Here is a 57,671-nt window from a genome sequence, read left to right as displayed (position 1 = left end):
TTTGAATAATGAAATATTACCTCATTGTTGGCGAAGCTTCCGGTGATCTGCATGCCTCTCATCTGATGGCTGCATTGAAAGAAGAGGATCCGCAGGCTGATTTTCGTTTCTTTGGCGGTGACTTGATGGCTGCTGTTGGAGGAACGATGGTGAAGCATTATAAAGAGCTGGCTTATATGGGATTTATTCCTGTGTTGTTGCATCTGCGCACTATCTTTGCCAATATGAGGCGTTGTAAAGAAGATATAGTATCCTGGAATCCGGATGTTGTTATTTTAGTGGATTATCCCGGTTTTAATCTGAATATTGCAAAGTTTATTCACTCTCATACTCAAATACCTGTTTATTATTATATTTCGCCAAAAATATGGGCTTGGAAGGAATATCGGATAAAGAACATTAAACGTGATGTTGACGAGCTTTTTTCCATCCTTCCCTTTGAAGTTGAGTTTTTTGAAAAGAAGCACAATTATCCGATACACTATGTTGGTAATCCTACGGTAGATGAGGTGACTGCTTTTTGTGATTCCCATTCGGAGAATTTTGGAGATTTTATTCGTGACAATAATCTGGAGGATAAACCGGTTATTGCTCTTCTTGCCGGAAGTCGGAAGCAAGAGATAAAAGACAATCTTCCCGGTATGTTAAAAGCGGCTTCTGCTTTTCCTGGTTATCAGTTGGTGCTGGCGGGAGCTCCTTCTATTGCTCCTGAATATTATCAGCAATATGTAGGTGATGCACAGGTGAAGATTATTTTTAATCAGACTTACCGGCTTTTGCAACATTCTGATGTTGCACTTGTCACCTCTGGTACAGCAACATTGGAAACAGCGCTTTTCCGGATTCCTCAAGTGGTATGTTATTATTTGGCATGCGGCAAGTTTGTGTCCTTTTTGCGTAAGCATATTCTGAAAGTAAAGTTTATCTCTCTTGTTAATTTGATAGCCGATCGTGAAGTGGTAAAGGAACTCGTTGCTGATACAATGACGGTTGAGAATATGAAAATAGAGTTGGAACGACTTTTGTTTGATAAGGAGTATCGCCAGAAGATGTTGGATGAATATGAATTTATGGCTCAACGTCTTGGGCCAGCCAGAGCTCCCCGGCATGCTGCTCGTGAAATGATGAAATTGCTTAAAAAATAAACTATCTTTTGATAATAAATCTAAAGCCGGTGCAGTAAATGCCCGGCTTTTTTATTTATCTGATAGAAACAAAAAAGAAAGGAATACATATATGAAAAAGTTGAATTGTTTTTTCTTGGTGTTGTTGTTGGTATTAATTCCTGCTTTGCAATCATGTGATGAGAGTGATGGATATTCTATCGGACAACGTGGAGGGAGCTGGGCTACGGTCCGTGTCGTGAGTGGTGATACGTATTATTTAGAATCCGATAATTATGGGAGTCTTTGGCCGGCTGCAACAAGTGTTTATGGATTTAAACCGGTAGACGGTAAACGTATGCTTGTTGTTTTCAATCCTTTGTATGATAATTATGGGGAGTATGACATGGCTGTTAAAGTAGAGAATCTATTTCCTGTTACAACGAAGCAGGTGGAAGATTTAACAGCAGAAAATGAAGAAGAGATAGGTAACGATCCGGTCTCTATTCTTAAAGGTGATATCTGGATTGCTAATGGATATCTGAATCTTGTATTCGAACAGAATAGGCCTGTCTATAGTCCGCACTTGGTTAGTCTGGTACGTAATACAATAGAGAAAGCAGAAGATGATGGATATATCCATTTAGAATATCGCTATAATACGCATAACGATCTATCTGGTTGGTTTGGTTATGAGCCCGTTTCATTTAATCTGAACTCTCTGGACTTTGAAGGAAAGAAGGGATTGAAGTTGAAGCTGAATTCATCCGTGAATGGTGAAGTTGAGTTGACGTTTAACGTGAAAGAAGCGATGTCTGTACCCAAAATAGCTCTGAACCTTGATTATAACACGCTGGAAGCAGGTAAGACAGAATAGTATTTACTTAGCTTTCAATTAAAACGGGCCTGTCTTTGCTGTTGGAGACAGGCCCGTTTCTATATATGAATCTTTTTTAAATCCATGTCAATGCATACAGATAAACTACTGCTGCAGGTATTGCCATCAAGGCGCTATCAAACCGGTCTAACATTCCACCATGTCCCGGAAGAATAGAACCGGAGTCTTTGATGTGAAGCTGACGTTTTAGTAATGACTCCGTAAGGTCGCCCCAAGTACCAAAAATTACTACTACCAATGCGAGTCCCGCCCATTCTGCTACGCTCATAATAGGGAAGAAATGAGCAAATACAAAAGATGAAGCTACTGATACAATGCCTCCTCCAATAGAACCTTCCCACGATTTTTTGGGGGAGATACGTTCGAAAAGACGATGCTTTCCTATTAATGAGCCTACACAATAAGCTCCTGTATCACTCAGCCAGATGAAGACGAAAATAGATAACGGCAATATTGGATTGTAGCTTACAGAGGAATCTTCCGGATTATTATGAAAAGCCAATGCACTCAATAAAGCGAAGGGCAATGCAATGTATAGTTGGCTCAGCATGGAGAAAGCCCAATTGAGCACAGGATTTTCCTTTTTCAGATACAGTTCGCTAATCATCATGTAGAGAAGCAAAAGTAAATAAGGAAGGAATATTTTAGAGTCTGATGCATCAATACAGAATCCCATAATAGCCAAAAATAGATAAGCTCCGCCCAGCATAGTAATGTTCTTATTGACACTGACACCTTCTATATGATTGACCAGACTACCAAATTCCCGTATCGTCAGAGCACTGATTACTATAAAAAGTGCTCCGAAACTGAATGGGTGATAGAGAATACATCCTACCAATATGGCTACAAATAGCACTCCAGTGATCGCTCTTTGTATAAAATTGCTTTTCAACGTATTTAGATTTTAATTTTGTAATTCGGTAGCCGATGCTTCTTCAGAGGCTTCAGCTTCCTTTTTTGCTTCTTTCTCTTCGTTTATTTTCTTTTCAAGAGCTTTCTCTGCATCTGCAGCGTCTTTACTTTCTTTAGCTGCCATGATTTCTTCAGAACGTGATGCCCATGGGCGTTTACCAAAGATACGTTCCACATCCTCCGCAAAGATAACTTCTTTGTCTATCAACAATTGAGCCAGTTGATTGTGTCCGTCTTTATGTTCGGATAGAATCTGTTTAGCCCGTTCGTATTGTTCATTGACCATCTTTTTCACTTCCTCATCAATCAGTTCAGCTGTCTTTTCACTATAAGGACGATTGAAAGAATATTCATCATTGTTATAGTAACACAGATTAGGCAGTCTGTCACTCATGCCAAGATAAGCAATCATACCGTATGATTGTTTGGTGACACGTTCCAGGTCGTTCATTGCTCCGGTTGAGATTCTTCCAAGGAATAAATCTTCTGCAGCACGTCCACCCAAAGTGGCACACATTTCATCAAGCATTTGCTCTTTGGTGGTGATTTGACGTTCTTCCGGCAAATACCAGGCAGCGCCTAATGCACGACCACGCGGCACAATAGTTACCTTAATCAACGGATTGGCATATTCAAGTAGCCAGGAAATGGCAGCATGACCTGCTTCATGTAATGCAATGGAACGGCGTTCGGCTTCAGTAGTTATTTTTGTTTTCTTTTCTAAACCACCAATGATACGGTCTACTGCGTCCAGAAAATCTTGTTTACCGACAAATTTCTTTCCGTGGCGGGCTGCAATCAGGGCAGCTTCATTACATACATTAGCAATATCTGCTCCTGAGAATCCTGGTGTCTGACGAGCCAGTAAATCTACATCTACACTATCATCTATTTTAATAGGACGAAGGTGTACGCCAAATACTTCTTTGCGTTCATTTAAATCGGGCAGGTCTACATGGATTTGACGGTCGAAACGTCCGGCACGTAAAAGAGCTTTATCCAATACGTCTACACGGTTGGTAGCGGCAAGGATAATAACACCACTGTTAGAACCAAAACCGTCCATTTCTGTCAAGAGCTGATTCAATGTATTTTCACGTTCATCGTTTCCTCCCATTGCCGGGTTTTTACCACGGGCACGCCCTACTGCGTCAATTTCATCAATAAAGATGATACAAGGAGCTTTCTCTTTTGCCTGACGAAAGAGGTCGCGAACACGGGAAGCACCTACACCAACGAACATTTCAACAAAGTCTGAACCTGCCAGAGAGAAGAATGGCACATTAGCTTCGCCGGCCACTGCTTTGGCAAGCAGGGTTTTTCCTGTTCCCGGAGGACCAACCAGTAATGCACCTTTAGGTATTTTACCACCAAGGTCAGTATATTTCTGTGGTTGTTTCAAGAATTCTACAATCTCTTCCACTTCTTGTTTGGCTTCGGCAAGTCCTGCCACATCCTTAAATGTGATTTTAATGGCACCACCTTTTTCAAAAAGTTGTGCTTTGGATTTTCCTACATTGAATACTCCGCCGCTACCTCCGCTCGCTCCACCACTCATTCGGCGCATAAAGAATATCCAGAGTCCGATGAGGAAGATGATAGGCAAAAAGTTTATCAGGATAGAACCAAAAATGTTGTTCTTTTTATCATAGCTTATGGAACCATCAAAATGGCCTTCTTGTTTTTGAGCATCAATGAAATTACCAAGACTCTCACGTGTGGGAGCTTCAGTGGTAATCATAGGATTTTTGCCAACGCGGGTTGAATCTTGTTTAAATACCTTGCCTACGAACTGTGGCTTGATAAACACTTCAACCGAGCTGTCGTCATATCCTACTACTTTACTGACATAACCTTCACGAACGTATTGTTGGAATTCGTCGTAAGGAATCTGTTTGCTTATAGCCCCCCCTTGATTACTCCACCAAAGGCCCAGGAGCATCAGGGCTATAATCATATACATCCAGTTCAGGTTGAACTTGGGCATATTTACTTTATTGGGTTTCTTGTTGTTATCTTCCATATTGAAAAATTAGTCAATGTCGGGGATCGTTGTTAACTTGGCATCCGCCCAAAGATTTTCCAGATTGTAGAAATTTCTGGTTTCAGGCAGGAATACATGTACCAGCACATCTGAATAATCCATAGCTACCCATTCGGCATTTCGCAGGCCATCTATTGCAAATGGCTTGATGTCTGTACCTTTTCGGGTGAAATCTTTGATTGAATCAACGATGGCTGTTATTTGGCTAGGTGAGTTACCTTGACAAATTACTAAATATTTACATATTGTATCGCCAATATTTGTCAGGTCGGCTATAACGATGTTTTTACCTTTTTTTTCTTGAATTCCTTCTGTTATCTTTTCAATTAATATTTTCGTCTCGTTCATTTATCGGTTGAAATTTAATAATCAATGTTTTTACTTCTCTATGTATAACAAGGAAGCTCTTATCTTTGTTTCTTGCTATATTAACATGATATAGGTTACAAATATACGCTGAATTCTTGTATCAAAGAAAGTTATGTCGTAAAACTCTTCTTTTTTTGTGTTTTTTAGGGATGTATCCTTTAAAATAGGGAGAGCATCATTGATTTTTTGCAAAAAAAATATGTGAATTGTTTGAAGTTTCCAAATTCTTTGTATCTTTGCACCCGCAAACGAGAAACAATTAAGTTGACCGTTGAAAAATAAGTATTGGGCTATGGTGTAATGGTAACACTACAGATTCTGGTCCTGTCATTTCTGGTTCGAGTCCAGATAGCCCAACAAGAAAACGTGAAGTATCTTTGAGATGTTTCACGTTTTTTTTTATAAGCTAAAACCTATATAAAAATAAAGGGAATGCAATCATTCATGTTTTTTGATGCATTCCCTTTATTTTTTATATTTTTACTGCTTTTTGTTTACTCTTCTTCTTTAATTGATTCATCAATTACTTTAATTTTCTGCAAAACCAATTCCAGATCAGCTTTCAACTTGTCTACTTTTCGATTGAGTTCCGTTAACAGGCTATTTCCCTTTTTAGAAGCAGATGTCAGGAAACCAAGATTGTTTTCATAAGTTTGGAGTTCGCTTTTCATATTTTCATATGCGCGAACCAGTTTTTCGCGTTCTCTGTATAGAGTTTGTGATCCTCCTCCTTGAATACTACTGATGTTGGATTTGAAATTACTCAATTTCTTGTTTGAAGCGCTTATATTAAAACGCTCGAACAGTTGATCAATCAAAGTATGGTATTGTTTGTACAGCTTATCTTTTTCCTTGAATGGCACGTGTCCTATGGCGTTCCAGTCTTTCATCAGTTCGCGAACCTGTTTGCCTGCTTCTTCCGTATCCATGGATTCGTCAATAGCGGTTAGCTGGTTGATAATATCTTTCTTCTTCTCCATGTTCTCTATTTCGACAGAACGTTGTGAAGAAGTTGCTTTATTTTTCTGTTCAAAGAAATAGTCACAAGCAGAAATAAAACGTTTCCATACTACATCTGAGTATTTTTTTGAAACTGGTCCGATCGTTTTCCACTCTTTCTGCAATTTGGTCAATGCGTCGGCTGTTGCTTTCCAGTCGGTACTGTCTTTCAACGCTTCTGCTTTTTCACACAACGCTTTTTTCTTCTCCAGATTTTCGTTCATTCCTTCTTTCAATGCTTTGAAGAACTCTCCTTTTTTCTTGAAAAAGTCATCGCAGGCATGACGGAAGCGTTCGAATATTTTCACATTCATCTTTTGCGGTGCAAAACCGATTGTTTTCCATTTGTTTTGCAGAGCAATAACTTCCTGGGTTTTATTTTCCCAGGCTGAGAATGTTTTCAAATCGTCGTATGTGATAGCTTCTACGATTTCACAAATCACTGTTTTCTGATCCAGATTATGTTGTTCGGCTTCTTTTAAAGCTTCGAAGTGCTGTTGATGACGACGATTGACTACTGTAGATGCTGTTTTAAAGCGGTTCCATACCTCATCACGAAGTTCTTTTGCTACAGGACCTGTATCACGGAATTCCTGGTGTAACTTCTGTAATTGATGGAAAGCCGAAACAACATCTTCTTCATTTGCGAGTTTCTCAGCTGCTTCGATAAGACGATTCTTTATCTCAAGATTTTTCTTGAAATCATATTCGCGGAATTCATTGTTAAGCTTCAGTATGTCATAGAATTTTTCTACATATAGCTGATAGTTCTTCCAGAGTTCGTTTACTTTAGCCTGGGGAACCAATTTGGTTTCATTCCACTGCTGTTGTAGCTTTTTGAATTCTGTATATGATTTGTTAGCGTCATCAGGCGATTCTACCAATTCTTTGAGCTCTTCTATGATTGAAAGCTTGATTTGCAGATTTTCTTCTTTCTGCTTTTCCATCTCGGCAATCTGGGCGCCTCTTTTTTCTTTGATAACAGCCATCACATTTTTGAACTCTTCTTCTATCGCATCACTTTGTGGTACGTAGTCTTCTTCTGAACCGCCATTTTCAACAAATAGCTTCCTGGCCGCTTCCTGTTCGGCATTATGTATCTTATAAAAAGATTGCTTTAAACTGTCCAATTCTTGCTTGTTGGCATTTTCTGCATCTTGAGCAAGTTCTTTCATCCGTGCAAGTACTTCCTCTTTTGTTACCAGCCGAGGAGCTGTTTCGGGTTGTTTTTCAGCATTTGTTTCTTCGGCTGGAGTTTCTGTTATAGTTTCAGAAACCTCAACTGTTTTCTTTTCTTCTTCTAACTCCCCTGGATTCAAAGGTTGGTTAGTGTCATGAGAGTCCATCATTGTATATTCGTTTTAGGAAATGGGGATTTAACTCCTTCTTTATTACATTAGGTCACAAATTAATGAAATAAAACGATTACTTCATACTTTTTTGCCTGATTTTTTTTTATTTATCTTTCATTTAGGACAATAAAACAGTAATTCCCATATAAAGCATCATGCCGATAATGTCATTTGTGATGGCTATAAACGGTCCTGTAGCAATGGCAGGGTCTATTTTAAGCTTTTCAAGTGTCATCGGGACTAAAGTACCAAAAATAGAAGCAAACATTACTACTGCAAATAAACTGATAGATACAGAATAGGTAACGGTTGCCATGGCGCCAAAGCGAATGAAATTATATGTATATACTAATAAAGAAATAATTGTTGCATTGATTAATGCTACTATTGCCTCTTTAGTAACTTGCTTAAAAGTGTTTTTAGTATCGAGAGAACTGTTAGCCAATCCCTGCACGATGAGTGCTGAAGATTGTGTTCCGACATTTCCTCCCGTACCTCCGATTAGTGGGATATAGAGAGCCATTTCAGGGTGGGCGGCAAAGGTTGCATCGAAGTTTCCTAATATCATGGAATTACCGATACCGCCCAACATACCAATAAGTAGCCAGGGAAGACGTGCGGTGGTTTGACGAAGAACGTTATCGTCTGTTTCTACGTCTTGTGAAAGTCCGGAAGCTAACTGATAGTCACGTTCTGATTGTTCACGTACTTCATCCATTACGTCGTCAACGGTGATCTGTCCGACGAGTCGTCCGATGCTATCTAATACCGGAATGGCTACAAGGTCATACTTTTCAATGATTTGGGCAACTTCGTCAATGGGTGTGTCTACATGTACAGAGATCGGATCTTTCTGCATCACGTGTTTCACTTTTGATACGGAAGGTGAAGTGATCATCTTCTTTAAAGGGAAAATACCACGTAGCCGCTCGTCATCGTCTATTACATATACGTAGTAGATTTCATCCAGTTCTTCTGCTTGCTGACGCATCTCTTTCAGGCACTCCGGCATACTCCAGTTTTCGTTAACGAGCACCATTTCAGTTCCCATCAAACCACCGGCTGTATCTTCGTCATACTTCAAAAGGTCGACGATATCGCCTGCCTGTTCTATGTCTTCAATATGTGAAAGAACTTCTTCTTGCTTTTCTTCATCAAGTTCTCGCATCAGGTCTACGGCATCGTCCGTATCCATGTAATCAACAAAACGTTTGGCGATTGTTTCGGAAGGTAGAATTTCGAGGAATTCTTTACGAACGTCCTCGTCCATTTCCACTAATACGTCGGCAGCGGTCTCGTTGTCGAGCAGCCGGTAGACAAAACGGGCCTCTTCCGGGTTGAGGTCATTACACAACTCGGCTATATCAGCCGGATGAAGGTTGATAAGAAATTCCTTAACCTTATTAGCATCTTTTTGCTCAATAAGTTGTTTGACGTTGTCTATGTATTCCTCGTTCATCTTAATTTATATCTGATATTTAATGAAGATATACTATTTTTCCATTGGGTGTTAATACTTCTCTGATACTGTCTCCCTGAAACTCTTCGGATGTAATGCTGAGATCGGACTTTTCATCCGGATAGGTGATATTACTAATCTTCAGCATTGTGTGAAATAAGTTATTGGAGCTGATTGGACTGTCTTTGTGACTGTTCAATATATCATATATTTCCGGAAACTGTTTTCTATAGCAATCAGAAAGCCATATGATAAAGGGCACGTGTACTTCATTCCGACTCGGATTTGGGCTACTATGCATCAATTCTTCGGTACCGTCATCATATAGATTTTCTGCATGGTCTGAAATGTAACTGACAGCAGCTATACATGATTGTTGCTGTACCCTTTTTATGATTTCGGATAATATAAAATCAGTATACAGAACCGAGTTGTCGTATGAGTTAGTGACAATTGTTTTTTTATCTTTATTAATCTCATTGTAACTAAAATCCTTAGGCATTGCCGGTTTGAACTTTGCAAAGTTTTCGGGATGTCGGTAGTTATATTTGAAATGATTGCCCAATGTATGAATTATAATAAATTGCTTTTGCTTATTACAAGCAAGTACTTTATCCAGTTGAGGCAATAATTTTTCATCATAATTGTTGTCGGCACCGTAGTCTACTAATTCAAAGTGATGGTAGTCTGAGTTATGAGCAATCCGAAGAACGTAGGGATCATTGAAAGATTGGTTGGCAATCCACGCTGTAGAAAAACCACACTCTTTAAACGCTTCCGGAAGTGTTTTTTCCTGATATGCTATCTCCGGTGATTCCGGAGTAGCACGGCTTAGCAATAATGGAAGTGCTCTGACCGTAATATTGGCTGTAGAAAGTACATCTCCAAAGCTAACCAGATTCTCTGTATGCTCAAGTAGTGGAGTTGTTTTTCTTTCATAGCCATTTATAGAGAAATGGTCTGCACGGGCAGATTCTCCGATAACCAGAACATATATTTCTTTTTCATTGGGTGGAGTCAGACTTTGTACGTCAAATTTAAACGACTTTAATCTTTCATTCATGGCCTTGACCTCCGAGTTGTCTTTCAGATGCTTGGTATAAGATAGGAACAAGTTCACGGGAAAGATTTTATAATACTGGTGCACAACCCGGTACGAACTGACTACCAAACGTCCCGAAAAAGTGCTGCCGGAAGGGGATGACAGGAATGTATTTGCAAACAGAGTAACATTCCAGATGATGAAAAGGGGAATTAAAGCTATGCGAAACCATTTAGTTCCTAAGTAGCGGTTTGGAATTTTATATACTTGTATAAAGTAAATCCCCCATATTAACAGCATTATGATAATTTCTAATTTGAAAGAAGACAGAACTTCCATGCTCTCTTTGAAGTCTGTTTGAAGCATGGAGGTTATGAATGGGGACGAAACCGGCATTCCTAACAGTTTCAGATGCATTATCTCAATTGGTGCAAATAATAGGAAAATACCTTCAAAAAGGAAATAGATTTTGCTCTTCAAAAAAGAAAGAGGAAGCAATAATACAAGTGTATATAGAAGTAGATAGCCAATCCTGTCACTGAATTCTTTTTGTATATCGACAGACATGAACAGGCTGGACAGGCAAGGAAGGAATAGGATAAAAAATAAGATTCCTATTCTTCCTTTTTCCAGTGTATCTTTATTTATTTTATTCCATATTGTCAACATCGATCTTTGCCTTGTGACTCTTTAGAGCTTCTTCTACACTGTTAGTCAAGTCAATGAACTGCTGTACCGATAGTTGTTCCGGCCGTTTATTGAATAAAACATCTTCCGTCAGCGGACATTCTTTGCCTAATATTGGTTTAATAGAATTACGTAATGTTTTTCTACGTTGATTAAAAGTGGTTTTTACTACTTGTTTGAATAGTTTTTCGTCACATCCCAGTTCAACTGTTTCATTACGTGTCATACGTATTACGGCGCTTTTTACTTTTGGGGGCGGATTGAAGACATGTTCGCTGACCGTAAAGAGATATTCCACCCGATACCATGCTTGTATCAATACGCTGAGAATACCATAAGTCTTGCTTCCCGGCCCTGCTGCAATACGTTCGGCAACTTCTTTCTGAATCATACCGGTACAACAAGGTATCAGATCTTTATTTTCGAGCATCTTGAAAAAAATCTGACTGGATATGTTATAAGGATAATTTCCGGTTAACACGAACTGGTTGCCATTAAAGACACGTTGCAGATTCATTTTGAGAAAGTCGTCCTCAATAATACAGTCTTCCAGTGACGGATAAGCTTCGCGCAGATAGGCTACCGATTCATAATCTACCTCTACTACTTTCACCGGGCGTTCCTTTTTCACAAGAAACTGTGTGAGCACACCCATTCCCGGCCCAACTTCCAGAATAGGAAGCGTAGGAAACGTATCAACAGTGTCGGCAATATCCTGTGCCACTTTAAGGTCTTTCAGGAAGTGCTGTCCGAGAAACTTTTTAGGCTTTACTAATTTCATTTATCAACTAAATAGTTACTTTTGCAGTCGACAAAGGTAATTCTTTTACTTGAAGAATAAAGAATTAAGAATGAAGAAACTAATAAAAAAGGCTCTGAAACTTATTTTACCACTGGTTTTGGGAGGCTTTATCTTGTACTGGGTCTATCGTGACTTCGATTTTGCAAAGGCAGGTGATGTGCTACGGCATGGCGTAAACTGGTGGTGGATGCTTTTTTCATTAGCATTTGGTGTATTCAGTCATGTCTTTCGTGGTTGGCGCTGGAAGCAAACGTTGGAACCTTTGGGAGCTTTTCCGAAAACGAGCGACTGTGTAAATGCTATTTTCATTTCCTATGCTACCAATCTTATATTACCTCGGGTAGGAGAAGTGTCCCGTTGTGGTGTCCTTGCCAAATATGATAATGTCTCGTTTGCAAAATCTTTGGGTACGGTAGTTACCGAACGGCTGATTGATACTATTTGCATCGTTTTTATTACTGGTATCACATTCTTATTACAGATGCCTGTTTTTCTCACTTTCTTTGAAGAAACCGGGACTAAGATTCCTTCCATTGTTCACTTGTTGACATCTGTATGGTTCTATATCGTTTTGTTTTGCATTATTGGAGTAATAGTACTTCTTTACTATTTGATGCGAGCGTTGTCTTTTTTTGAAAAAGTAAAAGGAGTTGTCCTTAACGTTTGGGAAGGAGTGATGTCTTTGAAGAATGTGAAAAATATTCCTCTTTTCATTTTGTATACAATCCTTATTTGGGTTTGTTATTTTTTTCACTTTTATCTCACATTCTATTGTTTTGGGTTTACCGCTCATCTGGGTATTCTTGCCGCACTTGTTATGTTTGTAGGCGGTACATTTGCTGTTATCGTTCCTACTCCCAACGGAGCCGGGCCCTGGCATTTTGCTGTTATCTCGATGATGATGCTTTACGGAGTAAATGCAACTGATGCAGGAATATTTGCCTTGATTGTACACGGAATTCAAACCTTTTTAGTAGTTTTGTTGGGAATATATGGTTTAGTGGTTTTACCACTAACTCATAGACAACGAAAATAAGAACCTAAAATTAATTCGTTATGAGTACAATCCTCTCTTTAGCTCCACAGAATGTGTGGAAGCATTTTTATTCATTAACTCAGATTCCGCGTCCGTCGGGACATATGGAAAGAATAACTGAGTTTCTTCTTAATTTCGGAAACAGCCTGGGACTGGAATCATTTGTAGACGAAGTTGGTAATGTTATTATCCGCAAACCTGCTACTCCGGGTATGGAAAACCGTAAAGGAGTAATTTTACAGGCTCATATGGACATGGTGCCTCAGAAGAATAATGATACAATACATGATTTTGAAAAAGATCCTATTGAAACTTATATAGACGGTGACTGGGTGAAAGCCAAAGGCACTACGCTGGGTGCCGATAATGGACTGGGGGTAGCTGCTATCATGGCTGTTCTGGAAGCCAAGGATTTGAAACACGGTCCATTGGAAGCTCTTATCACAAAGGATGAAGAGACAGGGATGTATGGTGCTTTCGGACTTAAGCCGGGAACGTTGAACGGAGAAATCCTGTTAAATCTGGATTCGGAAGATGAGGGCGAACTCTATATCGGCTGTGCAGGTGGTATGGATGTTACAGCTACGCTTGAATATAAAGAGGTGGAACCCGAAGAGGGTGATATTGCCATCAAGGTCACATTGAAGGGATTACGCGGTGGACACTCCGGACTGGAAATCAATCAGGGACGTGCGAATGCTAATAAGTTGCTTGTACGTTTTGTTCGCGAAGCAATTGCCACTTACGAAGCCCGCCTGTCTTGCTGGGAGGGTGGAAATATGCGTAATGCTATTCCGCGTGAGGCTTCTGCCATCGTTACTATTCCTGCTGAAAATGAAGAAGAGTTGTTAGGCCTGGTAAAATATTGTGAGGACCTTTTCAATGAAGAGTTTTCTGCTATCGAAACTCCTATCAGTTTCAAGGCCGAACGGGTAGATATGCCTGCGGGGCAGATTCCGGAAGAAATTCAGGATAATCTGGTAGATGCTATCTTTGCCTGCCAGAATGGGGTAACCCGTATGATTCCTACCGTTCCTGATACTGTAGAAACTTCTTCTAATCTGGCTATTATTAGTATTGGTGGTGGTAAAGCAGATATCAAAATTCTTGCTCGTAGCTCAAGTGACAGTATGAAAGAGTATTTGACTACAAGTCTTGAATGCTGTTTCTCTATGGCCGGAATGAAAGTAACAATGACAGGTGGATATTCCGGTTGGCAACCGAATGTAAATTCTCCGATTTTGCATGCAATGAAAGAATCTTATAAGAAACAGTTTGGCGTAGAACCTGCTGTGAAAGTAATTCATGCCGGATTGGAGTGTGGTATTATTGGTGCTATAATTCCGGGACTGGATATGATCTCCTTTGGTCCTACATTGCGTTCACCGCACTCTCCGGACGAACGTGCATTGATTCCTACTGTGCAAAAATTCTATGACTTCCTGGTGGCTACATTAGAACAGACTCCGGTGAAGTAAATATGTAAAAGAACTCATTCAAAGTATACAAGCCCTGCCCACTTAACTTGGTGGACAGGGCTTTTTGAGTAAATAAGAATCTGTTTAATAAATACAATCTTCTATTACTATGTGCGGTAAGAGAGGTATTGTGTTACTTTTTTTATTTTTCGTTACAATGTAGGATTGGCTGCTGTTCCTCTTTTATATAAGAATGTCATATTTTATAAATCTCTATTAGGTTTCTCTACGATGATCTGGTCGAAACTCTACGAGAAATGGGTCGTTTCTCGTAGAGTTTTTACTCGTTTCTCGTAGAGTGAAAATGCTGAAATGTAACATCTTGATATATAGACTGTTGTAAATAGTGGTGCGTGTTGAGTGTTTTTATCATTAAAGCGTTGTATTTTATTCTTTTTATTAATTATTGATATATTATAAATCTTTACAAACATTGTGCTTGGCTGAATGTAATTCCTATTATGGTGTGTCTATAGGTTAACATTGTTAATGCAAAATTTTAACGATATAACTTTCGTAGGCAAGAGTGTACAATTTTGCACTCTATAAATGTACATTTTTGCGTGACTATAGTGTACAACCTTGTACTTTAAAAGTGTACACTTTTGTATACCTTGTCTTTGTGATTCTATTCTTGTTGAAAATCAGTGGTTTAAGATTATTGTGACGATCTTATTCAGCTCTTTGATTCATTCTTTCGAATATTTATAATTCTTTTTTTGATAACTATAGTATCGGTAGGAGCTTGTTTATAGTATTCTATGACTCTTTGAGGAGTGATCAAAAACGCTCCGATTGTTTTTTGAGTGATTCTTTTCAGTTATGGTAACAAATGCTTTACTTTGTAGTAGATAAAAGATATTCGCATGAAAAAACTGCTTAATTACCTTAATAGTCCTTATCCTGTATTTTATCAGCGCTGGAAGATTGCAGTGATCTCATCTGTTATTGTGTTTTTAATATTAGCTTTGTTACAGCCGTTTGGTATAAGCAGTATCGGACATCATAAATTGGGTATCTTATTGGGATATATGGCAGTGACAGCAGTGTTTCTCTGTATTCCGGTTTATTTGTTCCCTGCGTTATTTCCGGCGTATTATGAGGATGATCGCTGGACGGTTGGGAAACATATTCTTAGTCAGGTATATATTTTCTTTTTTATAGCCATTGGAAACTGGCTTTATTCCGCCATTGTATTCAATTGGGGATTTCGCCTGGATATTTTTTACAGCTTCCTGCTTTGTACGGTGATCATAGGCTTTTTTCCCTCTGTACTTTTTATCTTGCTGAACCGAAACCGGCTATTGGCCTTCCATCTCAAAGAAGCTACAGAAATGAATTTGCATCTTCAGAGATCGGCTGCTACTGCAAATGTTGAAAGAGTGGAGCGGGAGGATACTGTGATTCTTTTTGCCGGTGGTGTCAAAGAAGTATTGGAAGTGAATACATCCGATTTGTTTTTTGTAGAGGCGGATGGTAATTATGTGAAGATAACTTATCGGAAGAGTCATGAACCGGTAAGAAAGCTGCTACGTATGACAATGAAGCAGGCTGAAGAGGCAACGGCTGTTTATCCTTTCATTATTAAGTGTCATCGTGCATTCCTGGTCAACTTACATGCAGTGTCCCGGGTGAGTGGAAACTCGCAGGGATATCGTCTTTCGCTCGATGGCTGTGAAGAGGAAATACCCGTTTCACGTGCTTATAGTAAAGAGATCAAAACACTGATAGAGAACATGAATGAGGCATAGCCGTTCGTCACAAAACAAAGCAATTCGTCACAACGAATAGGTCATTTATCACATATCCGGGCTGTCTGTCCCGGATATTTTTTTCCCTCTGTTCTTTCCTTTATGTTTGCCGGTGAAAACGTTAGCAAGCAAAAAAATGAAAGATCTGTTTTTTATCTCAATCGTAGCTTTGTTTCTCTTTTCTGTTCATGTGCAGTCGCAGGTAGCAGTAAAAGACACAATATTTCTTACCTCTTTTTCAGATAGTGTTTCACTGGATGAAGTGGTAGTAAAAGGAAGCAAAACTCCCAAAATGAACAGTCGTTGGAGTAATATGCAACCTGTGGAACTGGTAACTGTGGGAGGAGCAAGCGGTAATCTGTATCAGGCATTGAAGACTCTTCCCGGTACACAAATACAGGGAGAAAGCGGACGTTTGCTGGTACGTGGTGGAAGCAGTGACGAAACGCAAACTTATATAGACGGTATGCATGTTCTCAATCCTTATACTACTACCGGTACAAATATCCCGGCACGCGGACGGTATTCCCCCTTTATGTTCAGTGGTATCAATCTCTCTACAGGCGGGCATTCACAAGAGTATGGTGAAGCCTTATCGGCTGTACTTCCTTTGGAAACGAAAGATGATAGCCCGATTAATAAAGTGGGGATGAGCCCTTCTACTGTTGGTATAGGTGGTGGCGGGAATCGCTCTTTTAGAAAAGGCTCTATTGCTTTGAATCTCGATTATCAGAATCTTGCTTTTTATAATAAAGTATATCCGGGAAGAGTAAACTTTGAGAAACCATATGAACTGTTTTCGGGAGCTATCCAGTTTCGTTATCTACCTGCTGAGAATGTAATTTTTAAGATATATGCCGGCTATGACCGGACAGATTTTTCTAACTATACCGGTGAAGACTGTCGTCTGTTCCGCCTGAAAGAAGACAATGTCTATTTGAATGCCACCATCCGTACGAAAACGTCTTCCGGTTGGAACTGGTTTGCCGGAGTAGCTTACTCTTTTTTTGATCGAAAAGTAGGGGGAGCTGCTGTAAGCGATGACAATTGGAACGAACGTCAGAGCGAACTACATCTGAAAGCAAAGCTGACTAAACGCTTGCGCCCTTTTTTGCAACTGGATATGGGAGTGGAATCTTTCCTTCGCCAATATAGAACTCGCTATTCTTTCGGGCTTCTTGCCGCTCAAAAGAATATTGCCCCAACGGTAGAAGCCGGATTTGTTACAGCTACTCTTTATCCGTTTGAGAATTTGAAAGCCGAACTCTCTTTCAGAACCGAGTATACATCTCTGAACCGGAAGATAAGTTATTCTCCCCGTCTGGCACTTCGTTATACCTGGAATGAGATTGTATTCTCAGCTACGTTGGGTCGTTATACCCAATCGGCAGATAATAAATATCTGGCACAACAGACTTCTTTGCGTTCCGAAGCTTGTGAACAGTATAATGTAGGAGCTTTGTACGAAGCAGCAGGGCGTTTCTATAAAGCAGAGGTATATTACAAAAGGTACAATCGTCTTACACTTTTTACTCCCGATGGTCTGACTTCGGGCGGATATGGGAACAGTAAAGGAATTGATCTTTATTTTGAAGATCGTTCTTTATTAAAAAACTTTGAGTATTATCTTTCTTATTCCTTCAATCTATCTAAACGCAAATGTTTGGAGTACAGTGAACTGACTACTCCGCAGTATGCCACCCGCCATAATGCTTCTTTGGTATTGAAATATACTATTCCCAGGCTGCGTACTATTATTGGCCTTACGGAAGGGATTGCGAGTGGGCGTCCATATCATAATCCCAATCGTCCCGGTCTGATGAATGATGAAGCAAAACCATATAACAGCCTTGACTTAGGCATTACTTTTCTGGCTACTAAGAAGATAATTATACATGCTTCGGCCACCAATATACTTTGCCGTAAGAATGAGTTCGGACGAATAGATGGTGTCCCGTTACGAGCTTCCAGTGATCATTTCTTCTATCTCGGTGTCTTCATCACCTTAGGTAAGAAAGCTGCTTATGATGTTTCTAATTTTTAAATACATGTGATTATGAAAACAAATCTGATTTTCTTATTTTTAGTTTTTGCAAGTGTAATAGGTAGTGCTCAGACATTAACCTTGAAAGTAGAAGGTGTAGAGAACGTGAAAGGGTATCTATATGTTGGTATTTACAACTCTCCAGAGTCATTCATGAAGAAACCTGTATTTGGATTCAGAGTGCCGGTGCAGGATTCGGTTATGGTCGTTCCCTGTCAGGGACTACCTGCCGGTACGTATGCCATTTCATTGTTTCAGGATGAGAATGAGAATGGAGTATTGGATACCGGCTCTTTCGGACGTCCGACGGAAAAGTTTGGCTTCAGCAATAATGCTGAAGGTGTAATGGGAGCGCCAGCTTATAAGAAGTGCGTTTTTGAGTTCAGGCAGGATATGATGATGAAGATTCAGTTGAAATAGTTTATTATCAAAGCTTTCTTTCTGTTTTTTTTATATATTTGTGCCGACAACAAAAAGTAAAGCTATTTATGCCTTTATTAAGATAATTGCTATGCGAAACACACTTTTTATTTTATTTATGTTTCTATTTTCCTGCTCTCTGGTGGCACAAGAGACATTGGGTAAAGTGGTGAATACTCTGAAAGAACGTATTAACTTATCGGCATATGCCCAGTTGGGATATACCTATAACAGTGCAGCCGATCCGGATAATACATTTGATATCAAACGGGTTATTTTTATGGCAGACGGGAAGATTACAGAACGTTGGTCATGTTATTTTATGTATGACTTTGCAGTCAGTTCCCTGCAGGAATTATATACAAGTTATCAGTTCCTGCCGGGACTTTCTGTTCGCGTAGGGCAGTTTAAAACACCCTATACCATGGAAAATCAGTTATCACCTACAACGGTGGAACTGATAAATTGCTATTCTTTACCGGCATGTTATCTGGTTGGTATCAATGGAAGTGATGTTCTTTGTTCTGCAAGCGGGGGGCGGGATATCGGTTTGATGATTTATGGCGATTTGTTTAAAAAACTGCTGACTTATAAAGTGGCGTTGATGAACGGGCAAGGTATAAACACAAAAGATAAGAATTCTCAAAAGGATGTAGTGGGTTATCTGTCGGTGAACCCTTTAGAGTGGCTTACTGTGGGTACTTCCTTTGTTATCGGTAAGGGGCATTCGGTTGCGGGAGCACCAATTCATGGAATAGAACCGGGTGAAAACTACCGGCGCAACCGCTGGAGTGTGGGAGCTTTCTTAACAGGAGAAAAGGCGAGCTTGCGTACGGAGTTTATGTTAGGCAAAGATGCTGATGTGAAAAGTAACGGGGGATATGCTACGGGATGTGTCCGGATTATTCGTAATGTGGAAGCCGTTGTTTCTTATGAATATTTAAACCGGGATGTCGTTGCAGAAGATAAGCAATCAAATTATATGGCTGGTTTACAATACTGGTTTTATCCGAAGTGTCGTCTTCAGGTTCAATATACTCGTTTGAGTCCGAAACATAACGATCCTTCGGATCTGGTACAGGCTCAGGTGCAGGTACGGTTTTGACTGAAGGAGGATAACTATTTGTTTTTTTTCAAAAGATTCTGTTATTTATTCAATAGTTTGTATCTTTACGCATCATGTTACTAATAGTTGAGAATGAATGATGAAAACTAAAAATGAATATATAGCTGATGTTAGGCAATTTAAAGAGAAGTTTGCCTCTAAATATGGTATTCGCTCAATCGGTATTTTTGGTTCTGTTGCCCGGGGGGAGCATCGGTTGGATAGCGATTTAGATGTGTTCGTAGAGTTGGAAGAGGCAGATCCGTTCACGATGTTTGATATTCGGGAAGCACTTGAATCTCTGTGTGGCTGCAAAGTTGATTTGCTTCGTTTGCGAAAAGGGTTGCGTGATTTATTGCTTAAAAGAATAGAACAGGATGGAATCTACATTTAAAGAGGAAATTACGGATAAGTTAGCTCAAATATTAGAGTCTGTTGAAGTGATTGAGGAGCGGTGTAAGAGTTATCAGAATATTGATGATTTCTTGCAAACACCGTGGGGGATGACAATACTTGATGCTTGTATTTTGCGTTTGCAGGTTATTGGTGAGACAATAAAAGCCATTGACGATAAGACCAGACAGGCTTTGTTTATCCGGTATCCGCAGATTCCCTGGCGTAAAGTGATTGGTTTACGGAATATTATTTCGCATGAATATGCCAATATTGATTATGAAATTATCTGGACAGTGATACGTAAACACCTTCCTCCTTTGAAAGAGACAATATTGCTTATAAAGGAAGAACTATAATTCAATAATATACGATAGAGAATTATATAAAAATGTAGAGTCTAAAAAAGACCCTACATTTTTTTTAAGCTAAAAAGTGCCATTCTTTAAACTTTATTCTGTTTCTTTGTTCTAATATAAAATGACTTAAACTTTGAACATATGAGAATAAAACAGATTTGCATGATGGTATTGCTTGCTTTAGGAGTAGCCCCCTGGGCAAATGCGCAGACGTTTGATAAACTATGGAAACAGGTGGATCAGGCTGAACAGAAAAGTCTGCCACAAACAGTTATTCAGTTGACAAACGAGATTTATAAGAAGGCGGAAACGGAGAAAAACTCTCCGCAAATGCTGAAAGCATACACGTGGCGGATGAAGTACCGCGAGATGCTGACTCCCGATAGCTTTTATGTAAGCCTGAACGGGCTGGAGCAGTGGGCTAAGACTGCGGAAAAACCGATGGACCGTGCCGTACTGAATTCGTTGATAGCGGGTATCTACTCCGACTATGCCTCCCGTAACCGCTGGCAGATATTCCAACGGCCGAATATTGTGGATGAAACTCCTTCTGCTGATATACGTGAATGGAGCGGAAATATGTTTGTGCAACAGGTGATGCAGCATACTACAGAGGCTTTGAAAGACAAAGAGTTGTTGTTGGCTACGTCCGCACGTATCTATATCCCGTTTGTAGAGTTAGGTGATGCCAGCGAATATTATCGCCACGATATGCTTCATCTGTTGGGTAGCCGTGGAGTAGATGCATTGAGAAATGTAAATGGGCTGGATAAAGACTCTGTTGTGAATGCCGGCATTGAGAATATCTATCAGGAGATGCTTGATACTTACAAAAGGGTTAATATGGATGATGGCTACGTGCTCACCATGCTCAATTATCTGGACTGGCGGCGTAACTCCGATAATACCTTTGTTCCCTACCGTGCGCCACAAAAGTTGATAGGGTTGACGCAAGACCCTTATCTGGCCGGACTTGACAAGTTACGGACTGAGTTTAAAGCTCATGATATTTGTGCCGAAGTTTATTTGGCTAAAGCAAGATATGCTATTGAGAAAGGACAACAGGCAATGGCTTTACAGATTTGTGATGAGGCTGTCAGGCTGTATCCGGGCTACAAACGTATCAATGCTTTAAAGAATCTGAAACTGGAGATTCTGAATCCCGCTTTGTATGTACGTGCTGATGAAGTCGCTTATCCCGGTGCCGACATGAAGTTGATGGTCAACCATAAGAATCTGGATGGTTTTACTGTACGTTTGTATCAAGAGAAGAAGTTAGTGGCAGAAGAACATTATTCTTTGCTTCGTCCCGAAAACTATCAGGAACAGGATACTGTTTTCACCTTCAAAGCTCCCGCAGAAGGTAGCTATGTGATGCGTATTGTTCCCGATAGCAAAGCAAGAGAAAACAGTGAAAGCAAACTGAATGTGACACGCTTCAAGGTATTGACATTACGTTTGCCGGGTGATCAGTATGAAGTGATAGCCCTCGACTGTATGAGCGGGCAACCTATTGAAGGAGCTGTTATTACACTTTATACCAATGATGAAAAGAAACTGACGGAGTTCACTACCAATGCGGAAGGAAAAGCTAAGTTCCCTTATAAACGAGAATATCGTTACCTCACTGCTACCAAAGGACAGGATATGGCAATGCCTCTGCAAGGTATTTACGGAGGCAACTATACTTACTATACCGATAATAAACCTGCTGATTATGTGAAACTTCTGACAGATCGTTCGCTTTATCGTCCGGGACAAACGGTTTATGTGAAAGGGATTGCTTATGAGCAGCAACTGGATACGGCCAATGTGTTAGCTAACCGTACTTATACGTTGACCCTTACCGATGCCAACCGACAGGAAGTAGGCAGGAGAGAACTTCGGACCAATGAGTTTGGTTCTTTTGCAACAGAATTTACATTGCCTGCTGCCTGTATGAACGGTATATTTACACTATCTACAGAAAAAGGTACAACAACGATTCGTGTGGAAGAGTACAAACGTCCTACCTTTGATATTACTTTCGATAAGCTGACAGGATCTTATAGCTTAGGTGATAAGGTAGAGGTAAAAGGCTCTGTTAAGACCTTTAGCGGTGTTTCGTTGCAGGATTTACCGGTAAATTACACCGTTACCCGTTTCTTACGTTTCGGTTGGAGAGGGGTACAGACGGGTGTAGAACCCATTGCTTCGGGGAGTGTGTTACTCAACGAAGACGGACAATTCACTGTTCCGGTGTTGCTGGAAGGTGATAAGAAGATGGATTTAGGGTATTATGTTTTCCGGATAGATGTAACGGTCACCAATGTGGCGGGAGAAACACAGACTTCTTCTTATAACGTGAGTGTAGGCAATCGCTCCATGACACTGGGAGCTAACATTCAGAATCCGCTATGCAAAGATGATTCTATCCGGCTTACTTTTATTGCTACCAATCTTGATGGGCAGCCTGTGAGCGTGGAAGGGAATTATAAACTATATCCGGTTGTGGACGGTGCAAAATCCGAAGATGCGATAAAGGGGACTCCGGCCTTTACCGGAACCTTTGTATCCAATAAGGAGATACTTTTTCCGGGATGGGCCTCCGTGCCTTCGGGAGAATATCTGTTAGTGATGTCTGCAAAAGATGACCAGGGACGGGAAGTGACTAATAAAGAAGAAGTTATTCTCTTCTCAACTGCTGACAAACGTCCTCCGGTAAATATTCCGGTATGGTATTATGCCGAGAATACATCGTTTGATGCTGCGCATCCGGCTGTATTCTATTTGGGTACTTCAAAGAAAGATGCATACGTCATGATGAATCTATTTAGTGGCAATACAATGCTCGAAAGCAGGATATTGCGCTTGTCCGATTCTATAGAACGTTTTGAATTCCCCTATAAAGAGTCGTATGGCAACGGATTGTCTGCTACATTCTGTTTTGTAAAAGACGGTGGAGTCAATCAGCAAATGGTGAGAATGACAAAGCGTCTGCCGGACAAAACCTTGACGATGAAGTGGGAAGTGTTCCGTGACAAACTACGTCCCGGTCAGGAGGAAGAGTGGAAACTCACGATTAAAACTCCACAAGGAATGCCGGCCATGGCCGAGATGTTAGCTACCATGTACGATGCTTCGTTGGATAAAATATGGAAAGGAGATCAGAGCTTGCAGGTATTTTATAACCTCTCAGTACCTACTACCCGTTGGATGGATGGGTATTGGGGAATGAACTCTTATAATTATTGGTTTCCGTATAAGAGCCTGAAGGTAGCTCCTATGGTATATGATCAGTTTATTGTTATTTTTTCGGGAATTGAAGAGCTGCTTTCGGTCTATAATACGAGGCGGGGTGGCGTAAGAATACGAGGCTTAGCGAAATCCGAAGCAAATGCTCCGATGATGTCTATGGTATCAAAAGAAGCTGCCAGTGATAAAGCTGATGTTGTTTTCACAGAAGAACTGGCAGAAGGAGCAGCGGGAGAAACTCTTCCCGAGGCTACGGAAGAACTGCGTACAAACTTTGCGGAAACTGCTTTCTTCTATCCGCAACTTCGGACCAATGAGCAGGGCGAAGTCTCTTTCTCATTTACTATGCCACAAAGCCTTACCCGCTGGAATTTCCGTGGATATGCCCATACCAAAGGCATGCTGACTGGAATGATCGACGGATCGGCAGTGACCAGCAAAGAGTTTATGCTGACACCGAATCTGCCCCGTTTTGTCCGTGTAGGTGATAATACCTCTGTTGCTGCCTCAGTGGCAAACCTTACCGGAAAGAACCTTACCGGAACAGTCAGCTTTATTCTCTTTGATCCGATGACGGAGAAGATAATCAGTACACAGAAACAGAAGTTCACTGTAGAAGCCGGACGCACTACCGGTGTTAATTTTCTGTTTACCGTTACTGATAAGTATGATGTATTGGGGTGCCGTATGATTGCTGACGGTGGTTCGTTCAGCGATGGTGAACAGCATCTGTTACCGGTACTCAGTAATAAAGCCAATCTGGTAGAGACTGTGCCGATGCCTGTTCGTGGAGAAGAGACACGGGTTTTCTCACTCGACAGTTTGTTCAACGACCACAGTAAGTTGGCAACTGACCGTCGCCTGACCATCGAGTTCACCGGTAATCCTGCCTGGTATGCAATACAGGCTTTACCTTCACTGAGCATGCCCGATAACAGTGATGCTATCTCCTGGGCTACTGCTTATTATGCAAATACATTAGCTTCGTACATTATGAACTCACAGCCGCGTATTAAAGCTGTGTTTGATAGCTGGAAACTGCAAGGTGGAACGAAAGAAACATTCCTTAGCAACCTGCAAAAGAATCAGGAAGTGAAGAATATTCTTTTGTCCGAGTCTCCCTGGGTAATGGAAGCGAAAACCGAAGAAGAGCAGAAAGAGCGTATTGCAACGTTATTCGACCTGAATAATATACGCAATAATAATATCACAGCCCTTACTCGTCTGAAGGAACTTCAGCAGCCCGACGGTTCCTGGGCATGGTATAAAGGAATGAATGGTAGCCGGTATATCACCAATTATATTGTAGAGTTGAATGCCCGTCTTGCCATGCTGACTGGTAAACCATTGGAGGGAGATGCTTTGGTTATGCAGCGTACTGCTCTCAGCTTCCTCAATAAAGAAGCGCTGGAAGAGTATAAAAATATCCGTAAGGCAGAGAAGAATGGCGATAAAGTGAAAGGGCTTTCTGCTTCAGCATTGAAATATCTCTACCTTATTGCTATTTCCGGTGAGCAGATCCCACTTGCAGAGAATCAGACTGCTTACAATTACTTCCTTTCAAAAGTTATGGAAACGCTGACTACCCGTTCTATGACCGATAAGGCACTTGCTGCCATTGTTCTGGAGAAGGCCGGACATAAGAAAGAAGCGTTGGAATTCATAGCTTCTTTGAAGGAGTTTTTGACAAAGACGGATGAACAGGGTATGTTCTTTGCTTTCAATGAGAACCCGTATTCATGGGGCGGTTTGCAAATCCCGGCACATGTGATGGTGATGGAAGCCCTTGAACTTGTTTCCGGCGATTCGTCAACGGTAGAGGAAATGAAACTCTGGCTTTTGAAACAGAAGCAGACACAGGCATGGGATTCTCCGGTGACTACTGCAGATGCTGTTTATGCATTGTTGCAAGGTGGTACCAAGCTGCTCGAAAGTCAGGGAGATGTACGTATTATTATTGCCAATGAAGTACTGGAAACACTTTCACCTGCCAAGACAACCGTTCCCGGATTAGGATATATCAAGAAGACATTTACTGATAAGAAAGTGGTAGACGCCCGTAAAGTAACTGTTGAGAAAAGAGATGCCGGAATAGCCTGGGGAGCTGTTTATGCACAATATCAGGAAGATATGAGCCAGGTGAAACAGCAAGGTGGTGAGTTGAATGTAGATAAGAAACTGTATGTAGAACGCTTGGTGAATAACGTTCGTCAGTTGCAGCCTGTTACAGCCGGTACGGAACTTGTTGTTGGCGACAAGGTTGTTTCACGTTTGACGATTCGCCTGGATCGTCCGATGGATTTCATCCAACTGAAAGATCAGCGTGCTGCTTGTTTTGAACCTATAGAAACACTTTCCGGTTATCGTTGGAACAATGGATTTGGATATTATGTCGATATAAAAGATGCATCTACCAATTTCTTCTTTGACGGATTGGGTAAGGGAGTCTTTGTATTGGAATACAGCTACCGTGTCAGTCGTTCCGGAACGTATGAAACCGGATTGGCAACGCTCCAGAGTGCTTATGCTCCGGAGTATGTTTCCCACTCTGCTTCAATGAAAGTGACGGTGAAATAAGTGCTGATTCGAAGACGGTTGCACTTATTATAAAATACTGATTGTATTGGAACGCAGATTAACACAGATTTTCGCAAAGAATATGAAGAGAAAGAGTCGTAATCTCTTGTCTTTGCGTCAATCTGCGTTAATTTGCGTTTTATCGTTATAACAGTGCAGCCCACTAATCACTACTCACTAAACCGCTAATCACTATTAATATTCCTTTCAATCCGTTCCATATCTCGTCGAAAACTCCTACATTTGTGCTTCAAATATAATATATAAAGCATGAAACGCAGTATACTCTCTATATTAACTGTTTTTATTATCACTTTGTCTGCCATTGCCCAACCCCGTCTTTCGTCCAATAAAGAGACGCATAACTTTGGGCAAATAGAATGGAAACATCCTGTAACTGTAGAATATACCATTACCAATACCGGAGATAAGCCATTGGTACTGACCAATGTCACCACATCTTGTGCCTGTTCGGTTGCCGATTGGACGAAAAAGCCGATTGCTCCCGGCGAAAAAGGTACTGTCAGTGCAACTTTTGATGCCAAAGCCCTTGGTCATTTTGAAAAAACGATTGGTATTTACAGCAATGCCCAGCCCAGTCTGGTATATCTGAAATTTGTAGGTGAAGTGGTGCAGGAAGTTACGGATTTTGCAAAAACACATCCCTATGCCATTGGTTCTATCCGTTTGGATCGTACTGAATTTGATTTTCCGGATGCACACCGGGGAGAAAAACCGACCATTACATTCAGTGTCGTGAATTTGTCGGACCGTCCTTACGAACCTGTACTGATGCATCTTCCTCCCTACCTGAAAATGGAAAGAACGCCGGATGTGGTTCTGAAAGGAAAGAAAGGAAAGATCAAACTAACGCTTGATACGAAACAACTCACCGATCTTGGCCTGACACAGACTTCTGTCTATCTGGCTCGTTTTGCCGGTGATAAGGTGAGCGAGGAGAATGAGATTCCTGTTTCGGCTATTCTTCTCCCGGACTTCTCGGGTATGACCATGCAGGACAGCCTGAATGCACCTGCCATCCGCTTGTCTGAAGACAACATTGACCTCAGTGCGCGGTTGGCTAAGAAGAACAAAGCCTCTCATGATATTGTTATTACAAATACGGGCAAAGCACCTTTGCAGATCAGTAAATTGCAGGTATTCAATTCCTCGGTAGGAGTGAGCCTGAAAAAGACGGTTCTTCAACCGGGTGCAAGTACCAAGCTGCGGGTTACCATTCATAAAAAGAATACAGGCAAGAAGAAACACCACTTACGTATTCTGATGATCACGAATGACCCGGCGCGACCGAAAGTAGAAATTAATATAAAACGATAATCCCTAAATATCATTACCATGGAACATCCGGAAAACAGCGAAGAATATAAAGGACTGGTTGTCAACAAAGGTATTGAGCAGCCTTCATCGGTAAATCCTTATCTGAAGCGTAAGCCGAAGAAGCGTCAGCGCTCTGTAGCAGAGTTTGTAGAAGGGATTGTACAAGGAAATATAACGATCCTCAGTCAGGCAGTGACCTTGGTGGAAAGCGTGAAGCCCGAACATCAGGCTATAGCTCAGGAAGTGATAGAAAAGTGCTTGCCATTTTCCGGAAACTCCATTCGGGTGGGGATTAGTGGTGTACCCGGTGCCGGAAAGAGTACTTCTATTGATGTCTTCGGTCTGCATGTGCTCGAAAAGGGAGGTAAGCTGGCTGTGTTGGCTATCGACCCGAGTAGTGAGCGTAGTAAAGGGAGTATTTTAGGGGATAAGACCCGTATGGAACAACTATCGGTACATCCCAATTCGTTTATTCGTCCCAGTCCCTCAGCAGGTTCATTGGGGGGAGTAGCACGAAAAACCCGTGAAACGATCATTCTTTGTGAAGCCGCCGGTTTCGATAAGATTTTTGTAGAGACAGTGGGAGTGGGGCAGAGTGAAACGGCTGTGCACTCTATGGTCGATTTTTTCCTGCTGATTCAGTTAGCAGGTACAGGAGATGAACTTCAGGGCATTAAGCGTGGTATCATGGAAATGGCGGACGGTATTGTCATCAACAAAGCCGATGGAAGCAATATAGATAAAGCCAAGCTGGCTGCATCCCAATTCCGCAATGCTTTGCATCTTTTCCCGGCTCCCGACTCTGGCTGGACACCACAGGTCTTGACGTATTCCGGTTTCTATAACATAGGTGTGAAGGAGATATGGGATATGGTTTATGAATACATCGACTTTGTGAAGGCGAACGGATACTTTGAATATCGACGCAATGAGCAGAGTAAATACTGGATGTATGAAAGTATTAATGAGCAGCTTCGCGATAGCTTTTATCATAATGTAAAGATTGAATCGATGCTATATGAAAAAGAACAACAAGTGCTTGGCGGTAATCTGACCTCTTTTATAGCAGCAAAGACATTATTGGATACCTATTTTGAAGAATTGAGAAAATAAGGATATTTATTCACTTTTTATCTGTCATCTTTCACTCTTGGGTGGGGCTTTTTTGAAAAGGAAATTGTACCTTTGTGCCCCTAAAAGAATAATATCATTATATATATACAAAGATGACGAATAATAATGTGATTGAGCAGGAAGAAGCTTTGTTGCTGAGGCGTAAACTTGACTTGTTGCTTCGTACTGGTAAATTATTGGTAGAAAGTGCTGCGGATACAAATCGGATTGTACGCAATATGAAGCGTGTAGCTGCTTATTTGGGGTTGCCGGAAGATAAACTTCATATTGATGTAAGCTATACAATGCTGGTAGTGAATGTCAGTGATGAGGCGCACTCTTTTTCTAAATTTCAGAAGTGTGAGAAGCATGGCATTAATATGACTGCCATTTCTGAGGTTAGTAAACTATCCTGGCGGGCTATTGAACATGATTATTCTTTGGATCAGTATGAAGAAGAACTGGAGAAAATCTGTTCCCGTCCGCGTAATTACATTCCTTATCTGGTAGCCATTGGTGCCGGTTTTGCTTGTGGAGGTTTTTGCAAGCTGTTTGGTTGCGACTGGATGGCCTTCTTACTGGCTTCTGTTTGTGCTTTTATCGGTTTCCGTGTTCGGGCTCGGTGCATGGAGTTTGGTATCAATGTATATATGAGTATTGCCATCGCGGCTTTTGTTTCTACTTGTCTGGCTTATGCTTCTTCGTTTAGCGGACTCTCGTCTACTCCTTATCATCCGCTTTTGGCCTGTGCCTTGTTTATTGTTCCGGGGGTTCCGTTAATCAATTTTGTGGATGATATGATAGACAATTATCTGCTGGTGGGCATCACGCGTGCTGCTAATACCGTTATGATGGTGGGAGCTATGGCTTTCGGTATTGTTCTTGCTATCCGTTTATGTGTAGTGGAGGATGTCAGTATTGATAAAAAGTTCAGTGAATTGAGTATGATTCCCCACGATCCTTATTATGTATATGCGATTGCTGCTGCAATTGCTGCAATGGGTTTCTCTATGATATTCAATATTCAGCGTCGTTTACTTTGGGTGGTAGCCGTAGGCGGTATCATTGCTGTGTGCACACGTAATTTTGTGAATTTCGAATTAGGTTTCGGACCGGTGATCGGTTCATTTATGGGTAGTTTTGTAGTCAGTCTGATTGCCGTGAAAGCTGTTCATTGGTTTCATGTTCCCAATCACGTATTGACCATTCCTTCCGTTATCCCTATGATTCCCGGTGTATTGATGTATCGCTCTTTGTTGGGACTCATCGGCATGCACGGCGTAGTAGGTGAAGTAACAGTTGCCTTTTACAACGGTATCAATTCTGCTCTTATTATTCTTTGCATAGCCTTAGGCGTAGCTGTCCCTAACATTTTTGCCCGTCGTTATATTGCCAAAGACCGCCAGAAATTCCTGGAAGAAGAACTGGCAAAGAGAAAGGCGAGGGGGAAGTTTATAGAATGGTGATGAGTGGTTAGTGATTAGTGATTAGTGATGAGTGATAAAGCGCAGCCACTAATCACTCATCACTCATCACTAATCGTTAATCACTATAATCCTCCTTCCTTCTCCAAATCCGCCCTCGACTTGCTTTGTGTCACGATATATACACCCAGAAATACCAGACCGATGGCGATTCCTTTTTGCCAGCCAAAGGTACCGATACCCATGACTACTGCCGCGATAGACGCGATGATTGGCTGTACATAGTTGTACATACTAACTACTGTAGGGCGGAGTAACTTCTGCGCTGTCATTACGCAGATATAGGCGATGAAGCTTCCCCCCAATACTACATATAAAACCTGCCAGATGGCAGGTACGGAAATTGTGCTCCATTCAATCGCTGCTACATCCTGATAAGAGAATGGGATGTAGCACATAGAAGCATAAATGAACATCCATTTATTGATGGTGACTGCAGAATATTGCTGGGTAAGTCCTTTGAATACAGTCAGGTAGATAGAGAAACTAAGCTGTGCCAGCAGACAGAGTAAGTCTCCCCAGATACTGCTATTGGTATCTCCTGAAATCTGACTGCCTAGTATGAGTATCAATGCTCCCATTGCTCCGACAAAGATACCTAATACTTTCTTGTTCGTAACCGGTTCTTTCAGGTAGATGGCGGCTACAATCATTGTGATGATGGGCAGAGTGGTAGTTACAATAGAGGCATCGATAGGAGAAGTCAATGACAATCCGAAGATGAAAACTCCCTGATTGAATACCAATGCAAACAAGGATGCAAAGAATATTTTGAGCATATCCTTATGATTCACATATTCCTGCTTACAAAATACGGAGAGTATCCAGAAAGCGGCAGCTGCCCCCACCATTCGAAAAGTAGTGACCGAAAGAGCAGAAAACTCTTGCAAAGCAAATTTTCCGATGGGAGCCATTAGTCCCCACATCACATTGGCAGTAAGGGCAAACAGATGTCCTTGTACGTTCTTGTTGATATTCATCTTTTTAGTGACCTTTATTGAAAACTGCTGCAAAGGTAACCAATTTATCATTTGAATTGTTTATATTTGCCTTGATATAAAGCAAGAATAGCATGGAAAAACAAGCCAAATATATCCGGCGTATTGAAATAAAAGGGTTATGGAAAAGATTTAATATTGCCTGGGACCTGCGCCCTGACGTGAATATCCTTTCCGGCATTAATGGTGTTGGTAAAACAACTATCTTAAATCGCTCTGTAGGTTATCTGGAGGACCTTTCTGGTGAGATGAAGAACGGAATGAAAGACGGGGTAGATATTTACTTTGATGATCCCGAAGCTACTTATATTCCTTATGATGTAATCCGTAGTTATGACCGCCCTCTTATTATGGGTGATTTTACTGCCCGGATGGCTGATAAAAATGTAAAGTCTGAACTTGACTGGCAGCTCTATCTTTTGCAACGCCGTTATCTGGATTATCAGGTGAATATAGGCAATAAAATGATTGAACTTCTTGCCGGTAATGATGAAGATGAGCGGAAAAGGGCAGCTACTTTATCGTTGGCTAAAAAACGCTTTCAGGATCAGATAGATGAACTGTTCAGCTATACCCGAAAGAAAATAGACCGGAGGCGGAATGATATTGCTTTTTACCAGGATGGTGAGCTCTTATTGCCCTATAAACTCTCTTCCGGCGAAAAACAGATGCTTGTTATCTTGCTGACTGTATTGGTGCAGGACAATGAACATTATGTTCTTTTCATGGATGAACCGGAAGCCTCGCTCCACATCGAGTGGCAACAGAAGCTTATCGCTATGATTCGTGAACTGAACCCCAATGTACAAATAATACTGACCACTCATTCGCCTGCCCTCATTATGGAGGGCTGGCTCGATGCTGTCACCGAAGTAACCGATATTACAACGAATGTAGTTGACAATTGACAGTTGACAATTGACAGTTGATAGTTGAGAATACAGAGTAATTTCAATCGTAAATAGTAAATCGTCCAATCGTAAATCTCACATGGCATGGCTCAAACCCTACGCGACAATCTGACTTCCTCTTACTTTAGTGCCGCCCATAAGCTTTATCCCAAGAACACACGCCGGAGAATCGTAGCTTATGTGGAAAGTTATGACGACGTGCCTTTCTGGCGCACGTTGTTTGAGGAGTTTGAGAATGATGAATATTATTTTCAGGTAATGCTTCCTTCGGCCACCTCTTTGGCAAAGGGGAAGAAGATGGTACTAATGAATACTCTGAATACGGCCGAATTAGGAAAAAGCCTCATCGCCTGTGTGGATAGTGATTATGATTTTCTTTTGCAGGGAGCCACTGCTACTTCCCGGAAGATAAACAGAAACAGATATATCTTTCAAACCTATACCTATGCCATCGAAAATCATCATTGCTTTGCAGAGAGTTTGCATGAGGTATGTGTACAGGCCACATTGAATGACCGTCCGTTGATTGACTTTGCTGCTTTCATGCGGAGATATTCCCAAATAACTTATCCTCTTTTTCTTTGGAACGTCTGGTTCTATCGGCAGCATGATACACACACGTTTCCTATGAGTGATTTTAATACATATATCCGGTTATTGGACGTCAATCTGCGGCATCCTGAACGATGTCTGGAAGCTTTACAAAGGACGGTCTCTGCCAAACTATCGGAACTGCAAACCCGTTTTCCTCATTATATTAGTCGGGTGGATGCCTTGGGTTCCGAACTGGAAAAGTTGGGATTGGTTCCAGAAACAACTTATCTCTATATTCAAGGGCATCATATAATGGATAATGTAGTGATGAAACTTCTGATACCGGTTTGTACGCTTCTTCGCAGAGAGCGGGAGCAGGAGATAAAGAAATTGGCAGAACATGATGAACAGTTTCGTAATGAACTGACTTGTTATCAGAACAGTCAGATAAACGTAGAAATCATGTTGAAGAAGAATAGTGCATACAAAGCACTGTATCTTCACCAATGGTTACGCGACGACGTAAGGGAATTCCTGGAGAAAGGGTAGTGACGTGAAACAAACAGGGTGTTTTGCCGTTGCCCTATTATAACGGCAGATAAAGTATAACAATGGAAAAAATTACAGGTATAATCAAGGGAATTCTCCAGTCATGGGGATTTAATGAGTCGTGGACTGATGATTTAACGAGCGCTATCATTTTAGTTATCATTTTGGCTATTGCTTTTTTGGGAGATGCCATTTGCAAGCATGTTATCCTGACGACGGTTACCCGGCTTGTGAAAAAAACAAAGGCCACATGGGATGACGTTGTGTTTGATCGTAAAGTGATGATTTACCTCAGTCATCTGGTGGCACCTATCATTCTGTATATACTGCTACCGCTTGCCATATCCAATGCCGGTCTGCTGACTTTTATATTACGTATTTGCATGATTTATATCATTGCAGTCTTTTTAAAGTTTATCAGTGCACTTCTCTCTGCACTTTATCATGTATACAGCGAGCGTGAGCAGTTTCGCGACCGTCCTTTGAAAGGATTGTTACAGACGGTTCAGGTCATTCTCTTCTTTATTGGTGGTATTATTATCGTCAGTATTCTGATTGATAAATCGCCAATGGTGCTGCTTACCGGTCTGGGAGCTTCTGCCGCTGTCCTGATGTTGGTATTCAAAGACAGTATTATGGGCTTCGTTTCGGGCATTCAACTTTCTGCCAACAATATGCTGAAGGTGGGAGACTGGATTGAAATGCCGAAGTATGGGGCCGACGGAACGGTGATTGAAGTAACTTTGAATACCGTAAAGGTACGTAACTGGGATAATACCATTACCACTATTCCTCCCTATGCTTTGGTCAGTGATTCCTTTCAGAATTGGCGAGGTATGCAGGAGTCCGGAGGACGACGTATAAAGCGTTCTATCAGGATTGATATGAACAGTGTGAAGTTTTGTACTCCGGAGATGTTGGCAAAATACCGGAAAATACGTTTGCTGAAAGACTATATCGAAGAGACGGAGAAGGTAGTGGAAGAGTATAACAAAGAACATGGAATAGACAACTCTGTGTTAGTGAATGGCCGTCGCCAAACCAATTTGGGTGTATTTCGTGCCTATCTGACTAATTATCTGAGAAGTCTTCCGGCAGTCAACCAGGATCTTACATGTATGGTGCGTCAGTTGCAACCCACCGAACAAGGTATTCCTCTCGAACTCTATTTCTTCTCGTCCATCAAAGCCTGGATTCCTTACGAGGGCGTTCAAGCCGATGTGTTCGATCATGTGCTTGCCATTATTCCGGAATTTGATTTGCATGTATTCCAGAATCCTACAGGAGAAGATTTCAGGGCGTTAAGCAGGAATAATTAAGAATTTAGATTAATACTATTTACAACAATGAATGCGCAGCAAAGTTATATTATCCGTGAGATTACTCCACTCTCTGACAAAGATTGTTTTTATATAGCCGAGCGGTATAAGACGGAATTTACATACCCTATTCACAATCATGCCGAATTTGAACTGAACTTTTGTGAGAAGGCTGCTGGAGTACGTAGGATTGTAGGTGACTCTGCGGAAGTAATTGGCGATTATGATCTGGTGTTGATTACCGGGCAGGATCTGGAGCATGTCTGGGAGCAAAACGAATGCAACTCAAAAGAGATACGCGAGATAACTATTCAGTTTTCTTCTGATCTTTTCTCTAAAAACTTCATTAATAAGAATCAGTTCGATTCTATTCGCCGGATGTTGGAACGTGCGCAAAAAGGACTCTGCTTCCCTATGTCTGCCATTATGAAAGTGTATTCCATGCTCGATACATTAGCTTCTGAAAAACAAGGATTTTATGCTGTGCTTAAGTTCATGACTATTCTGTATGAGCTTTCTCTCTTTGAGGAGGAATCCCGTACATTGTCCAGTTCTTCTTTTGCGAAGATCGATGTCCATGCTGATAGTCGGAGGGTACAGAAGGTACAGGAATATATCAATGAGCACTATAAAGAGGAGATTCGTTTGAATAATCTGGCAGATATGGTAGGAATGACTGCTGTTTCTTTTAGCCGCTTTTTCAAACTTCGTACCGGAAAGAGTCTTTCTGATTATATTATTGATATCCGTCTTGGGTTTGCCGCTCGCTTGTTGGTAGACTCTACCATGTCTGTAGCCGAGATCTGCTATGATTGCGGATTCAATAACCTCTCTAATTTTAACCGGATATTTAAGAAGAAAAAGGCATGCTCTCCTAAGGAGTTTCGGGAGAATTACAGGAAAAAGAAGAAGATCGTGTGAGAAGTGGTAGGGTTGTAACCCTACCTCCTCATAATTCTATAACCTCCTTAATTCTTCCTTTGTAAATGAGGTATTTCTTATTGCTTTCAGATTATCTTCCAGTTGGGCTACCGAGCTGGCACCAATGATGACTGATGTTACTAAATCATCTTTTAGAACCCATGCCAGAGCCATCTCTGCTAAGGTTTGTCCTCGTTCCTCTGCCATTTTGTTCAGTACTTTGATTTTGCTTAAAACTTCTTCTGTGAGTTGTTCCTTTTTCAGGAAACCTCCGCGGGCCATTCGTGAATCTTCGGGAATGCCATTGATGTATCGGTTCGTCAATAATCCTTGTGCTAAGGGAGAGAATGCAATAAATCCGGTACCATTTTCTTTGGCTTGTTGAAGGATACCCTCTTCTTCCGGTTCCCGGTTGAACAGGTTATATTTTCCTTGATAGAGCAAGCAATGTACGTCTCTTTCTGCCAGATATTTGTAAGCAAACTCAGCAGCTTCTTTCGGGTATTTGGAGATACCTACATACAAAGCCTTTCCTTGGTGGACAATATCTACCAATGTTTGCAATGTCTCTTCCAATGGAGTCACCGGATCATAACGGTGCGAATAGAAAATATCCACATAATCCAGATTCATACGTTTCAAGCTTTGGTTGAGGCTTGCCATCAGATATTTTCTTGATCCCCATTCTCCGTAAGGGCCCGGCCACATATCGTGTCCGGCTTTCGTAGAGATAAACAGCTCATCCCGGTAAGGGAGGAATGATTTTTTCATAATCTCACCGAACGTTTCTTCTGCCGAGCCATAGGAAGGCCCGTAGTTATTTGCCAGATCGAAATGAGTGATTCCTTTGTCGAAAGCATAATGTGCCATTCGCTGGCTGTTGGCAAATGTATCTACATCTCCGAAGTTATGCCACAGCCCCAGGGAAATTTCCGGGAGCATAATTCCGCTTTTACCACAACGGCGGTATTTCATACCGTTACTGTATCTCTCGTTGTCGGGTGAATAAACAGGGTTTATCATATTTGTAATTATTAGGTTTACATATCTAAGTATGTAAACAAAGATATGGTTTTTATACTAAAAAAGCAGCAAAAAAGACTTTACTATTTACTGAAAAGTCAAATAGTATAATGAAATGATAAAATAATACTGGATACTTAACTTCAACTGCACTATTTTTGTAATATCATTTTAAATCTGATAATTATGCTAAAGCAAATTGCGTTCTTTGTTGTTTCTATTACTTTATTGGGAGCTTGTACTCCAAAACAGACCCTCATTTCTTCTCCTTTCGTCCGCGTAGAAAACGGGCAGTTTATGCGTAATGATACACCTTATTATTACGTAGGTACTAATTTCTGGTATGGAGCGATACTCGGTTCCGAAGGTGAGGGAGGAGATCGCCAACGCCTTCGTAAAGAGCTGGATTTTTTGAAAAGTATCGGGGTAGATAATCTTCGTATATTAGTGGGCTCTGACGGTAATCGGGGTGTTACTGCCAAAGTAGAACCTACCTTGCAAATAGCTCCCGGAGTATATAATGATACTATTTTAGCCGGACTTGATTATTTACTGGCCGAAATGAGTAGGCGTAAAATGTTAGCTGTACTTTATTTGAATAACTCCTGGGAGTGGAGTGGTGGATATGGACAGTATCTCGAATGGGCAGGCTATGGTAAAGCACCTGTGCCGGCAGTAGATGGATGGCCGGCTTATATGGAATATGTGAAACTGTTTCAGCAATCGGATAGTGCGAAGGTTTTGTTTGCCAATTATGTGAATGATATGGTAAGCCGTGTCAATAGATATACGAATATAAAATATGTGGATGATCCGACCATTATGTCGTGGCAGGTAGGTAATGAACCTCGTGCTTTTTCTGATGAAAACAAAATACTGTTTGCTGCCTGGATTGCACAGGTGGCAGCTCAACTCAAGTCATTGGACAGAAATCATCTGGTGTCTACCGGTAGTGAGGGGATGTGGGGGTGCGAACAGGATATGGCTCTGTTTGAGCAGATTCATGCTGATCCGAATGTCGATTATATGAATATTCATATTTGGCCCTATAACTGGGGGTGGGCACCTAAAGATAGTTTACAGGAAAAACTTGAAACGGCAAAAGTCAAGACCAAAGCTTATATTGATGATCATCTGGTAGTGGCTCGTAAGTACAGAAAACCGCTGGTTCTTGAAGAATTTGGTTTCCCCCGTGATGGTTTTCAGTTCTCGAAAGAAAGTACTACCGGCGCAAGAGATGCGTACTATTCTTATGTGTTTGGTCTGATTTCTGATAAAGATGCTTCCGGTGGATTATTTGCCGGATGTAACTTCTGGGCATGGGGTGGTTTTGCAACTCCTTCTTCCGAGCGTGTGTTTTGGCAGAAAGGCGATGACTATACGGGTGATCCGGCACAAGAAGAACAAGGACTGAATTCTGTTTTTGCAACAGATAGCACAGTAGATATTGTGAAAGCAGCCAGTGTAAAACTAAAATAATCTGTAAGTTATGAAGTACCTATTAATAGGATTATTCTTTTTGATTGGCAGTGTTACTACAACAGGATGCGCTACAGAAATAGGAGAGTTGGGATCGGGAACGAAGAAAACGGTGGTGGAACGGAATGGCTGCCTGTCAGTGCGAGGAACCTCTCTTGTTAATGAAAGAGGCGAAAGTATTGTATTAAAAGGGGTGAGTTATGGCTGGCATAATTGGTGGCCCCGATTCTACAATGCTTCTACCGTCCAATTTCTGCATGATGACTGGGGATGCTCACTTGTGAGGGCAGCTATGGGAGTAGAACCGGAAGGTGCTTACATTCACTCTCCGGGACAGGCTCTTCAGTGCATTACTACGGTTGCGGATGCTGCAATTGCCAGTGGCATTTATGTGATTATAGATTGGCATAGTCATAGCATCCGTACCGAAGAAGCCAGACAATTCTTTACGCAGATGGCCACTCGTTATAAAGGGATCCCAAACGTGATTTATGAAATATTCAATGAACCGGTTGAAGATTCCTGGATAGATGTAAAGGCCTATTCGACAGAAATTATCCATGCTATTCGTACCATTGATCCGGAAGCACTTATTCTGATAGGCACTCCCCATTGGGACCAGGACGTTCATTTGGCTGCAGACGATCCTATAACCGGCTATACCAATATCATGTATACTCTACATTTCTATGCATCAACTCACAGACAGGAGCTTCGTGACCGCGCGGATTATGCTTTGAAGAAGGGACTTCCTTTGTTTGTATCCGAATGTGCCGGAATGGAGGCTACAGGTGATGGCCCCATCAATATCGGAGAGTGGGGCAGGTGGTTGGAGTGGATGAAAAAACACAGCATCAGTTGGGCTGCCTGGTCCATAGCCGATAAAGATGAAACCTGTTCTATGATTCAGAAATACGGCTCTTCTAAAGGAGATTGGAAGGATAGTGATCTGAAGGAGTGGGGTACGATCATTCGTGACGAATTGAAATTAACGAAATAAGAAAACATAAAATTATGAGAAAGATTACTTTAGTCGCTGTATTAGCGGCATTGTTGTGTATACCCTTCGGAGTGAAGGCGCAGAAATTTGAAGGATTGGCTGATACTCCGCCAATGGGCTGGAACAGTTGGAACAAATTTGCCTGTGATATAAACGAAGAAATAATCAGAGGCATTGCCGACGCAATGGTGGAAACAGGATTAAGAGATGCCGGATACATCTATCTGAATCTGGATGATTGTTGGCATGGCGAACGTGATAGCCTTGGATTTATTCAGGCAGATCCCGTTAAATTTCCATCAGGTATCAGGGCACTCGCTGATTATGTACATTCTAAAGGATTAAAACTGGGTATTTACTCGGATGCTGGCAGAAAAACTTGTGGTGGACGTCCGGGTAGCTTCGGTCATGAATATCAGGATGCTTTGCAATACGCTAAATGGGGAATTGACTATCTGAAATATGACTGGTGTGAATCCGAAGACATTAATCCGGTGGGAGCTTATAACTTGATGCGTGATGCACTTCGTGCTGCCGGACGTCCGGTTTACTTCAGCATGTGTGAGTGGGGGCATAGCAAACCTTGGGAGTGGGCTTCCGAAACCGGACATTCTTGGCGTACAACGGGAGATATTTATAATTGTTTCGATTGTGTAGATGAGCATCCGGGTTGGAAAGCTTTTGGTGTACTTCAGATACTTGACATGCAGAATGGACTTCGCAAGTATGCTGGTCCGGGACATTGGAATGATCCTGATATGTTGGAGGTTGGCAATGGACAGACTGTTAGTGAAGATCGTGCTCACTTTTCCATGTGGTGTATGCTTGCTGCACCACTGATCCTTGGGAATGACATTCGTAACATGAACCAGGATACGAAAGAGATTATTATGAATCAGGAAGTAATTGCACTTGATCAGGACAGTCTGGGTATTCAAGGCTTGAAGTTTGCTTCAGAAAACGGATTGGAATTCTGGTTCAAACCATTAGTGAATGATGAGTGGGCTTTCTGTATTCTCAATCGTACCACCACCTCTCAAGAGTATAGCATTGACTGGCAGAAGTTCAATTTGTATGATGAGGTAGCAAAGCGTTTTACTAATTTTGACTCTAAAGTATATAATATACGCAATCTTTGGATAAAAGAGGACGAAGGTAATACCCGGAAAGTGAAGCGTGTTATTGTTCCTGGTCATGATGTGGTATTATATCGTCTTACTCTTAATAAGAAAACAAAGAAATGAAAAGTTGGTTAGTAAACTTATGTTTGTTAGGGTATTCACTAACTTTATCTGCACAGTTGGATCAGGTAAAACCCAATTTGGATTATGAGGTGAAACAAACGAATGATTGGGTTTTTTATTCGCCAGCCAATCCTGTTATTCAGGTGGTTGTTGCTAACCATAAAGAGGTGACCCTTCCGGCTGTTTTACAGTTGGATATTTCTACAGACCGGCATCAGCCACTCTTGGCCCTTTCTCAGTCAATTCTTTTACAGAAGGGAGATTCTACAGAGATCACATTTTCGTTTACCCTTCCTGCGCCGGGTTTTTATCGTTGTGCTCTTTCTGAGGATGGACGGATGATTAAAAACTTTACTATTGGATATGAACCCGAAAGTATCCTTTCTCTGCCTGATAATCAACCCGATTTGAAAGATTTTTGGGAAAAGGCGAAAGCGGATTTGGCGGAGATAGTCCCCGAATATCAGTTAACTTTGATTCCTGATTCTTCCAATACAGAGCGCAGGCTCTATCGGGTGAAAATGAAATCGTTGGGTGGTGTTGAGATATCCGGTTTTTATTCTACTCCTGCAAAGAAAGGGAAATATCCGGCTATTATCTCTTATATGGGATATGGCTCAAAACCCTGGGTTCCCGGTGGTACTTCCGGTTATGTAGAATTTGTATTGTCCACCCGTGGGCAAGGGTTGCAAGAACCGGTCAATACCTATGGCGACTGGATAACCTATGGACTGGATTCCAAAGAAAATTATTATTATCGGGGTGCCTTTATGGATTTAATTCGTGCCATTGATTTCGTTACCAGCCGTTCTGAAGTGAATACTGACTATATCTTTGCCGAAGGAGGTAGTCAAGGTGGAGCATTTACTCTTGCCGCTGCTGCTTTCGATGATCGTTTTTGTGCCATTGCTCCTACCATTCCTTTTCTTTCTGACTATCCCGATTACTTCAAGATTGTTCATTGGCCGGCAGAACCTGTTCTTCAAAAGCAGAAAGAGATGGGGATAAGTGATGCAAAATTGTATCAGCTTTTGTCTTATTTTGATATAAAGAACCTTGCCGGTTGGATAAAGTGTCCGGTTATTATGGGCGTTGGCCTTCAGGATGAAGTTTGCCCGCCACATACAAACTTCTCCGGTTACAACCGTATATCAACTGAGAAAGAGTACCATATTTATCCTTTGAACGGGCACAATACACCTGAAAGTTGGTGGAAAACAAAGATGGACTTCTTTGAAAAACAGATGCGTAAAAGGAGTAGAAAGTAAGAGTCTGCTCTAAACAAAGAGTGTAAAGATTATAAGTGGTAGAATTGTATTAGTATATGATAATATTGTACTTGTCTCTTTTACCACTTGCTCCTACCTTTGCTAACGTAAAAATGTAAATCATTTATTTAAATCTATGTGTTGATATGAAGAACATTATGTTGTTTCTGATAGCACTCCTGATGAGTAGCTATGTGACGGCCCAACAAACCACCGTTACCGGTATCGTGACTGATGCGAATGACGGTTCTCCTCTGATCGGGGCCAATATTTTGGTGAAAGGCACTACGGTAGGTGCTATTGCCGACCTTGATGGTCGGTTTAGTGTGAATGTTCCTGAGGGAAAGAAAATTCTTGTATTCTCCAGTATTGGTTATAAGACGCAAGAAGTTACATTACAATCCGGTCAAAAGTCGGTAACCGTGGCGTTGAAGGAAGATTCGGAAATGCTGGACGAAGTAGTGGTAGTAGGCTATGGTACGATGAAGAAAAGTGATCTGACCGGTTCCGTAGCCAACCTTTCAGGTGATAAGCTGAAAGAATCTATTGTAACCAATGTAGACCAGATGCTTCAAGGACGCGTCGCCGGTGTGCAGGTTGCAGCCAATTCCGGTGCTCCGGGGGCGGCCAATTCCATTCGTATCCGTGGTGCAAGCTCCATCAACGGCACTAATGAACCTCTTTACATTATTGATGGCATACCGATGAGTGGTGAAGGTACCTCTACTGCCGGATTTGAATGGTCGGGTGGTTCCAACGGACAGAATGTAGTAAATCCCCTGGCTTCTATCTCTCCAAGTGATATTGTCTCCATGTCTGTATTGAAAGATGCTTCGGCTACGGCAATTTATGGAACTTCCGGTGCCAATGGTGTTGTTATTATCACTACAAAACGTGGGAATAAGGGACGTACGAATATCACTTATGATGGATATGCGGCACTTCAGCAACGTACCGGGAAAATTGATATGATGGATCTTCGTGAATTCGGAACCTATCAAAAGCAACTTTATGAAGAAGGTGTATTACCTAATGTGGATGTGGCCTATCTGGACCCTTCTTTACTGGGCAAAGGTACTGACTGGCAAGATGCCGTAACGAGTAATGCCTGGATGCATAGTCATAATCTTTCTTTGAACGGTGGTACTGACAAAACTCAATATGCATTTTCTGTTGGTTATATGGGACAAGACGGTATGCTGCTTAATTCAAACTTTGAACGCTATACCGGCCGTATGACCCTGGATAGTGAATTCAATAAATATATTAAGATGGGTGGCTCTTTTTCTTACTCTCGTACCAATGAGTCAATTATTAACAACGATGGTATCAATGGGGTGGTGATGCAGGCTGCTTTAATGTCTCCGTCTGTTCCGGTGTATGATTTTGATGGCAATTATGCCGGCCCCGAATCAGTAAACGGTTCATCTATTTACAATCCGGTTGCTTTGACAAACGACCAGATTAACACCCTGTTACGTGAACGCTTCATGGGGAATGCCTATGCTTTGATCACCTTTAACAAATATGTCAATTTCCGTACCGAGTTTGGTATTGATGGTTCCAATAATCTGAACAAAGGTTTCAAACCCAGCTACGAATATGGTCAGTTAAAGAATACCGATATCATGATTATGCAACGTGAAGAACATAGTCTTTATTGGATATGGAAGGGATATGCTACTTACAATCAGAGTTTCGGTAAACACAATATCAACTTTATGGCAGGGATGGAATCCTCCAAATCTTCTTGGGAAGGTACACAGTTGCAAAAGAATCAATTGTCATCTAATGATATTCATGTAATCGGTGCTGATGGTGTATTCACTTCCAATAGTGGTTGGAAAGACGCTGCCACGAAAGTTTCCGCTTTCGGACGTGCCAATTACAATTATGCCGACCGCTATTTATTGACTGCAACTTTACGTGCCGATGCCTCTTCTAAATTCGGAATTAATAACCGTTGGGGATATTTTCCTTCATTTGCGGCAGCCTGGCGTGTGACAGGAGAGGACTTTATGAAAGGGACTCAGAAATGGCTATCCAATCTGAAGTTTCGTTTGGGATATGGCCAGGTGGGTAGTGATAATATCGGAACGTACCGATATGGGTCTACCATGGTAGCTTTTCCTTCTGCTTTTGGTACGGCATACCGCATGGCAAACAATGCAAATCCGGATTTAAAGTGGGAAGCTTCTGTACAATATAATGCGGGTATCGACTTGGGATTATTCAACGGGAGGATTGATCTGACTGTGGATGCTTATTATAAGACAACCAAAGATTTGTTGTTGCAACCTTCTGTGTCTCCCGTTTTGGGAGGTTCCGGATGGACGGATATCCAAACACCTTTTATGAATATAGGAAAGGTTGACAATAAAGGTATTGATATCTCTTTGAACACACACAATATTGCTACAAAAGATTTCAACTGGCATTCAAACCTCACTGTTTCTATCAATCGCAATAAGGTGAAAGAACTGGATGAACTGGGTACCACCATTTATGGTAAACTGGATTGGTATGCCGGTTTCCAGACCGTTTCTATGATTAAGGTAGGACAGCCTATCGGTGTATTTTATGGATACCTTACAGACGGACTGTTTGAAAATGCCGAGGAACTGCGTACCCATGCCTTGCCCGAAGGAGTAGGTGTACACCGTACAACCGGTGCATGGGTCGGAGACGTGAAGTTTAAAGATATCAGTGGTCCGAATGGTGTACCCGACGGTGTTATCAACGAATATGACCAGACTATTATCGGTGATCCGAATCCTGATTTTACATTTGGCTTTACCAATACCTTTACATACAAGAACTGGGAACTTGGTATCGGACTGACCGGAGCGGTAGGTGGGGATATTCTTAACTATGTTCGTGTAAAAACAGAAGGGTTGATGTCACAGTGGGACAATCAGTCAGCTACTGTGCTCAACCGTGCAAGACTGGGTTATTATGACGGTATCAATACCAATGTGGAGAATGCTGATAATTGTTATCTCATCAATGGAACTTCTTCCCTTCCCCGTTGGAGCGGAAATGATATTAATGGTAATAATCGTATGAGTGACCGTTGGATTGAAGATGGTAGTTATCTGCGTATCCAGAATATTTCATTGGCTTATAATTTCCCTCAAGTCTGGCTGAAGAAGATTGGAATGGTAAACTGTAAACTCTATTTTAATGCGCAAAACGTGTACACCTTTACCGGATATTCCGGTCTTGATCCGGAAATAGGTTCATACAACCAGCAGGTAGGCCTGTCCAATGTGGATATGGGTCGTTATCCTTCGCCACGTGTATATACATTGGGTGCAAACATTACGTTCTAACTTAAAGGATTATCGAATATGAAAAATATATTTAAAACAATTTGTCTGTCGTATCTGTTAGCGGTGACATCGTCTTGTGCTGATTTCCTGACTATTGTACCTGAAAGCGAACAGGTGCTGGAAACTTATTATACATCGGAGGCTGCAATCAATGCAAATACAGCTTCTCTTTACAGTGCTTTTGTCTGGCAAGACTTCCATATGAACTTTATGTGGATGGCAGGTGATGAATTGGCAGGTGATCTTTTTTATACATTTGACCAGGAAGGACAGTTCTATTATATGACTTTCCAGAATGGTAACACTTATCTGACACAAGGTTGGAATGGCCTTTTCCGTGTTGTTTCTTACTGCAATAACATCATCAATGGCATGCCGGATGCAGCCCGCACGAATGGGATTTCTGAAACGATCATTAATCGTGCGCTTGGCGAAGCACGTTGTATTCGCGGTATTGCTTACTATCTGCTCACTGAATATTGGCAGGATGTGCCTATCATTACCGACAACAACATTTCCGGTGATCAGGTGATCCGTAATAAACAGGCAAGCGTTTATGAATTCATTCGTCAGGATCTGGAATTTGCTAAGGATAATCTTCCGGCTTCTCCGTTTCAGGCAGGGCGTTGCTCCGGATATACTGCTATCGGAATGTTGGCAAAGTTACACCTCACAATGGCGTCTCACTTGTCTGACGGTGCATCTGCCGATAATTTTGCGAAGGCTAAAGCGTATGCAGCCGAAGTGATAAACAAGAGCGGATTTAGTCTTTACGGAGATTTATCAACACTGTTTTATCCTGCAGGAAACAATAGCTCAGAGTCTTTGTTTGCCATTCAGTGTACGAATGACGGATATGGTTACGGTAACAGTCGCAATGTATCCCTCTCCCGTAATGCTTTGATTACTTTAGGATCTTCCTGGGGATCAGGTAAAGGTCCTACACTGAGTTTGCAGGAAACATTTGAAACTGGTGATCTTCGCCGTTACTATACTTACATGCGCAATGGCGATCAGTATGGAAATCTGGGTGGTGGCGGTTATACGTACAGCAACTTCTCCGAAGATGAGAGTACAGAGTCGTCCAACGAAATGCTGGCCCATGTCCGAAAATATGTAATAGGTGCGAATGACGACTGTGGCGGTTTGGCCGGAGCTTCCAATCAGGATGCCGGAAATAACATTTATCTGTTGCGTCTGGCCGATATCTATCTTTGTTATGTAGAAGCATGTATTGGTGCCGGTTCTTCTACAAACGATGTGTTGGCACTGGATGTATTCAAACAGATTCGTTTGCGTGCCGGACTTCCCTGGGAAAAAACAACCATAACCTATGATGAACTGATAAAAGAGCGTCGCGTGGAGTTTGCCCTTGAAAGTATAAACTTCTTTGATGTAAAGCGTATTGCGTATCGTGACATGAATAAGGCGCTTGCTTACCTGAATGGCATGGAACGCCAGCGTCAGTATGTTTCCAATGGTCAGTTTACCTGGCAGGAACGCAATGCTGTGGGCGCTTACCATGGCGGTTTCACTTCTCTCAATCCGAATGATGATCCAAGAGGTAAAGGTTCTATCTTCTATATCAATCCGGATATAGCAAAGATAACAATCGGTGCCGGTAATCTGGTATTACCTGTTCCGGCGGAGACAATAACCAAGACTCCTTCCATTACCCGGGACCCTGTAGATTATCAATTTTAACCTCTAAGTTTAAGAAGATTATGAATAAGTATATATTCAACATTGCTCTTGCAGTATTAACGCTAACCTTTTTCGGTGCATGCTCTGATGATGATGGAAGGGGTGCGAACGGTGGTGCTCCCTTGGTGAGATACATCCGTCCTTGCGATGCTGCAGTTTCAGACTCTTTATTGACGAGTGCTTATCTGGGCGATCGCATTGCCATTATCGGTGAACATTTGGGTGGTGTAAATGCCATTTACTTCAATGATCAGAAGGTCAAGCTAAATCCGAATTTTGTTACGGATAATGCCATTATCGTTAGTATCCCTTCCGGTATTCCGGGTGAAAAGCAGGATTTGATAAAACTGTATACTAATAATGATTCGTGTTACTATTCATTTGAGACGAAAGTTCCTGTCCCGTCGGTTAAATCGATGACCTGTGAATATGTCGCCGAAGGTGATATCGCCTATATCCAGGGATTGTATTTTGTCAATGAGGATGCTAATCCGTTGAAGGTTACTTTTACAGGAGATGTAGATGGTGAAATAGTCAGTCATGATGTGAACAATATTGCCGTAAAAGTACCTGCCGGTGCACAACCTGGTCCTGTTAGAGTAACTTCAGTATATGGTACTGGCGAGAGTTCTCTTAACTTTCGTGACAATCGTAATATTATTCTTGACTTTGACACTCTCTTCCCTGACGGTGGTTACAATCATGGTTGGCATGCCGGTGCAGGTTATGGTACCGAAGAGGGTATTAGCGGGCAGTATCTGATTTTCAAAGGTAAGATGAGTGATGACACCTGGGATGACAGTAACTTTGGTTATGAACGCTGGACGTACCGTACTACTGATTCTGATTTCTTCAATGCAGGCACTTTGGATAAATATGTGTTGAAGTTTGAGGTTAATATTCCGGACGTATGGTCGGCTGCGGCCTTTCAGATTATATTTACCGGTGCCGATGAAGTGTGGCTGAACTGGCAGGAGGGTGGTGCTACAGGAGGGAATCCTAATAATGCTTATATGTCTGATGCTACCTATCCGCGTGCATTGTGGATGCCTTGGACTGCTACCGGCTCTTATACTACTAATGGTTGGACTACGGTAACCATTCCGATGAGTGACTTTAAGTATAATGGAGACGGAGCGGAAGTAGGCGTGAAAGCAGCCGGTCATTATTCAGGAATCACCCTGTTTGTAGGTAAAGGCGGTGTAGCCGGAACAGAATGTACCCCGACCTTTTACATTGATAATGTTCGTGTTGTAGAAGCCGAATGATAAATTTAATTATAAATATGAAAGATATGAAACTCAATAGAATATTCAATCAAATGATATGGGTGGCGCTCATTGTTCTTTCTGTGACTTTCACGGCATGCAACAACGATGATGATGAGTCCGGTGCCATACTATTGGAGGCTTTCGGGCCCAGTCCAGCCCTGCGTGGTAGTAAGTTAACTTTTATCGGCAGGAACCTGGATCGTGTCACGAGCGTGGTGTTACCCGATAATATAGAAATTACAGATATCGAAGTAGTCGATAATCAGTATATCAAAGTTGTGATTCCTCAGAATGCTGTAGTGGGTTATGTGAGACTGAAGGGAGTCGGAGGAGTGGAACTTGTTTCTAAATCACAACTTTCCTATACAGAGCCCATTTCCATCTCCTCAATATCTCCTTCTCCGGTAAAGCCTGGCGATGAGTTGACAATTGAAGGTGAATATCTCAATCTGATGAAACGGGTGATTTTTGCTAAAGACGTAGAGGTAGGCGCTGATGAGTTCATCACACATGAACGGGAGAAGATTGTGGTAGTGGTGCCTCGTGAAGCACAAACCGGTATTATTACTCTGGCAGATAATGCAACAATTCCTGTTGAACTGGAATCAGAGGAAGAATTACAGGTGGTACTGCCGTCTGTGGAGAGTGTGCTGAATCTGACTGATGTAAAGCCGGGTACACAAATCAAAGTAACTGTGAAGGACATTGACTTGCTAACTTCTGTTGTATTATCTGATGATACTCCGGTGGAATTTGAAATAAATGAAGATGAACTCTCATTCACATTACCCGAAGGTGTTACTGATGGTGCTATCTCGATGATTGCTCCTTCTGGTGTAAAAGTAGCTATTGCCAACATCGGAGTAGCTGTTCCGGCAGAGTTGGTCGTAAGTCCTGCAACCGATTTGAAAGCCGGGGATGTGATTACTGTTAAAGGTGTGAATATGGAGCTGACCACTACAGTTACTTTCCCGGGTGTGGAAACAGCAGTAAAGCCCCAATCTGTGACAGCAACAGAGATAAAAGTTCTCATGCCCGAAATGGCAGTCAGTGGTGAACTGGTATTGAATACGGCAAGTGGTAATGTGTCTGCTCCGGTAGTCATTTCTACATTGAAACCTGAGGTACAGGCTTATAATCCAGCTCCTGTAGCTGCCGGTAATGAGGTCGTGTTGCAAGGTAAGAATTTGAATTTGGTGGCTTCTGTCACCTTCAGTGGTGACAAAACAGTTGAAGTGACTTCAACAGACGCTGATCAGTTGAAAGTGAACGTGCCGGTAGATGCTGCAAGCGGTGAAGTGATACTGACGATGAAAAATAGCGAAACAGTGATCTGTGCTTCATTGGAGGTGACTAAACCGATATTCTGCTATATTCCTATATTGCCCGATACAGAAACAAAAATCACTGCCGGAAGTATCCTGCCGGTTGAGATAGAAAATGGTGACAAGCTAACCAATGTCCGTGTAAATGGTAATAACACACAGTATATTCTGCAGGCTTCCACTCTTTACATGCTTATTCCTAATAATGCAGGCGGTGAGACTACAATTACGCTTATTTCTTCCAATGGAGAAATTTCCTATACTATGGATGTTGTAGGTTCGGGTACAATAGAAACCGTTGTTTTTGAAGGAGCTGTAGATTTAGGAACGAGCTGGGGAGAAAATATTTCACTGGAGACAAGTGTCTTTGCAAGCCTGTCGGCCGGTGCTAAGGTTAAGATTTATTTTACTCCTACCGGTACTGCTCCGCAACTAAAGGTAATGAACGGTAACTGGGTTGCATTTCCTGCTTTGGGTGAGGTGATTCCTAATGAATGGGGATGCGTAGATTTTACTCCGGATGATCGGGACTTTACCTTCTCAATGGATGCTGCCATGTTGGCAATCTGCCAGACCGGGGCTTATGGAAAAGGAATGATCATTACCGGTCAGCAGGCCATTATCAGTAAGATTTCTGTTATCACTACCGGAGGTGGAGCCTCGGCTACTGAAACTCTTTGGCAAGGAGAGCAGGTGATGGGAGGCTGGAGCGGTTCGGTACAAATGGATGCTTCCTTGTTTGTCAATGCGAAAGTTGGAAAAACGCTGGTTGTTAGTATTAAAGACCTCGAACCATCAGTCACTTACTGGCAAGTGGGATTGAAAAAGAATACAGCTGGTTGGCCCGATCTAAAGATGGTGGATTTAGCTGCTGATGCTACCGGTCATGAATTTATAATCGATGATGCGATGTTGGCCGAGCTGACCACCAATGGATTGATCATTTCGGGATGTAACTACACACTGACCAAAGTCGAACTTAAGTAAATAAGCTAAGAGTATGAAAAAGTTATTATATGTCCTATTACTTTCTGTTGCCGGAATGTATCTGGCAACGGCCTGCAACGATATCGAAGAACCGGTGATTGCCACACTGGAACCTGCCCGAATGGTCAGTAGTACTCCTGCAAATGGAAGTATTGATCTGCCGGAGGGTAACATCACCTTTGAATTAACTTACAATCAGAATGTATTTTCTCCTTCGGCAGAACATAGCCGGGTGACCTTGGAAGGTGCTACTATCACCAGCGTGTCTGCTTCACTCAGTAAGGTGACCGTTCAAGCCACAGGACTGGAAAAGGGAAAGAACTATAAACTGGTAATTCCCGAAGGGGTTATCATAGGCCCTACAAAAGTGGGGGCTACCGAAGCTGTTATTAACTTCACAACTGTAGCCAATCCAACGATTGTAACTACCCTGTGTACTCCGAATGCTTTGCCGGCAGCGCAGAAGGTATATGATTTTTTGTTAGAGAACTACGGAAAGAAGACCTTGTCTGCTACTATGGCTAATGTAAACTGGAATATCGGACAGGCCGAACGGGTACATACTCTGACCGGTAAATATCCGGCAATGAATTGCTTTGACTATATCCACTTATATGCATCACCTTCCAACTGGATTGACTATTCGGATATTTCCGTCGTTAAGGACTGGTGGGATGCGGGTGGACTGGTAGCTGCGATGTGGCATTGGAATGTTCCTACTTCCGATCCGCAGAATGCAGATACGGGGGCTGATGAGATATCTTACAGCTTTAACAGTGCAAACAATCATTTTGACGCAGCCAACGCCACGGTTGAAGGCACTTGGGAGAATAAAGTATTTGCCGATGATCTGGCCAAAGTTGTTACCCATCTGAAACTGTTGCAGGAAGCTGGTATACCTGTTATCTGGCGTCCTTTCCACGAGGCTGCCGGTGGCTGGTTCTGGTGGGGAAAAGATGCCGGTTCGTTCAAAAAACTATGGGTGGCTATGTTTGATACCTTCCAGGCACAAGGACTGAACAATTTAATTTGGGTATGGACCAGCGAAAGTGGTGACCAGGCATGGTATCCGGGTGATTCATATGTAGACATTATCGGGCGTGACCTCTATGGAAAAGAAGCCACTGATGCCGTAGCTGGATACACTGCTTTGGCGGAACAGTATGGCAGTAAAATGATAACATTGAGCGAATGCGGTGCCTATATGGATAACAATGCTTCTATGGCAAAACTATCTGTACAGTGGGATGCAGGAGCACGATGGTTGTACTTCATGCCATGGTATGATGGTGAAGGAGCCGCGATACAGCATGCCGATGATGCATGGTGGCAGGATGCTATGAACCAGACATATGTCATCACAAGAGAAAATATCCCATCCATGAAATAGCGGTGCTTCCCGTACGGGGAAGTGCGCCAGGCGGTGGGAATAGAAGCACCGGGAAGCAATGGTACCTCTTCGTGTGGGAAGAACAAAAGATAAAATTATGAGAAATATTATAATGACAATAGCAATAGGAATGATACTCAGTTCTTGCTCCGGCGGGAAAGGAGAAGTATATAAAGATCCTTCGGCACCTGTGAAAGACCGGGTGGAAGACTTGCTGAGTCGTATGACGTTGGAAGAGAAGGTAGGCCAGATGAATCAGTTTGTAGGCGTGGAACATATCAAAGCCAACAGCGCGGTGATGAAAGAGGAGGACTTGAAGAATAATACTGCCAATGCTTTCTATCCCGGATTTACGGAAAAGGATATAGAAGAGTGGACCGGACAAGGATTGATAGGCTCTTTTCTTCATGTGTTGACATTGAAAGAAGCCAATTATCTTCAGTCATTTGCCATGAAGAGCCGTTTGCAAATACCCGTTATTTTTGGTATCGATGCTATCCATGGCAATGCCAATGCACCGGATAATACGGTGTATCCCACCAATATTAATCTCGCCTGTTCGTTTGATACGGTAATGGCACGTCGCATAGCCCGGGAAACGGCAAAGGAAATGCGAGCCATGAATATGCACTGGACATTCAATCCCAATGTGGAAATAGCACGTGATGCCCGTTGGGGGCGGGTAGGAGAGACGTATGGTGAAGACCCGTATCTCGTTACACAGATAGGGGTACAGACTGTAAAGGGATATCAGCAGAACCTGGACAGCCCGGAAGATGTGCTGGCTTGTATCAAACACTTTGTAGGAGGGAGTCAGCCTATAAACGGAACAAACGGATCGCCAACCGATCTTTCGGAACGTACCCTGCGCGAGGTGTTCTTCCCTCCCTTCAAAGCAGGAGTGGATGCGGGAGCCATGTCACTGATGACAGCTCACAATGAACTCAACGGCATACCTTGCCACGAAAATGAATGGCTGATGACAGAGGTACTTCGGGGTGAATGGAAATTCCCCGGATTTGTGGTGAGCGATTGGATGGACATTGAACATATTCACGATCTGCATGCTACTGCTCCCAATTTAAAGGAAGCCTTCTATCAATCTATCATGGCCGGTATGGATATGCACATGCACGGCATTCATTGGAACGAGATGGTAACGGAACTGGTAAAAGAAGGCCGAATTCCGGAATCGCGTATTGATGAATCAGTGCGTCGTATCCTCGAAGTAAAGTTCCGTCTCGGACTTTTTGAAAATCCGTATGCTGATGAAGAGCAGAGTATGAAGATCCGGCTTTGTCCCGAGCATCGCCAGACTGCTTTGGAGGCTGCCCGTAATGGCATTGTGTTATTGAAGAATGAAGGTATCCTGCCTCTGGATGCTTCCAAATATAAACGGGTATTGGTGACTGGCATCAATGCCGATGACCAGAATATTCTGGGTGATTGGAGTGCTCCTGAGAAGCCGGAGAATGTAACGACCATTCTTGAAGGCTTGCAACAGGTGGCTCCCGGTGTGAAGTTTGACTTTGTAGATCAGGGTTGGGATCCACGTAATATGGATCCGAAGAAAGTAGCTGAAGCCGCTGCACGTGCCCGGAATGCAGATTTGAACATTGTAGTAGCCGGAGAATATATGATGCGCTTCCGGTGGACAGAACGGACAGACGGAGAAGATACAGACCGTTCGGATATCAGTCTGGTAGGTTTACAAAATGAGTTGATAGAGAAAGTGGCTGCTTCGGGCAAGCCGACTATTCTTGTACTTGTCAATGGGCGTCCGCTTGGGGTACAATGGGCGGCCACACATCTGCCTGCTATTGTTGAGGCATGGGCACCGGGGATGTATGGTGGACAAGCTGTTGCCGAAATATTGTATGGAAAGGTGAATCCTTCGGCAAAACTGGCAATCACCATCCCGCAGAGTGTAGGACAGTTACAAATGATTTATAATCATAAACCGTCTCAATATTTCCATCCTTATGCAGCCTATCAGCCAAGTACACCGCTTTACCCGTTCGGACACGGCTTATCGTACACTACGTATAAGTATGAAGATCTGAAACTGACGGAGACAGAAATCAGCAAAGACGGCAGTGTAGGTGTCAGCCTGAAGGTGACAAATACAGGAGACCGTGACGGAGTGGAGATTGTACAGCTTTACATTCGTGATACTTATAGTTGTGTCACCCGTCCGGTGAAGGAGTTGAAAGACTTTGCCCGTATTGCATTAAAAGCAGGTGAGAGTAAAGTAGTGAACTTTATTATAACACCCGATAAACTGGCTTTTTACGATAAGAAGATGAAATGGGGAGTGGAGCCTGGCGAGTTTATAGTGATGGCAGGACCTTCCTCTGCCGATGAAGTGTTACTGAAAGAGACCTTTACAGTAAAATAACAGAAACGAATGATACGAACCGATATGAAAAAGAGAAACCTTTTAATTGCTACGATGGTCTTAGCTTTGGGCATAACATCGTGTGATACAAACAAAAAGAAAATGGAACGAACCCAGGAAACGGAAGCTCTGTTGGAGAACCTGAAACGCATACCTGCACAAGGATTTATGTTCGGGCATCATGATGATCCGGTGTATGGTATCGGCTGGGAGGATGATCCGGATCGCAGTGATGTAAAAAGTGTTTGTGGTGATTATCCTGCTGTGATGTCCTTCGATCTCGGACGCATCGAACTGGGGGGAGACAGAAATCTGGATAATGTTTCTTTTGAGAGAGTGAAGAATGAAATCATTGCACAATATAACCGGGGTGGTATGAGTTCTCTCAGTTGGCATCTTGACAATCCGTTGACCGGTAAAGACTCCTGGGATGTGAGCGATACTACGGTAGTAGCTTCTATCCTTCCCGGTGGTGTGAATCATGAGATGTTTCTTGGCTGGCTCGATAAAGTAGCCGCTTTTATGAATTCTCTTACCAGGGCAGATGGCACGAAAGTTCCTGTGCTTTTCCGTCCGTGGCATGAACATACCGGGAGTTGGTTCTGGTGGGGGCAGAATCTTTGCACAACCAGCCAGTATAAAGCTTTGTGGAAGATGACTTATGACCGTATGCAGGAGAAAGGTGTTAATAACCTGCTTTATGCCTATTCTCCCGGTTCGGAACCCAATGATAGTACCGAGTATCTGGAGCGTTACCCGGGGGATGAAATCATCGACCTTATCGGTTTTGATACGTATCAATTCGATCGTCAGAAGTATATGGAGACACTGGACAAATCACTGGCTATTCTGACAGAAGTAGGTAGAGTACACAATAAACCTATTGCTATCACCGAAACTGGTTTTGAAACAATTCCTGATTCTACATGGTGGACGAAGACGCTGATGCCGGTTATCAGCAAATATCCAATCAGCTATGTACTGGTGTGGCGTAATGCTCGTGAACGGGATAATCATTATTATGCTCCTTATCCCGGACAAATATCCGCAGCGGATTTTGTGAAATTCTACCAGGCTCCCAACACTCTTTTTGTTGGTGATGTGAATGGACTGTACGTTACGAAATAAACTATCAAACTAAATTATAAAACAGAAAAGACTTCGATTATGAGCCTATTTAAAGACAAAATTGCTACCTTGCTGGCCGAACATGAGGAATTCCTCGCCCGCAAAAACAATCCGATGAAAGGTGGAAATGGTATTATTACCCGTTATGAACATCCTGTGCTGACTGCTGCCCATACGCCGGTATTCTGGCGTTATGATCTGGATGAGAAGACGAATCCTTATCTGATGGAGCGTATCGGCATGAATGCAACCATGAATGCCGGTGCCATCAAATGGAACGGAAAGTATCTGTTGATGGTACGCGTGGAAGGTGCTGACCGTAAATCGTTCTTTGCCGTTGCAGAGAGTCCTAACGGAGTAGATAATTTCCGTTTCTGGGATTATCCGGTGACGATGCCTGAAGATGTTGTTCCGGCAACGAACGTTTATGATATGCGCCTTACCGCTCATGAGGACGGTTGGATATATGGTATCTTCTGTGCCGAACGACCTGACGATAATGCTCCGGCAGGAGATTTGTCGTCGGCAACGGCTACAGCCGGTATCGCCCGTACCAAGGACTTGAAGAACTGGGAACGCCTTCCGGATCTGAAAACAAAGAGCCAGCAGCGTAATGTTGTGTTGCATCCGGAGTTCGTTGAGGGGAAATATGCACTTTATACCCGTCCGCAAGATGGATTTATTGATGCCGGAAGTGGTGGCGGTATCGGTTGGGCATTGGTAGATGACATGACGCATGCCGAGGTGAAAGAAGAAGTTATTATAGACAAACGCTATTATCATACTATTAAAGAGGTGAAGAATGGAGAGGGACCGCACCCGATAAAGACCCCGCAAGGCTGGTTACATTTGGCTCATGGGGTTCGCGGATGTGCTGCCGGATTGCGTTATGTATTATATATGTATATGACTGATCTGAAAGATCCGACGAAGCTGATTGCCGCCCCTGCCGGATATTTTATGGCTCCGGAGGGTGAAGAGCGTATCGGTGATGTATCGAATGTATTGTTCAGTAACGGCTGGATTGCTGATGAAGATGGAACGGTGTTTATCTATTATGCCTCTTCGGATACCCGTATGCATGTAGCTACATCTACCATTGATAAGTTGGTGGACTACTGCCTGCATACACCGCAGGATGGCTTTTTCTCTTCTGCTTCGGTGGAGACGCTGAAGAGGATGATAGAGAAAAACAAGAAAATAGTGAGTAGTGAGTAGTGATGAGTGATTAGTGCCATGCGGTATAATTGCGCAGCCTACTAATCACTACTCACTAATTGCTTATCACTAATCACTACTCACTCATCACTAATTACTCTTTTTCTACCATGATAAAACTTAAAGAAAAAATAGGCTATGGTTTCGGTGATATGGCTTCGTCCATGTTCTGGAAACTGTTTGGCTCTTACCTGATGATATTCTATACGGATGTCTTCGGACTTCCGGCTGCTGTGGTCGGTACTATGTTTCTCATTACCCGTGCCTGGGATTCGGCTTTCGATCCGATCGTGGGAATCATTGCTGACCGTACTCATTCCCGTTGGGGAAAGTTCCGTCCTTATCTGCTGTTTCTTGCCATTCCTTTCGGGCTGATTGGCATACTGACGTTCACTACTCCCGATCTGAGTGATACCGGCAAATTGATATACGCCTATGTCACTTATTCGCTGATGATGATGATTTATTCTGCTATCAATGTGCCTTATGCTTCATTGTTGGGAGTGATGAGTCCTGATCCGAAGGAGCGGAATACACTGTCTACTTATCGCATGACATTTGCCTATATCGGCAGCTTCATAGCTCTGTTGCTGTTTATGCCGATGGTGAATTACTTTAGCCAGGGACACAGTGAGCAACACGGCTGGATGATGAGTGTGATAGTCATAGCAGTCATGTGTACGATACTGTTCTATGGCTGTTTCGCATTGACGCGCGAAAGGGTGAAACCTATCAAGGAAGCGCAAAGCCCGTTGAAGGAAGATGTGAAAGATTTGCTTCACAATAAACCCTGGTGGATTCTGCTCGGTGCAGGTATTGCTGCATTGATCTTCAACTCTGTTCGCGACGGGGCCACGGTTTACTATTTCAAGTACTTCATTGTGGAGGAAGATTATGCTGCTGTTTCCTTCTTCGGAGTCTCGTTTGTGTTAAGTGGGCTTTATCTGGCAGTAGGCCAGGTTGCCAATATCGTAGGGGTAGTCCTTGCTGCTCCACTCAGCAACCGTATTGGTAAGAAAGCTACCTACATGGGTGCCATGGTGATTGCTACCGTACTGAGCATCATCTTCTATTGGTTTGGAAAGGGAGACATTGCACTGATATTCGTTTTCCAGATACTGATTAGTATTTGTGCCGGAAGCATTTTCCCACTGTTATGGTCTATGTACGCCGACTGTGCCGATTACTCTGAGTTGAGAACCGGCAATCGGGCTACCGGACTGATATTCTCTTCCTCCTCCATGAGCCAGAAATTCGGTTGGGCAATCGGTAGTGCTATCACCGGTTGGTTACTTGCTTATTTTGGTTTCAAGGCCAATGCTGTACAGAGTGCCGAAGCGATTCATGGCATTAAAATGTTCCTGAGCTTCCTGCCGGCAATAGGTACAGTGCTGAGTGTACTATTTATCAGTATGTATCCGTTGAGTGAGAAGAAGATGAAAGACATCACGGTAGAACTGGAGAAAAAACGGAATTAAAAAACTAATACGAATCAGTAATTCAAACCTGATCCGAAATGAATCAGTTCACCACAGAGGACACGGAGGGCGCAGAGATATTATTTTCTCTGATGAAACGCGGATGATCGCAGATGAACGCAGATTAAAAAACTGTAGTTCTTTATTTTATCGTTATTTCCCTTTGCGAAAATCTGCGTTCATCTGCGTTTC

The 57,671-nt window shown here is 42.2% G+C and carries 40 protein-coding genes, 1 tRNA gene and 1 pseudogene (1 of these 42 running past the window's edge); 33 read left to right on the top strand and 9 right to left on the bottom strand.

The window, feature by feature from the left end; genetic code table 11:
• The 3 genes from surE to QX565_RS05290 all read left to right on the top strand — a co-directional run.
• Window positions 1–9, top strand: the final stretch of a protein-coding gene (surE, locus tag QX565_RS05300; RefSeq protein WP_221650387.1) for a 5'/3'-nucleotidase SurE. It extends 759 nt beyond the left edge of the window; the window shows 9 of its 768 coding nt (coding positions 760–768); its start codon lies beyond the left edge, outside the window; its stop codon occupies window positions 7–9.
• A complete protein-coding gene (gene lpxB / locus QX565_RS05295; RefSeq protein WP_289291715.1) occupies window positions 9–1,145 on the top strand; it encodes a lipid-A-disaccharide synthase in 1,137 nt (378 codons plus the stop codon). Before surE ends, lpxB begins: the two co-directional genes overlap by 1 nt.
• Window positions 1,146–1,236: 91 nt before the next feature.
• Window positions 1,237–1,980 carry a NigD1/NigD2 family lipoprotein gene (locus QX565_RS05290; RefSeq protein WP_221650389.1) on the top strand — a complete coding sequence of 248 codons (744 nt, stop codon included), beginning with the start codon at window positions 1,237–1,239 and terminating at the stop codon, window positions 1,978–1,980.
• A gap of 76 nt (window positions 1,981–2,056) precedes the next feature.
• On the opposite strand, the gene QX565_RS05285 is transcribed toward QX565_RS05290, so the two are convergent.
• The 3 genes from QX565_RS05285 to rsfS are packed head-to-tail and all read right to left on the bottom strand — an operon-like array spanning window position 2,057 to window position 5,308.
• Window positions 2,057–2,896, bottom strand: coding sequence for a phosphatidate cytidylyltransferase (locus QX565_RS05285; protein ID WP_221650390.1), 840 nt, complete (start codon window positions 2,894–2,896; stop codon window positions 2,057–2,059).
• 12 nt (window positions 2,897–2,908) lie between these two features.
• The gene (ftsH, locus tag QX565_RS05280) at window positions 2,909–4,939 is read right to left on the bottom strand and encodes an ATP-dependent zinc metalloprotease FtsH (protein ID WP_289291712.1); all 2,031 of its coding nucleotides are present in this window, start codon (window positions 4,937–4,939) and stop codon (window positions 2,909–2,911) included.
• A 9-nt stretch (window positions 4,940–4,948) separates the two neighbouring features.
• Window positions 4,949–5,308: a ribosome silencing factor gene (rsfS, locus tag QX565_RS05275; protein WP_221650392.1), complete on the bottom strand. Its 360-nt coding sequence runs from the start codon at window positions 5,306–5,308 to the stop codon at window positions 4,949–4,951.
• A 307-nt stretch (window positions 5,309–5,615) separates the two neighbouring features.
• On the opposite strand from rsfS, the gene QX565_RS05270 reads away from it, so the two are divergent.
• Window positions 5,616–5,686, top strand: a tRNA-Gln gene (locus QX565_RS05270).
• Window positions 5,687–5,823: 137 nt separating this feature from the next.
• Here the strand turns inward: QX565_RS05270 and QX565_RS05265 are convergent.
• The 4 genes from QX565_RS05265 to rsmA form a co-directional block, all read right to left on the bottom strand.
• On the bottom strand, window positions 5,824–7,677 hold the full coding sequence (locus tag QX565_RS05265; protein WP_221650393.1) for a DUF349 domain-containing protein: 1,854 nt from the start codon (window positions 7,675–7,677) through the stop codon (window positions 5,824–5,826).
• A 121-nt stretch (window positions 7,678–7,798) separates the two neighbouring features.
• The gene (gene mgtE, locus QX565_RS05260; protein ID WP_221650394.1) at window positions 7,799–9,139 is read right to left on the bottom strand and encodes a magnesium transporter; all 1,341 of its coding nucleotides are present in this window, start codon (window positions 9,137–9,139) and stop codon (window positions 7,799–7,801) included.
• 19 nt (window positions 9,140–9,158) lie between these two features.
• Window positions 9,159–10,850 carry a phosphoethanolamine transferase gene (locus QX565_RS05255; protein ID WP_289291706.1) on the bottom strand — a complete coding sequence of 564 codons (1,692 nt, stop codon included), beginning with the start codon at window positions 10,848–10,850 and terminating at the stop codon, window positions 9,159–9,161.
• Entirely contained in the window at window positions 10,831–11,649 is an 819-nt protein-coding gene (rsmA, locus tag QX565_RS05250) for a 16S rRNA (adenine(1518)-N(6)/adenine(1519)-N(6))-dimethyltransferase RsmA (protein WP_289291704.1), read from the bottom strand. Before rsmA ends, QX565_RS05255 begins: the two co-directional genes overlap by 20 nt.
• 70 nt (window positions 11,650–11,719) lie before the next feature.
• Here rsmA and QX565_RS05245 point away from each other — a divergent pair, with 70 nt between their 5' ends.
• From QX565_RS05245 to QX565_RS05190, 12 genes and pseudogenes are all read left to right on the top strand, one after another.
• Window positions 11,720–12,706, top strand: coding sequence for a lysylphosphatidylglycerol synthase transmembrane domain-containing protein (locus QX565_RS05245; RefSeq protein WP_289291702.1), 987 nt, complete (start codon window positions 11,720–11,722; stop codon window positions 12,704–12,706).
• 20 nt (window positions 12,707–12,726) lie between these two features.
• Window positions 12,727–14,184 carry an aminoacyl-histidine dipeptidase gene (locus QX565_RS05240; RefSeq protein ID WP_007484065.1) on the top strand — a complete coding sequence of 486 codons (1,458 nt, stop codon included), beginning with the start codon at window positions 12,727–12,729 and terminating at the stop codon, window positions 14,182–14,184.
• An 866-nt stretch (window positions 14,185–15,050) separates the two neighbouring features.
• Window positions 15,051–15,935: a LytTR family transcriptional regulator DNA-binding domain-containing protein gene (locus QX565_RS05235; protein ID WP_289291699.1), complete on the top strand. Its 885-nt coding sequence runs from the start codon at window positions 15,051–15,053 to the stop codon at window positions 15,933–15,935.
• Window positions 15,936–16,037: 102 nt separating this feature from the next.
• Window positions 16,038–17,979: pseudogene (locus QX565_RS05230) on the top strand (TonB-dependent receptor plug domain-containing protein).
• A 12-nt stretch (window positions 17,980–17,991) separates the two neighbouring features.
• Window positions 17,992–18,399, top strand: a complete 408-nt coding sequence (locus tag QX565_RS05225) for a DUF2141 domain-containing protein (protein ID WP_289291695.1) — start codon at window positions 17,992–17,994, stop codon at window positions 18,397–18,399.
• A gap of 91 nt (window positions 18,400–18,490) precedes the next feature.
• Window positions 18,491–19,504, top strand: a complete 1,014-nt coding sequence (locus QX565_RS05220; protein ID WP_414429669.1) for a porin — start codon at window positions 18,491–18,493, stop codon at window positions 19,502–19,504.
• A gap of 100 nt (window positions 19,505–19,604) precedes the next feature.
• A complete protein-coding gene (locus tag QX565_RS05215; protein ID WP_221650407.1) occupies window positions 19,605–19,898 on the top strand; it encodes a nucleotidyltransferase family protein in 294 nt (97 codons plus the stop codon).
• The gene (locus QX565_RS05210) at window positions 19,882–20,256 is read left to right on the top strand and encodes a HepT-like ribonuclease domain-containing protein (protein ID WP_002559307.1); all 375 of its coding nucleotides are present in this window, start codon (window positions 19,882–19,884) and stop codon (window positions 20,254–20,256) included. Before QX565_RS05215 ends, QX565_RS05210 begins: the two co-directional genes overlap by 17 nt.
• Before the next feature lie 141 nt (window positions 20,257–20,397).
• The gene (locus QX565_RS05205; protein WP_289291692.1) at window positions 20,398–26,067 is read left to right on the top strand and encodes an alpha-2-macroglobulin family protein; all 5,670 of its coding nucleotides are present in this window, start codon (window positions 20,398–20,400) and stop codon (window positions 26,065–26,067) included.
• Window positions 26,068–26,337: 270 nt separating this feature from the next.
• Window positions 26,338–27,405, top strand: coding sequence for a DUF1573 domain-containing protein (locus QX565_RS05200; RefSeq protein ID WP_195660940.1), 1,068 nt, complete (start codon window positions 26,338–26,340; stop codon window positions 27,403–27,405).
• 18 nt (window positions 27,406–27,423) lie between these two features.
• Window positions 27,424–28,518: a methylmalonyl Co-A mutase-associated GTPase MeaB gene (meaB, locus tag QX565_RS05195; protein ID WP_221651452.1), complete on the top strand. Its 1,095-nt coding sequence runs from the start codon at window positions 27,424–27,426 to the stop codon at window positions 28,516–28,518.
• A 113-nt stretch (window positions 28,519–28,631) separates the two neighbouring features.
• Window positions 28,632–29,984, top strand: a complete 1,353-nt coding sequence (locus tag QX565_RS05190; protein WP_289291690.1) for a threonine/serine exporter family protein — start codon at window positions 28,632–28,634, stop codon at window positions 29,982–29,984.
• An 83-nt stretch (window positions 29,985–30,067) separates the two neighbouring features.
• Here the strand turns inward: QX565_RS05190 and QX565_RS05185 are convergent, their stop codons facing one another.
• Window positions 30,068–30,982, bottom strand: a complete 915-nt coding sequence (locus tag QX565_RS05185; protein WP_221651472.1) for a DMT family transporter — start codon at window positions 30,980–30,982, stop codon at window positions 30,068–30,070.
• Window positions 30,983–31,074: 92 nt separating this feature from the next.
• On the opposite strand from QX565_RS05185, the gene QX565_RS05180 reads away from it, so the two are divergent.
• The 4 genes from QX565_RS05180 (at window position 31,075) to QX565_RS05165 (ending at window position 35,234) form a co-directional block, all read left to right on the top strand.
• Complete coding sequence (locus QX565_RS05180; protein ID WP_221651454.1) at window positions 31,075–31,908, top strand: AAA family ATPase; 834 nt, start codon at window positions 31,075–31,077, stop codon at window positions 31,906–31,908.
• Window positions 31,909–31,995: 87 nt separating this feature from the next.
• Window positions 31,996–32,994 (top strand): DUF4435 domain-containing protein, encoded by a 999-nt coding sequence (locus QX565_RS05175; protein WP_221651455.1) that lies wholly within the window; start codon window positions 31,996–31,998, stop codon window positions 32,992–32,994.
• A gap of 62 nt (window positions 32,995–33,056) precedes the next feature.
• On the top strand, window positions 33,057–34,313 hold the full coding sequence (locus QX565_RS05170) for a mechanosensitive ion channel family protein (RefSeq protein WP_289291687.1): 1,257 nt from the start codon (window positions 33,057–33,059) through the stop codon (window positions 34,311–34,313).
• Window positions 34,314–34,340: 27 nt separating this feature from the next.
• Window positions 34,341–35,234, top strand: a complete 894-nt coding sequence (locus QX565_RS05165; protein WP_289291685.1) for an AraC family transcriptional regulator — start codon at window positions 34,341–34,343, stop codon at window positions 35,232–35,234.
• Window positions 35,235–35,270: 36 nt separating this feature from the next.
• Here the strand turns inward: QX565_RS05165 and QX565_RS05160 are convergent, their stop codons facing one another.
• Window positions 35,271–36,257: an aldo/keto reductase gene (locus tag QX565_RS05160; protein WP_289291683.1), complete on the bottom strand. Its 987-nt coding sequence runs from the start codon at window positions 36,255–36,257 to the stop codon at window positions 35,271–35,273.
• 186 nt (window positions 36,258–36,443) lie between these two features.
• Between QX565_RS05160 and QX565_RS05155 the strand changes: the two genes are divergently transcribed.
• The 13 genes from QX565_RS05155 (at window position 36,444) to QX565_RS05095 (ending at window position 57,479) form a co-directional block, all read left to right on the top strand.
• Window positions 36,444–37,736: a glycoside hydrolase 5 family protein gene (locus QX565_RS05155; protein WP_221651459.1), complete on the top strand. Its 1,293-nt coding sequence runs from the start codon at window positions 36,444–36,446 to the stop codon at window positions 37,734–37,736.
• Between the two features lie 10 nt (window positions 37,737–37,746).
• Complete coding sequence (locus QX565_RS05150; protein WP_289291681.1) at window positions 37,747–38,736, top strand: glycoside hydrolase family 5 protein; 990 nt, start codon at window positions 37,747–37,749, stop codon at window positions 38,734–38,736.
• A gap of 14 nt (window positions 38,737–38,750) precedes the next feature.
• Window positions 38,751–39,980, top strand: coding sequence for a glycoside hydrolase family 27 protein (locus QX565_RS05145; RefSeq protein WP_289291679.1), 1,230 nt, complete (start codon window positions 38,751–38,753; stop codon window positions 39,978–39,980).
• On the top strand, window positions 39,977–41,248 hold the full coding sequence (locus QX565_RS05140; RefSeq protein ID WP_289291677.1) for an acetylxylan esterase: 1,272 nt from the start codon (window positions 39,977–39,979) through the stop codon (window positions 41,246–41,248). The genes QX565_RS05145 and QX565_RS05140 overlap by 4 nt, the downstream gene beginning before the upstream one ends.
• A gap of 146 nt (window positions 41,249–41,394) precedes the next feature.
• A complete protein-coding gene (locus QX565_RS05135; RefSeq protein ID WP_289291675.1) occupies window positions 41,395–44,580 on the top strand; it encodes a SusC/RagA family TonB-linked outer membrane protein in 3,186 nt (1,061 codons plus the stop codon).
• An 18-nt stretch (window positions 44,581–44,598) separates the two neighbouring features.
• A complete protein-coding gene (locus QX565_RS05130; RefSeq protein ID WP_289291673.1) occupies window positions 44,599–46,284 on the top strand; it encodes a RagB/SusD family nutrient uptake outer membrane protein in 1,686 nt (561 codons plus the stop codon).
• 20 nt (window positions 46,285–46,304) lie between these two features.
• Window positions 46,305–47,552 carry a glycan-binding surface protein gene (locus QX565_RS05125; RefSeq protein ID WP_221651465.1) on the top strand — a complete coding sequence of 416 codons (1,248 nt, stop codon included), beginning with the start codon at window positions 46,305–46,307 and terminating at the stop codon, window positions 47,550–47,552.
• Window positions 47,553–47,578: 26 nt separating this feature from the next.
• Window positions 47,579–49,867, top strand: a complete 2,289-nt coding sequence (locus tag QX565_RS05120; protein WP_289291671.1) for a hypothetical protein — start codon at window positions 47,579–47,581, stop codon at window positions 49,865–49,867.
• Between the two features lie 13 nt (window positions 49,868–49,880).
• Complete coding sequence (locus QX565_RS05115; protein WP_289291670.1) at window positions 49,881–51,257, top strand: glycosyl hydrolase; 1,377 nt, start codon at window positions 49,881–49,883, stop codon at window positions 51,255–51,257.
• A gap of 97 nt (window positions 51,258–51,354) precedes the next feature.
• Window positions 51,355–53,655 (top strand): glycoside hydrolase family 3 N-terminal domain-containing protein, encoded by a 2,301-nt coding sequence (locus QX565_RS05110; RefSeq protein WP_221651468.1) that lies wholly within the window; start codon window positions 51,355–51,357, stop codon window positions 53,653–53,655.
• A 24-nt stretch (window positions 53,656–53,679) separates the two neighbouring features.
• The gene (locus QX565_RS05105) at window positions 53,680–54,783 is read left to right on the top strand and encodes a glycoside hydrolase family 26 protein (RefSeq protein WP_221651469.1); all 1,104 of its coding nucleotides are present in this window, start codon (window positions 53,680–53,682) and stop codon (window positions 54,781–54,783) included.
• 39 nt (window positions 54,784–54,822) lie between these two features.
• Window positions 54,823–56,001, top strand: a complete 1,179-nt coding sequence (locus QX565_RS05100) for a glycoside hydrolase family 130 protein (RefSeq protein ID WP_289291667.1) — start codon at window positions 54,823–54,825, stop codon at window positions 55,999–56,001.
• Window positions 56,002–56,111: 110 nt separating this feature from the next.
• The gene (locus tag QX565_RS05095) at window positions 56,112–57,479 is read left to right on the top strand and encodes an MFS transporter (RefSeq protein WP_289291665.1); all 1,368 of its coding nucleotides are present in this window, start codon (window positions 56,112–56,114) and stop codon (window positions 57,477–57,479) included.
• The last annotated feature ends 192 nt before the right edge of the window (window positions 57,480–57,671 follow it).

The sequence above is a fragment of the Bacteroides sp. 41_26 genome (assembly GCF_949740115.1).
GTDB lineage: Bacteria > Bacteroidota > Bacteroidia > Bacteroidales > Bacteroidaceae > Bacteroides > Bacteroides nordii.
This window is presented reverse-complemented; position numbering and strand designations above follow the sequence as displayed.

Coding starts and splice junctions, on each gene's coding strand:
- lpxB (WP_289291715.1), top strand. CDS start 9: ATGAAATATTACCTCATTGTTGGCGAAGCTTCCGGTGATCTGCATGCC.
- QX565_RS05145 (WP_289291679.1), top strand. CDS start 38,751: ATGAGAAAGATTACTTTAGTCGCTGTATTAGCGGCATTGTTGTGTATA.
- rsfS (WP_221650392.1), bottom strand. CDS start 5,308: ATGAACGAGACGAAAATATTAATTGAAAAGATAACAGAAGGAATTCAA.
- QX565_RS05175 (WP_221651455.1), top strand. CDS start 31,996: ATGGCTCAAACCCTACGCGACAATCTGACTTCCTCTTACTTTAGTGCC.
- QX565_RS05180 (WP_221651454.1), top strand. CDS start 31,075: ATGGAAAAACAAGCCAAATATATCCGGCGTATTGAAATAAAAGGGTTA.
- QX565_RS05140 (WP_289291677.1), top strand. CDS start 39,977: ATGAAAAGTTGGTTAGTAAACTTATGTTTGTTAGGGTATTCACTAACT.
- QX565_RS05290 (WP_221650389.1), top strand. CDS start 1,237: ATGAAAAAGTTGAATTGTTTTTTCTTGGTGTTGTTGTTGGTATTAATT.
- ftsH (WP_289291712.1), bottom strand. CDS start 4,939: ATGGAAGATAACAACAAGAAACCCAATAAAGTAAATATGCCCAAGTTC.
- QX565_RS05220 (WP_414429669.1), top strand. CDS start 18,491: ATGCGAAACACACTTTTTATTTTATTTATGTTTCTATTTTCCTGCTCT.
- QX565_RS05150 (WP_289291681.1), top strand. CDS start 37,747: ATGAAGTACCTATTAATAGGATTATTCTTTTTGATTGGCAGTGTTACT.
- QX565_RS05165 (WP_289291685.1), top strand. CDS start 34,341: ATGAATGCGCAGCAAAGTTATATTATCCGTGAGATTACTCCACTCTCT.
- QX565_RS05205 (WP_289291692.1), top strand. CDS start 20,398: ATGAGAATAAAACAGATTTGCATGATGGTATTGCTTGCTTTAGGAGTA.
- QX565_RS05115 (WP_289291670.1), top strand. CDS start 49,881: ATGAAAAAGTTATTATATGTCCTATTACTTTCTGTTGCCGGAATGTAT.
- mgtE (WP_221650394.1), bottom strand. CDS start 9,139: ATGAACGAGGAATACATAGACAACGTCAAACAACTTATTGAGCAAAAA.
- QX565_RS05265 (WP_221650393.1), bottom strand. CDS start 7,677: ATGATGGACTCTCATGACACTAACCAACCTTTGAATCCAGGGGAGTTA.
- QX565_RS05135 (WP_289291675.1), top strand. CDS start 41,395: ATGAAGAACATTATGTTGTTTCTGATAGCACTCCTGATGAGTAGCTAT.
- QX565_RS05170 (WP_289291687.1), top strand. CDS start 33,057: ATGGAAAAAATTACAGGTATAATCAAGGGAATTCTCCAGTCATGGGGA.
- QX565_RS05245 (WP_289291702.1), top strand. CDS start 11,720: ATGAAGAAACTAATAAAAAAGGCTCTGAAACTTATTTTACCACTGGTT.
- QX565_RS05210 (WP_002559307.1), top strand. CDS start 19,882: ATGGAATCTACATTTAAAGAGGAAATTACGGATAAGTTAGCTCAAATA.
- QX565_RS05100 (WP_289291667.1), top strand. CDS start 54,823: ATGAGCCTATTTAAAGACAAAATTGCTACCTTGCTGGCCGAACATGAG.
- meaB (WP_221651452.1), top strand. CDS start 27,424: ATGGAACATCCGGAAAACAGCGAAGAATATAAAGGACTGGTTGTCAAC.
- QX565_RS05255 (WP_289291706.1), bottom strand. CDS start 10,850: ATGTTGACAATATGGAATAAAATAAATAAAGATACACTGGAAAAAGGA.
- QX565_RS05155 (WP_221651459.1), top strand. CDS start 36,444: ATGCTAAAGCAAATTGCGTTCTTTGTTGTTTCTATTACTTTATTGGGA.
- QX565_RS05240 (WP_007484065.1), top strand. CDS start 12,727: ATGAGTACAATCCTCTCTTTAGCTCCACAGAATGTGTGGAAGCATTTT.
- QX565_RS05105 (WP_221651469.1), top strand. CDS start 53,680: ATGAAAAAGAGAAACCTTTTAATTGCTACGATGGTCTTAGCTTTGGGC.
- QX565_RS05225 (WP_289291695.1), top strand. CDS start 17,992: ATGAAAACAAATCTGATTTTCTTATTTTTAGTTTTTGCAAGTGTAATA.
- QX565_RS05130 (WP_289291673.1), top strand. CDS start 44,599: ATGAAAAATATATTTAAAACAATTTGTCTGTCGTATCTGTTAGCGGTG.
- QX565_RS05110 (WP_221651468.1), top strand. CDS start 51,355: ATGAGAAATATTATAATGACAATAGCAATAGGAATGATACTCAGTTCT.
- QX565_RS05200 (WP_195660940.1), top strand. CDS start 26,338: ATGAAACGCAGTATACTCTCTATATTAACTGTTTTTATTATCACTTTG.
- QX565_RS05235 (WP_289291699.1), top strand. CDS start 15,051: ATGAAAAAACTGCTTAATTACCTTAATAGTCCTTATCCTGTATTTTAT.
- QX565_RS05160 (WP_289291683.1), bottom strand. CDS start 36,257: ATGATAAACCCTGTTTATTCACCCGACAACGAGAGATACAGTAACGGT.
- rsmA (WP_289291704.1), bottom strand. CDS start 11,649: ATGAAATTAGTAAAGCCTAAAAAGTTTCTCGGACAGCACTTCCTGAAA.
- QX565_RS05095 (WP_289291665.1), top strand. CDS start 56,112: ATGATAAAACTTAAAGAAAAAATAGGCTATGGTTTCGGTGATATGGCT.
- QX565_RS05125 (WP_221651465.1), top strand. CDS start 46,305: ATGAATAAGTATATATTCAACATTGCTCTTGCAGTATTAACGCTAACC.
- QX565_RS05185 (WP_221651472.1), bottom strand. CDS start 30,982: ATGAATATCAACAAGAACGTACAAGGACATCTGTTTGCCCTTACTGCC.
- QX565_RS05120 (WP_289291671.1), top strand. CDS start 47,579: ATGAAACTCAATAGAATATTCAATCAAATGATATGGGTGGCGCTCATT.
- QX565_RS05215 (WP_221650407.1), top strand. CDS start 19,605: ATGAAAACTAAAAATGAATATATAGCTGATGTTAGGCAATTTAAAGAG.
- QX565_RS05190 (WP_289291690.1), top strand. CDS start 28,632: ATGACGAATAATAATGTGATTGAGCAGGAAGAAGCTTTGTTGCTGAGG.